General features: G+C 43.2%; 45 protein-coding genes and 4 tRNA genes (1 of these 49 running past the window's edge). 22 read left to right on the top strand and 27 right to left on the bottom strand.

The genetic code is table 11. The features are described 5' to 3' along the window. Nucleotides 1-330: 330 nt before the first annotated feature. From QO189_RS13795 to QO189_RS13840, 10 genes are all read right to left on the bottom strand, one after another. The gene (locus tag QO189_RS13795) at nucleotides 331-648 is read right to left on the bottom strand and encodes a DUF6122 family protein (RefSeq protein WP_071002261.1); all 318 of its coding nucleotides are present in this window, start codon (nucleotides 646-648) and stop codon (nucleotides 331-333) included. A gap of 211 nt (nucleotides 649-859) precedes the next feature. Then, nucleotides 860-934: transfer RNA gene (locus QO189_RS13800), tRNA-Thr, on the bottom strand. A gap of 103 nt (nucleotides 935-1,037) precedes the next feature. Next, nucleotides 1,038-1,111, bottom strand: a tRNA-Gly gene (locus QO189_RS13805). An 84-nt stretch (nucleotides 1,112-1,195) separates the two neighbouring features. Next, a tRNA-Tyr gene (locus QO189_RS13810) sits at nucleotides 1,196-1,279 on the bottom strand. A 67-nt stretch (nucleotides 1,280-1,346) separates the two neighbouring features. After that, nucleotides 1,347-1,422: transfer RNA gene (locus QO189_RS13815), tRNA-Thr, on the bottom strand. A gap of 194 nt (nucleotides 1,423-1,616) precedes the next feature. Continuing rightward, on the bottom strand, nucleotides 1,617-3,113 hold the full coding sequence (gene trpE, locus QO189_RS13820; protein ID WP_371533183.1) for an anthranilate synthase component I: 1,497 nt from the start codon (nucleotides 3,111-3,113) through the stop codon (nucleotides 1,617-1,619). Nucleotides 3,114-3,350: 237 nt separating this feature from the next. Then, on the bottom strand, nucleotides 3,351-4,535 hold the full coding sequence (locus QO189_RS13825; protein WP_371533184.1) for an FHA domain-containing protein: 1,185 nt from the start codon (nucleotides 4,533-4,535) through the stop codon (nucleotides 3,351-3,353). A 116-nt stretch (nucleotides 4,536-4,651) separates the two neighbouring features. Further along, complete coding sequence (locus QO189_RS13830) at nucleotides 4,652-5,497, bottom strand: DUF3298 domain-containing protein (RefSeq protein WP_371533185.1); 846 nt, start codon at nucleotides 5,495-5,497, stop codon at nucleotides 4,652-4,654. A 226-nt stretch (nucleotides 5,498-5,723) separates the two neighbouring features. After that, on the bottom strand, nucleotides 5,724-7,319 hold the full coding sequence (locus QO189_RS13835) for a peptide chain release factor 3 (protein ID WP_371533186.1): 1,596 nt from the start codon (nucleotides 7,317-7,319) through the stop codon (nucleotides 5,724-5,726). A 182-nt stretch (nucleotides 7,320-7,501) separates the two neighbouring features. Continuing rightward, nucleotides 7,502-8,404 carry a hypothetical protein gene (locus tag QO189_RS13840; RefSeq protein WP_371533187.1) on the bottom strand — a complete coding sequence of 301 codons (903 nt, stop codon included), beginning with the start codon at nucleotides 8,402-8,404 and terminating at the stop codon, nucleotides 7,502-7,504. A 254-nt stretch (nucleotides 8,405-8,658) separates the two neighbouring features. Between QO189_RS13840 and QO189_RS13845 the strand changes: the two genes are divergently transcribed. Together QO189_RS13845 and polA are read left to right on the top strand one after the other, a co-directional pair. After that, a complete protein-coding gene (locus QO189_RS13845) occupies nucleotides 8,659-9,072 on the top strand; it encodes an Ohr family peroxiredoxin (RefSeq protein WP_371533188.1) in 414 nt (137 codons plus the stop codon). 207 nt (nucleotides 9,073-9,279) lie between these two features. Then, nucleotides 9,280-12,258, top strand: a complete 2,979-nt coding sequence (gene polA, locus QO189_RS13850; protein ID WP_371533189.1) for a DNA polymerase I — start codon at nucleotides 9,280-9,282, stop codon at nucleotides 12,256-12,258. A 110-nt stretch (nucleotides 12,259-12,368) separates the two neighbouring features. Here the strand turns inward: polA and QO189_RS13855 are convergent, their stop codons facing one another. Next, nucleotides 12,369-14,624: a restriction endonuclease gene (locus QO189_RS13855; protein ID WP_371533190.1), complete on the bottom strand. Its 2,256-nt coding sequence runs from the start codon at nucleotides 14,622-14,624 to the stop codon at nucleotides 12,369-12,371. A gap of 341 nt (nucleotides 14,625-14,965) precedes the next feature. On the opposite strand from QO189_RS13855, the gene QO189_RS13860 reads away from it, so the two are divergent. Continuing rightward, on the top strand, nucleotides 14,966-15,502 hold the full coding sequence (locus tag QO189_RS13860; RefSeq protein WP_371533191.1) for a hypothetical protein: 537 nt from the start codon (nucleotides 14,966-14,968) through the stop codon (nucleotides 15,500-15,502). 264 nt (nucleotides 15,503-15,766) lie between these two features. Beyond that, nucleotides 15,767-16,117 (top strand): hypothetical protein, encoded by a 351-nt coding sequence (locus QO189_RS13865; RefSeq protein ID WP_371533192.1) that lies wholly within the window; start codon nucleotides 15,767-15,769, stop codon nucleotides 16,115-16,117. Between the two features lie 114 nt (nucleotides 16,118-16,231). On the opposite strand, the gene hemH is transcribed toward QO189_RS13865, so the two are convergent. Beyond that, nucleotides 16,232-17,251, bottom strand: coding sequence for a ferrochelatase (gene hemH / locus QO189_RS13870; protein ID WP_371533193.1), 1,020 nt, complete (start codon nucleotides 17,249-17,251; stop codon nucleotides 16,232-16,234). A gap of 456 nt (nucleotides 17,252-17,707) precedes the next feature. On the opposite strand from hemH, the gene QO189_RS13875 reads away from it, so the two are divergent. From QO189_RS13875 to QO189_RS13890, 4 genes are all read left to right on the top strand, one after another. Beyond that, nucleotides 17,708-19,060: a homoserine O-acetyltransferase gene (locus QO189_RS13875; protein WP_371533216.1), complete on the top strand. Its 1,353-nt coding sequence runs from the start codon at nucleotides 17,708-17,710 to the stop codon at nucleotides 19,058-19,060. Beyond that, on the top strand, nucleotides 19,057-19,674 hold the full coding sequence (metW, locus tag QO189_RS13880; RefSeq protein ID WP_075107829.1) for a methionine biosynthesis protein MetW: 618 nt from the start codon (nucleotides 19,057-19,059) through the stop codon (nucleotides 19,672-19,674). The genes QO189_RS13875 and metW overlap by 4 nt, the downstream gene beginning before the upstream one ends. Nucleotides 19,675-20,073: 399 nt before the next feature. Further along, nucleotides 20,074-20,655 (top strand): tetratricopeptide repeat protein, encoded by a 582-nt coding sequence (locus QO189_RS13885; protein WP_201600408.1) that lies wholly within the window; start codon nucleotides 20,074-20,076, stop codon nucleotides 20,653-20,655. 251 nt (nucleotides 20,656-20,906) lie between these two features. Then, nucleotides 20,907-21,986, top strand: a complete 1,080-nt coding sequence (locus QO189_RS13890; protein WP_371533194.1) for a rhodanese-related sulfurtransferase — start codon at nucleotides 20,907-20,909, stop codon at nucleotides 21,984-21,986. A gap of 83 nt (nucleotides 21,987-22,069) precedes the next feature. On the opposite strand, the gene serA is transcribed toward QO189_RS13890, so the two are convergent. Continuing rightward, nucleotides 22,070-23,296 carry a phosphoglycerate dehydrogenase gene (gene serA / locus QO189_RS13895; protein WP_201600417.1) on the bottom strand — a complete coding sequence of 409 codons (1,227 nt, stop codon included), beginning with the start codon at nucleotides 23,294-23,296 and terminating at the stop codon, nucleotides 22,070-22,072. A 335-nt stretch (nucleotides 23,297-23,631) separates the two neighbouring features. On the opposite strand from serA, the gene QO189_RS13900 reads away from it, so the two are divergent. Next, a complete protein-coding gene (locus QO189_RS13900) occupies nucleotides 23,632-25,074 on the top strand; it encodes an FAD-binding oxidoreductase (protein ID WP_371533195.1) in 1,443 nt (480 codons plus the stop codon). 114 nt (nucleotides 25,075-25,188) lie between these two features. Here the strand turns inward: QO189_RS13900 and QO189_RS13905 are convergent, their stop codons facing one another. After that, a complete protein-coding gene (locus QO189_RS13905) occupies nucleotides 25,189-25,818 on the bottom strand; it encodes a BLUF domain-containing protein (RefSeq protein ID WP_371533196.1) in 630 nt (209 codons plus the stop codon). A 542-nt stretch (nucleotides 25,819-26,360) separates the two neighbouring features. Here QO189_RS13905 and QO189_RS13910 point away from each other — a divergent pair. The 4 genes from QO189_RS13910 (at nucleotide 26,361) to lspA (ending at nucleotide 32,622) form a co-directional block, all read left to right on the top strand. Beyond that, nucleotides 26,361-27,998, top strand: coding sequence for a nitrilase-related carbon-nitrogen hydrolase (locus QO189_RS13910; protein ID WP_371533197.1), 1,638 nt, complete (start codon nucleotides 26,361-26,363; stop codon nucleotides 27,996-27,998). A 137-nt stretch (nucleotides 27,999-28,135) separates the two neighbouring features. After that, a complete protein-coding gene (locus QO189_RS13915) occupies nucleotides 28,136-28,684 on the top strand; it encodes a protein disulfide oxidoreductase (RefSeq protein ID WP_371533198.1) in 549 nt (182 codons plus the stop codon). 439 nt (nucleotides 28,685-29,123) lie between these two features. Then, nucleotides 29,124-31,985 (top strand): isoleucine--tRNA ligase, encoded by a 2,862-nt coding sequence (gene ileS / locus QO189_RS13920; protein WP_371533199.1) that lies wholly within the window; start codon nucleotides 29,124-29,126, stop codon nucleotides 31,983-31,985. Further along, nucleotides 31,978-32,622 carry a signal peptidase II gene (gene lspA, locus QO189_RS13925; protein ID WP_371533200.1) on the top strand — a complete coding sequence of 215 codons (645 nt, stop codon included), beginning with the start codon at nucleotides 31,978-31,980 and terminating at the stop codon, nucleotides 32,620-32,622. The genes ileS and lspA overlap by 8 nt, the downstream gene beginning before the upstream one ends. A 153-nt stretch (nucleotides 32,623-32,775) precedes the next feature. Here lspA and QO189_RS13930 read toward each other — a convergent pair whose 3' ends face one another. Continuing rightward, a complete protein-coding gene (locus QO189_RS13930; protein WP_371533201.1) occupies nucleotides 32,776-33,480 on the bottom strand; it encodes a DUF1294 domain-containing protein in 705 nt (234 codons plus the stop codon). Between the two features lie 131 nt (nucleotides 33,481-33,611). Beyond that, nucleotides 33,612-33,929 (bottom strand): hypothetical protein, encoded by a 318-nt coding sequence (locus tag QO189_RS13935; protein WP_075107839.1) that lies wholly within the window; start codon nucleotides 33,927-33,929, stop codon nucleotides 33,612-33,614. Between the two features lie 283 nt (nucleotides 33,930-34,212). Between QO189_RS13935 and QO189_RS13940 the strand changes: the two genes are divergently transcribed. Further along, nucleotides 34,213-34,710: a peptidylprolyl isomerase gene (locus QO189_RS13940; protein WP_371533202.1), complete on the top strand. Its 498-nt coding sequence runs from the start codon at nucleotides 34,213-34,215 to the stop codon at nucleotides 34,708-34,710. A 48-nt stretch (nucleotides 34,711-34,758) separates the two neighbouring features. After that, the gene (locus QO189_RS13945; RefSeq protein ID WP_371533203.1) at nucleotides 34,759-35,799 is read left to right on the top strand and encodes an aldo/keto reductase; all 1,041 of its coding nucleotides are present in this window, start codon (nucleotides 34,759-34,761) and stop codon (nucleotides 35,797-35,799) included. A gap of 132 nt (nucleotides 35,800-35,931) precedes the next feature. Here the strand turns inward: QO189_RS13945 and QO189_RS13950 are convergent, their stop codons facing one another. Further along, on the bottom strand, nucleotides 35,932-36,732 hold the full coding sequence (locus QO189_RS13950; RefSeq protein ID WP_201600441.1) for a 1-acyl-sn-glycerol-3-phosphate acyltransferase: 801 nt from the start codon (nucleotides 36,730-36,732) through the stop codon (nucleotides 35,932-35,934). A gap of 306 nt (nucleotides 36,733-37,038) precedes the next feature. Here QO189_RS13950 and hflX point away from each other — a divergent pair, with 306 nt between their 5' ends. The 4 genes from hflX to QO189_RS13970 all read left to right on the top strand — a co-directional run bounded on the left by hflX (nucleotide 37,039) and on the right by QO189_RS13970 (nucleotide 41,272). Beyond that, on the top strand, nucleotides 37,039-38,472 hold the full coding sequence (gene hflX / locus QO189_RS13955; RefSeq protein WP_201600443.1) for a ribosome rescue GTPase HflX: 1,434 nt from the start codon (nucleotides 37,039-37,041) through the stop codon (nucleotides 38,470-38,472). A gap of 349 nt (nucleotides 38,473-38,821) precedes the next feature. Then, the gene (locus QO189_RS13960) at nucleotides 38,822-39,256 is read left to right on the top strand and encodes a CidA/LrgA family protein (protein WP_371533204.1); all 435 of its coding nucleotides are present in this window, start codon (nucleotides 38,822-38,824) and stop codon (nucleotides 39,254-39,256) included. A gap of 11 nt (nucleotides 39,257-39,267) precedes the next feature. Next, on the top strand, nucleotides 39,268-39,957 hold the full coding sequence (locus QO189_RS13965) for an LrgB family protein (protein WP_371533217.1): 690 nt from the start codon (nucleotides 39,268-39,270) through the stop codon (nucleotides 39,955-39,957). 505 nt (nucleotides 39,958-40,462) lie between these two features. Then, the gene (locus QO189_RS13970; protein WP_238036447.1) at nucleotides 40,463-41,272 is read left to right on the top strand and encodes a lytic transglycosylase domain-containing protein; all 810 of its coding nucleotides are present in this window, start codon (nucleotides 40,463-40,465) and stop codon (nucleotides 41,270-41,272) included. 183 nt (nucleotides 41,273-41,455) lie between these two features. On the opposite strand, the gene tsf is transcribed toward QO189_RS13970, so the two are convergent. From tsf to QO189_RS14020, 10 genes are all read right to left on the bottom strand, one after another. Continuing rightward, complete coding sequence (gene tsf, locus QO189_RS13975; RefSeq protein ID WP_075107656.1) at nucleotides 41,456-42,337, bottom strand: translation elongation factor Ts; 882 nt, start codon at nucleotides 42,335-42,337, stop codon at nucleotides 41,456-41,458. A 362-nt stretch (nucleotides 42,338-42,699) separates the two neighbouring features. Next, nucleotides 42,700-43,485 (bottom strand): 30S ribosomal protein S2, encoded by a 786-nt coding sequence (gene rpsB / locus QO189_RS13980; protein WP_186475105.1) that lies wholly within the window; start codon nucleotides 43,483-43,485, stop codon nucleotides 42,700-42,702. Between the two features lie 397 nt (nucleotides 43,486-43,882). Then, complete coding sequence (locus QO189_RS13985) at nucleotides 43,883-44,332, bottom strand: chemotaxis protein CheX (protein ID WP_201600451.1); 450 nt, start codon at nucleotides 44,330-44,332, stop codon at nucleotides 43,883-43,885. A gap of 38 nt (nucleotides 44,333-44,370) precedes the next feature. After that, nucleotides 44,371-44,820, bottom strand: a complete 450-nt coding sequence (locus tag QO189_RS13990; protein ID WP_371533205.1) for a chemotaxis protein CheX — start codon at nucleotides 44,818-44,820, stop codon at nucleotides 44,371-44,373. Nucleotides 44,821-44,850: 30 nt separating this feature from the next. Then, a complete protein-coding gene (locus QO189_RS13995) occupies nucleotides 44,851-45,213 on the bottom strand; it encodes a response regulator (RefSeq protein ID WP_201600457.1) in 363 nt (120 codons plus the stop codon). Between the two features lie 62 nt (nucleotides 45,214-45,275). Beyond that, the gene (locus QO189_RS14000) at nucleotides 45,276-47,420 is read right to left on the bottom strand and encodes an ATP-binding protein (RefSeq protein ID WP_371533206.1); all 2,145 of its coding nucleotides are present in this window, start codon (nucleotides 47,418-47,420) and stop codon (nucleotides 45,276-45,278) included. 12 nt (nucleotides 47,421-47,432) lie between these two features. Further along, nucleotides 47,433-48,299, bottom strand: coding sequence for a substrate-binding periplasmic protein (locus tag QO189_RS14005; protein ID WP_371533207.1), 867 nt, complete (start codon nucleotides 48,297-48,299; stop codon nucleotides 47,433-47,435). Between the two features lie 345 nt (nucleotides 48,300-48,644). Next, nucleotides 48,645-49,904, bottom strand: coding sequence for a multidrug effflux MFS transporter (locus tag QO189_RS14010; RefSeq protein ID WP_371533208.1), 1,260 nt, complete (start codon nucleotides 49,902-49,904; stop codon nucleotides 48,645-48,647). 294 nt (nucleotides 49,905-50,198) lie between these two features. Beyond that, nucleotides 50,199-51,011, bottom strand: a complete 813-nt coding sequence (locus tag QO189_RS14015; protein ID WP_371533209.1) for a crotonase/enoyl-CoA hydratase family protein — start codon at nucleotides 51,009-51,011, stop codon at nucleotides 50,199-50,201. A 209-nt stretch (nucleotides 51,012-51,220) separates the two neighbouring features. Then, nucleotides 51,221-54,718, bottom strand: a complete 3,498-nt coding sequence (locus QO189_RS14020; RefSeq protein WP_371533210.1) for an ATP-binding protein — start codon at nucleotides 54,716-54,718, stop codon at nucleotides 51,221-51,223. A gap of 592 nt (nucleotides 54,719-55,310) precedes the next feature. Between QO189_RS14020 and cysM the strand changes: the two genes are divergently transcribed. The 3 genes from cysM to rlmD all read left to right on the top strand — a co-directional run. Then, complete coding sequence (cysM, locus tag QO189_RS14025) at nucleotides 55,311-56,270, top strand: cysteine synthase CysM (RefSeq protein WP_371533218.1); 960 nt, start codon at nucleotides 55,311-55,313, stop codon at nucleotides 56,268-56,270. A 24-nt stretch (nucleotides 56,271-56,294) separates the two neighbouring features. After that, a complete protein-coding gene (locus QO189_RS14030) occupies nucleotides 56,295-57,119 on the top strand; it encodes a 3'-5' exonuclease (RefSeq protein WP_371533211.1) in 825 nt (274 codons plus the stop codon). A gap of 62 nt (nucleotides 57,120-57,181) precedes the next feature. After that, nucleotides 57,182-57,671: the 5' portion of a 23S rRNA (uracil(1939)-C(5))-methyltransferase RlmD gene (gene rlmD, locus QO189_RS14035; RefSeq protein ID WP_371533212.1), read on the top strand. It continues 1,082 nt past the right edge of the window; the window shows 490 of its 1,572 coding nt (coding positions 1-490); it begins with the start codon at nucleotides 57,182-57,184; the stop codon falls past the right edge of the window.

Genomic DNA, 57,671 nt, shown 5'->3' on the forward strand with positions numbered 1-57,671 from the left:
GATTGTACCGACGTTGACGTGTGGCTTGCTACGTTCAAACTTGGCCTTTGCCATGGGTATTTCCTCTTTTTTTTGGTGAATGATCAATAAAAAGCTGTTTAATGGCTCATAATAAAACTAACTCATCATAAACCTAGCTATCAACCGCACGAACCACTGCTTCTTATCAAACAGCACTTCGAACTAATTTTTGTATCCGTTATTATACGCCGACTTATCTTCAATAGTCATATATCTCTTGCTCGAAACCTATTTTTCTATTGTCTAAAGAGGTCTCAAACATGCTACTACTTATAACCGTTTAACGGCTCGATGTGCAACGCTATTATATCAGCTAGACGACATCATCAAACAATCCGTAAAATCCGTTAACATATGAAAAAGCAATCCAATTCCAATGATGTTAAAAGGCTTACGAAAAAAGAGCAAAGCAACATATACCAGCATTGCATAATACGTATGTAGCGGATGGAAATTAATGCTACATCTATTAGCCTGAAAGATCGGGTCTGCTACTAAGTGATCCAAATCAACTAACATAGTCGCGAGCAATATCAGATATGCTTTTTTCCACTCTTTCTTAAAAAATACAACTGCGATAACGAGAGGGAAACCAAAATGCAAAAAGTAATGTATAAACGTTTGCATACTCGTCTACCAGTTTTAATTCTGTGGATATCGAATAATCAAAAGCAATATTTATTAATATGCTGACAGCACTAAAAGGCAACACCTCAGTGTCACCTTTAAATTGTTACCTGTCGTACTAATTTTATATGTTTCAATATTTTATATTTTCGATATCGACGCAAAGCTATATATAAATAGCAAAACAAGCATAGAGGGTTTACATAATAAATGGAGCTCATATCGAGAATTGAACTCGAGACCTCTCCCTTACCAAGGGAGTGCTCTACCGCTGAGCTATATGAGCGTATAGTGTAAACCTTTGAGCTGCACTAAAAAAAATATCACGATACAGCAATAATAACTGATGTCGTGATGAATAATTAATAGGCTTTGCGATGGTGTATATATGGAGCGGGTGGCGGGAATCGAACCCGCGTCATTAGCTTGGAAGGCTAAGGTGTTACCATTATACCACACCCGCATTTACTCTAATCTTAATAACTCTAATTGAGAGTTAGAAACTATATAGAGCATGCTTGGCGCTATAACAAACTTTTAAAAAATATGGTGGTGGGAGAAGGATTCGAACCTTCGAAGCTTTCGCGACAGATTTACAGTCTGTTGGGTTTGACCGCTCCCCAATCCCACCTAAGGGTGCTTTGAACAAAAATGACTTTCATTTAAGACAAATTCATAAAAAGCTACTTTAAAAGAGATGGTGCCGACTGCCGGGATCGAACTGGCGACCTACTGATTACAAGTCAGTTGCTCTACCAACTGAGCTAAGTCGGCTTGTTCTCTCTAAAGTGGTGGCTATTCTATCAAATATTTTGAGATGCGCAAGCCCTTTTTTATCTTTTTTTCAATTATTTTGATAATAATATTTAAGCTACTGATTACGTTGTTATTTTTTTGAGAGGAAAATAACAACGTAATTGCTTTTCTGATCTATTGTGATTATATGCGCTGCATAGCTGGCTATATAACTAGCGAATACGTAACCCATTACAGGCCATTTTTACCGCTTTGACCAATGCCAATGCTTTTTTATTGGTTTCATCCCACTCCACTTCTGGCACAGAATCAGCAACAACACCTGCACCTGCTTGGATATGGATTTCACCGCGGCGCATCACTGCTGTACGAATAGCAATGGCGGTATCCATATTGCCATTCCAACCTAGATAGCCCACTGAACCACCAAATACTGTCCGACGTACTGGCTCTATCTCGTCAATGATTTGCATCGCGCGAATCTTGGGTGCGCCTGATAGTGTACCCGCTGGAAATGTGGCACAAAATACATCTAGCGCGTCTTTATCAGACCTTATCGTACCCTCCACATTGGACGCGATGTGCATCACTTGTGAGTAGCGCTCAATAAACATCTTTTCTGTGACTTTGACACTGCCATATTCACAAACTCGGCCGATATCATTGCGACCCAAATCAATAAGCATTAAGTGCTCGGCAGTCTCTTTTTCATCATTGAGCAGCTCTTGTTCAAGTGCCAGATCCTCCGCTTCGTCTTGACCACGCTTACGCGTCCCTGCCAGTGGACGTACGGTGACTTTGCCATTTTCGATACGGGACAGGATTTCAGGAGAAGCGCCAATGATATCAAAGCGCTTGTGATCATCAAGCGTATAGCCATGCACCAAAAACAGATACGGCGATGGATTTAGATACCGTAGTGCACGATAAACGGCTAGAGAGTCGCCTGTGTAATCCGCCGTCAACCGCTGCGCTGGAACCACCTGCATGACGTCACCTGCTGCGATATAGTCTTTTATTTTCTTAACATCGCTGCAGTACTTTTCAATACCGGTTTGCGAGATAAATTTTGGTGTGGGCATCACTGGCGCGGACAAATTAGACGGTTCTGCCAACTTCTCTTCGATTTTTTCTAACTCACGGATAGCTAAGCTGTAGCCCTCCTCGGTTTGACAGTCAGCATAGACGATGATCGATAAGGTATTTTCTAAATTATCAAAAACAATGACACTCATCGAAAGCATCAGCCACATATCTGGCATCGACATCGGATTGGGTGCGTCAGATAGGCCCACACTAGGCTCAATGATACGTACCATGTCGTAACCAAAGTAACCGACTAGGCCGCCGCTAAAGCTTGGCATGGTGGGCACATCTTCAGCGGTCGGCATCTGATACTGTGCCATCAGCTGACGGATATAATCAAAAGGATTCTCTACTGCTTCTGTATCGATATGATCGTTCCGCTTGGTGGTCATATTGCCATCAGCGTACTGTAAAATAAGATCACTACCCAAACCGATCATCGAGTATCTTGCCCAGCGCTCACCACCTACCACAGACTCAAACAAATATGCAGAGCCGTTTAAATCACGCACTTTGGAAAATACAGACACTGGCGTCTGTGCATCCATCAAACGTTTTTTTACTAAGGGTGCATGACTAAACCCCCGATCTTTAAACGCTTGATATTCTTGGAAAGTCATCATAGTAACGCTCTCTTAGCAGCATAATGGTAAAAAATAAAACAGTGGACTGAACCATAAAATATAGCGCCAACACCGTATTTGAATGTTGGCGCTATAAAAAGCAGTTTGCTTGAATGACGAATCATACGACAGTTAACTTCAGGTCTTGACCTTCATAGAGAAACTGAGGTAACGGACTGCTTACCAAGCAGGATAGCTATGTATAAACGATCGTATTCAAACTATGGATAGATGTAACTACATAACGCCCATGTTAAATAGCCATAATGCCAAGCCAATAATCAAAATGGCAGCAAATACCCATATAAACCAACCACCGCTAGATTTTTTCTCTACTTGTCCTGTATGAGCTGGATTACTGATTTCTTGATCCTTGGCATTATTACCTTCAGTGCCAAGATCATGAGCCTGCCCTAAGTTAGCCGTACCCGAAAATTGCGCGGTCGCTGCTTGCTTGGCTTTTAAAACCTCAGGATCGGCTTCTTCTTGTAATTCAGTCCTTGTCGTTTTGTCGTGCTCTTCACTTACTACTGGTTCTTCACTTACTGTTGGCTGCGATACTGATGGTTCATCATCAGTAGATACTGTTGGGGTCAACGGCTCTGTAGTGGTCACAGCTTCTGATTCCATTGCTGTTGACTCAGTCGCTGCTGATACAGGCGTTTCAGATACAGGCGTTTCAGATACTAGCTCTGACTCTTCTGATGCTGCTTCAATAGATGCAGGCGTAGCACTTTCTGCGGCCGACAAGACATCGTCGATACCTGTCTCTTTGACTACTGGCTCTTGAGACTCTTGAGGCGCTGGTTCAGTTACTTCCGCTCTGTCAACTACAGGCGCACTTGCTGAATCTACTACGGTGCCTGAAGTAGTATCGACAGGTGACGTTTCTGTATCTTCTGCAGCGGGTAAAATCTCTTCAATATTCGTTTGCTTTACGATTGGCTCGCTGACGATATGTTCTTCGATGATATATTCGTCGTGCAAATTCTCAGTGGCTTCTGCTGGGGCAGTCTCATCACTGACATTACTTACTGCAGCTTCTGTTGTGACTGGCTCTAGTGTCTCATCTGCTTTAGCAGCGACAGGCGCTTGTACCTGAAAGCTAAAACTTGCAAACCCAAGCGTATCCTCAGCTTGTAGAAGGCTTGATTCGTTGCCCGCGATACGTTGATCGTTGATAAAGGTACCGTTAGAAGAGTCCAAGTCTTTTACGTATAACTGACCATCAAGTATGCTTAGAATGGCATGATTGCGAGATACTTGCTTACTGCCTAGTACCACATCATTATCACTGCCACGACCAATAGACAAGCTGTCATTGACTGTCAGCGTCAGATCACCCAGCGCTTCTGTTAACGCATTTAGTTGCCAAGTATCCATCTCTGCTGTCGTGCTTACGCTATCTGTATTGTTCGTCATGCTATCACTCCTTATTTTTTCTATTAATTTTCAAACGATTTTAAGCAAATTACTGTCAATTTTTATTCACTGACCACTCTATGATAGAGAGCATAATCAGTGGTCATGTGCTTGGTCTATTTTGGTATAAAGTGAGGCTTGATAACTTTATCAAGCTGACTATACGGAATGCTCAATACAGGCATACCGTAGGCATATGGACCGATAGAATAGTGCTGATAACGAATGTTGATCCCTGTCTCTGTCAAGGTCACATTGTCGCTCAGCATAAACGGCCAGCTTTTCTCATAGCTACTGACATCATCAGCGACCGTTTTAACCCATGTTTTATACGCCTCATGCGCGAGTGTTTCAAAACGAGGCTTTTTGCCTTTGATCAGCATGTCATCAAGAGTGACTTGTTTTTTGGTAGTCAGATCAAACGTCAGATACTCGCTATAAGGCATGCCGTGTGCACCACCGGTAAAGACGTAGGAGTTGATTTCAAACAGCTCAAAGTTATTAACGTGACCCAAGTAATCAGGCGTCACCATCAAACTATAAGCCCACGAAACCTCTTCAGGCATATCTTGAAACTGCGATGTCGCAAAGTCATTAATCGCAGCAGTTACGTCTTCCTGACTGCTTTTCGTCTTAATAGGTGCAGACTCAGTTGGCTTGCTATTCACCACCAAATTATCGATACGTGCATTGACTGCCTTATCTATCCAGCCATGATTAGTCTTAAGATATTTGATCTCAATTTCTGGGCAATTATCGCGCTCAGTGCACATCTTTTGAATTTTTTCTGGTAGCTGATAATCAAGATATTCTGTTGAGCTGATCAGGCTACCTGCATTTGCAGACAGACTAGCGGCACCCATCAGTAAACCGCTTGCTAAGAGACCAATTCGCCGTATACGCCCTACTCTGCCTGAAGAAATATGCGTCAGTGTGAACCTATTAAGATGAGATTGAATCATAGCTTTCATACATCCCTTTTTATAAATATAAAGTGTTGCATAACATTCTACCGTAACAATGACGCTGTATTGTAGGAACACTGTTTGTGTTTTTGAAGTGTTGCTAATCACTCAAAACCTCTCTTGACTCATTTGCCGCATAAATAACGGACAATAAAAAAGACACGGCTAGCGTGTCTTAATCAATGAACAATACAGTGATACGGCTGATTTGATAACAGTCGTTTTAATGCTCACGCGTGCTGCTAAAGGTGATTTCTGGATAACGATCTTGCATCAGCTGTAGATTAACCCGTGATGGCGCAAGGTAAGTCAGATAACCGCCGCCATCTAATGATAATTGGTCATGGGCTTTTTTCTTAAACTTCGCGAGTGCCACTTCATCATCACAGTGGATCCAGCGCACGGTGGCGATAGACACTGGCTCAAAGGTACACTGTACTTTGTACTCTTCTTTGAGGCGATGCGCGACCACTTCAAACTGGAGCACACCGACCGCACCCAAGATCAAGTCGTTATTAATCTGCGGCATAAACACCTGCGTGGCACCCTCTTCACTGAGCTGCTGTAGGCCTTTTTGCAATGCTTTTGATTTAAGCGGATCTTTTAGTACCACGCGGCGGAACAATTCTGGGGCAAAATGAGGAATACCGGTAAAGCTCAATTCCTCGCCTTCGGTGAAGCTATCACCGATAGAGATGGTGCCGTGGTTGTGCAAACCAATAATATCACCCGGATAGGCTTCCTCAAGCGCTTCACGGTCGCCTGCCAAAAAGGTCAAGGCATCAGCAATACGCACGTCTTTACCCAAACGCACGTGCTTCATTTTCATGCCTTTTTCGTACTTGCCAGAGCACACGCGCAAGAACGCAATACGGTCACGGTGGCGCGGATCCATATTTGCCTGAATCTTAAAGACAAAACCTGTGAAATCAGTCTCGGTTGCTGATACTTTACGCTCAGTCGTTGGATGCGCTTTTGGTGGCGGCGCGTATTTGACTAAGGTATCAAGTACCATGTTGACACCGAAGTTGCCAAGCGCTGTACCGAACAATACTGGCGTCATCTCGCCCGCTAAAAACGCGTCAACGCTGAACTCTTCTAGCGCCATCTGTACCAGCTCAAGTGACTCTTCAAAAGCATCAAACATCAACTGCCCGAGACGCTCACGAATATCAGGATAGTCATAGCCTTCGCGGGTCTCAGAGACGGTCATCTTACCGCCGTTGCCTTTCTCATATAAGTAGGTTTTGTTTTCTGCAAGGTGATACACCCCAACAAAATCCTGCCCCATACCAATCGGCCATGTGACTGGCACGCATTTAATCTTTAGTACCGCTTCGATTTCACTAAGCAGCTCAAGCGGCTCACGAATCTGGCGATCGAGCTTGTTAACGAACGAAATGATTGGCGTATCGCGCATGCGACAAACTTCCATCAGCTTGATGGTTCGTTCTTCGACACCTTTTGCGCCATCGACCATCATCAATGCGCTATCTACTGCGGTCAAGGTACGATAAGTATCTTCACTAAAGTCGGCGTGACCTGGGGTGTCTAATAGGTTGACCATGTGGTCTTTGTACGGGAACTGCATGACAGACGTGGTGATTGAGATACCACGCTCTTGCTCCATACTCATCCAGTCCGAAGTGGCATGACGATCGGTCTTACGGCCTTTGACTTCGCCCACCACCTGAATCGCTTGTCCCCATAACAGCAGCTTTTCGGTCATGGTGGTTTTACCGGCATCGGGATGCGAGATAATGGCAAAGGTGCGGCGCTTGGCCACTTCTTTGGTTAATTTTTTTGGATCTACGCTCATAATTTTCAGCTTCAACAGTTGTGTCATTTAGAAGTTAATCTAAATAAATAAAATCAATAATGAGCGTATTGTAGCCGATTTAGCGTTAGGGTGCAGAGTTAGCGTATAAAAAAACACGCTCTATCAGTCAGACAAAGCGTGTTAACAAAATTTTTAACCGTCAGCGTAGGGCTTGCTTGATTTTAATAGTAGCGCTTGATTTGCTCAGCTAAGAAGTCTCCTGCGACCTCATTAACAAGCGTACAATCTACCACGCCAAAGCGGCTATCTATATTCGGATCGGTGCTACCTTTGGCAACATAATTTGCCTCATAGATATCCTTCCCATATTCAACGCCACTATATTCATAGGCAGGTTGATTTTTATATTCAAAGAACATCACTTGCGCCGCTTTTTGCTTATTTGCTATACCAACACCAAATTGAGAAGTTCTATGATCTCTGTCATCACTAAAGCGTTGTTTGGCAGCTTCGATCCATTTTTCCAATGACGAATAGCCTGTCTTATTTTTGTCGTTGAAAGCCAAGAATGAGCGCTCGCTTGTCACGACTGGAATGTAACAAACGGAGCCTTCAGGGAAAGCAACATTGGATGGAATGTTGGAGTAGTTGCTCAAATCAGTAAGAATACCACGGCGGTCTTCGATATTCGTGCCCGCGCTATAGCTGCGGGTCGTTAGACCTGATAAGTTGAGTGTTTGATAAGTGGTTTCGTAGCCTAGTTTGTTATTACTGTTTTTTTCATAAATAGGACGTTTGACCGTGCGCCCATTGACCTCGATGTCTTTGTTTTCGAGTCGACCTTCAAAATTATCTGCCAGTATGGTTCTGTCCAAATCATTTAGACTCTGATTGCTATAACTGTTAATGAGATTGGTAGTTTTGATGTTGCGTGAGCCTGTGCGATAAGTCTCATCGATGCGCGCAATGGCGGTATCGTTGGCCTTACTATCGTAACTATTAGCAAAGCTCGTCAGCGTAATATTGTCGCTATCAGAACCATAACTGCCGTCATCTACTTCGCAGCCTATCAAAGCAAGCATTGACCAGAAGAAAACACCAGATATCGCAACCACTCTATTCATCGAACAATGTCCTTATGATTTAGATTTTTTATCACCCAATTTGATGATATTAGTACGACCAACCACATGGCTTTGGTCATTTTGTTTATTAGCACCAGCAGGTATTGCTACTATAGAGAGCTCCGAAAGTCATATTTACAAAGTTGTCGTAAATATTTACTACTGACTCACTGAGCTGTTTTAATGATTTGTTATCCTAAGTTGGATATTTGGCTTTACCACGAAAATCTAAAAACCAAAACAAAGGATGTGTTATGAAAACTTTATATTCTACTAAATCTACTGTTACTGGTGGTCGTATGGGTACGGCAACCTTGAGCGATAGCGACCTTGAGATCAACATGGCACCACCAGGCGGCAATCAAAAAGGCAATAACCCTGAGCAATTGCTAGCTATGGGATATGGTGCTTGCTTTGATAGCGCGCTTGGCGTAGTCAAAAAGATGGAAGACGCACGCTTTGGCTCAACCACTGAAACGTCTGTCGATCTATTGCAAGGCGACAACCACGAGTACAAACTCTCAGTAAAAATCCATGTAATCGCCGACAAAACTGATCTGTCAGCTGATGAGATCCAAAAACTGGTTGAAAAAGCGCATGAAGTATGCCCATATTCTAAAGCCACACGCGGCAACATCGATGTTGAAGTCTCTTCAGAAGTAAAATAACGCATTATGAGACTCATTATCAATGATTAATTAAGAATATATTAATTATAGAAGAACTCAGCTAGTCTGGGTTCTTTTTTTGTTTGAAATTTTGGTGAAAAAATAAAACCGCTAGAACATCTCGTAACGGTTAAGCAGTTCGGCACGCACTGTTTTTATCGTTATAATAAGGGCATATTTTTATCTAATAGCTGATAAGTGACCTTTATGACTGATAATATAGCTGACAATACCGCCGATAACGACCACAACTCCCATCAAGCACTCGATCCTAAAACCTTACCGAATTTTGACGACATGCCTAACGTCGCGCTAATGGATACCAGTCACGTAGACAAAGATCAGCCGCCTTTTATTTTGGTTGACGGCTCGTATTATCTGTTTCGCACCTATCATGCTCTCCCAAAAACCATGCAAAACTCGCAGGGCCTGATTACCAATGCGATTCGCGGTACCTTGAATGCGCTGCTAAAACTGATGCGTCGTTATCACCCTACTCATATGGCCGTCTGCTTCGATACAAAGTCACCGACTTTTCGCCATCATATGTCATCTGACTATAAGGCAGCTCGTCCGCCTATTGATGTAGAGTTGGTAGAGCAAATTCCTTATATTCATCGCTTGGTTAGCGCCTTAGGTATTCCGCTATTACGTATTGAGGGTGCAGAGGCCGATGATATCATCGGTACACTTGCCCATCGTGCCGTCGAGCAAGGTCATCATGTCGTCATCTCAACCGGCGATAAAGACATGATGCAGCTGGTTAATGATTGCGTCATCTTAGAAGACAGCTTTACTGGTAAAGTCACGGATACACCAGCGGTGATTGATAAGTTCGGCATTAACCCAAACCAAATGATCGATTTCTTGACGCTCATGGGCGATGCCTCTGACGGTATCAAAGGCGTGCCTGGTATCGGTAAAAAGACCGCCAAAGACTTGCTGGTTGAATATGGCGACATCGACAACATGCTCAAACATATTGGCTTTATCAAAGGTCGCGGGGCAAAAGGTCTGATCGAGCATGCCGATGATATTCCTTTTAATAGAAAGCTCGCTACCATCGTCACCAATCTCGAAATCGGCCAAGACTGGAACGACTTAAAAATCAATACGGATCCTTGTGCGCATATAGATGAGCTGCGCGAACTATATAACGAGCTTGAGTTTAGAAATGAGCTGGCATCACTAGATCACCCAAATCATCCCGCTAATGGCTCACAAAGTGTCGCTGATAGCCAAGCAAACGCGGAGTCACAAGCGCAAGTTGCCAAATCGCTGCAATCGACCAATATTGATAATATGACGGGCAGTAACCATGAAGATAAAGCGTGGCATACTGTGCTCGACGAGCCAGCATTTAATAGTCTGATTGAAGCTTTAGAGGCAGCGCCGCACTTCGTCATTGATACCGAAACCACCAGTGTTCATTGGCGCGAGGCGCAAATCGTCGGGCTGTCTTTTGCGGTGCAAGCGCATGAAGCCTATTATATTCCGCTCACTCACAGCTTAGAAGGCGATGAGCTAACAGCAAAACAACTTGACCGCGATAAGGTATTGGCGCGCTTAAAGCCTGTGTTAGAGAATCCAAACATCGGTAAAATCGGACAGCACCTAAAGTATGACGCGCATATCCTTGCGCACTATGATATTGACTTAGTCGGTGCGATACACGAGCAACCGAACAACTGGGCGATGGATACCATGCTTGCCAGCTACGTCATCAATGCAGCAGCAACTCGTCACGGTATGGATGATTTGGCACGCCATTATCTGCAAACGCAGACCATTAGTTTTGAGGAGGTCGCGGGTAAAGGCGCGAAACAAGTTACCTTTGACCAAGTAGCCATCGATATTGCTAGCGATTACGCGTGTGAAGATGCTGATATTACTTATCAGTTATTTGACGTATTCAGCGTTGAGCTGGCAAATGATGCTAATAATGCCAAATTACTACACGAGCTAGAGATTCCAACGGCAGAGATACTTTGTCAAATGGAAGCAAACGGTATTCTCATCAAACGCTCGTTTTTGAACGAGCTATCAAAACGCTTTGATGAAGAAATCATCGCGCTAGAAAAACGCGCTTATGAAGTGGCAGGTGAAGAGTTTAACTTAGGCTCACCAAAGCAGCTTGGTGAGATGCTGTTTGACAAGCTCGGCGTTGCTGGCGGTAAAAAAACCAAGTCTGGTCAATACTCGACTGGTGAGGCGGTACTATCAAAAATTGATCACCCATTAGTCGATATCACCTTGGAGTATCGCGGTTTATCTAAGCTCAAAAGCACCTATACCGACGCCTTAGATAATGTCGCAGATAGTGAGACGGATCGCGTGCATACCAGCTATCATCAAGCACTAACCAGCACTGGTCGCCTATCATCAACAGATCCTAACTTACAAAACATTCCGATTCGTACGGCGACTGGTCGCCTGATTCGCCAAGCCTTTATTGCACCAGAAGGTCGCGTGATCTTAGCTGCGGATTATTCACAAATTGAACTGCGTTTGATGGCACATTTCTCAGGCGATAAGCACTTGACGCATGCCTTTAACGAAGGGTTAGATATTCACGCTGCGACTGCCGCTGAAGTGCTTGGCAAGGATGTTGCGGACGTTACCTCAACTGAACGTCGTAATGCCAAAGCGATTAACTTTGGTCTGCTATATGGTATGAGTGCCTTTGGACTTGCCAAGCAGCTACAAATGAGCCGCGGTGAAGCGCAAGACTATATCGATATGTACTTTGAGCGCTATCCGGGTGTCAAAAACTATATGATCAACACGCGTGCTAGCGCGTACGAGCAAGGCTATGTGGAGACGATATTAGGCCGTAAACTCTACACGCCTGATATCAATCATAGCAATCGTATGGTCAAGCAAGGTGCTGAGCGTGCCGCAATCAACGCGCCACTACAAGGCTCTGCTGCTGACTTGATTAAGCTTGCCATGATTGCTGTTGATAAGGTATTGCCAAAAGATCAAGCCAAAATGCTGCTGCAAGTCCATGATGAACTGGTATTTGAAGTGGATGCCGATAAGGTAGACGCGGTTAGCCAACTGATTACCGATGCCATGCAAGATGTCTTGATGGCTACGGCCATAGATAAAGGCTGGCATGTCGACTTTGCTGTACCGTTACTAGTTGAGACTGATAACGGTCAAAACTGGGATGAGGCGCACTAACCGTTGATTTAATTTAGGTTTTTATAAAAGATGGGTTAGCGTTAAAGTAGCCCATCTTTTTTTAATATGTAAACTTATACATTTGATGATTTTATCACTAGCGTTTTTTATTATTTTCTATCAAATAGATCATCAATTGGATGAATGCCAAAATCTGAACTACTTAGATCAGCGAATTCACTATAAGCATCAGCCCTTCTATCACTATCCTCAGCTGCTTCTCTGTTATATGTAACGATAGCATCCAAATCTAAAGCATCAATAACTTCATCGAATTCCGCATCATCAAAATCAAAACCGTAATTTAAGTCGCTCAAAACTTGTTCAATATAACTCTCAATTTTACTAGCATCTAATTCAGACTCGTAATATATATTATCAAACTGATTACTATCAATTGCCCAGTCAGTTACTTCTCTACAAATTGTGTATACAACTTCTTTCTTAAAGATTTCGGTTAATTCATCTTCATAACTTGAATTTTCAATTAATGCAGCAATGTCGCCTAAAAAGCTCAGTTCTATATTTTCCAACGCTCTAATGACTATCTCTATTATATAAGGGTCATTAGGACTAATAAAATTGTGTTTTAAAGCCATCATTAACACTCTCACCGAAGATAAACCAAACTCTTCGAATAAATTATTAGCATGTGAGTCAATTAATTTCTTTGCCATTTCAAATATATTAAACTCAAGTTTTTCTATGAGTTCTGCTAACTGCATTGAATATAGATTTGGAGTTAACTCTGAATCTAACTCTAAACGAAACAATCTAAATAACAATGCATCAAAATCTAATTGCATCTCAGCAGATTTCACTAATACTCCAACATTAGTTAAAACATTAGTCGTTCTCAAGCAACTCATCAATTTTGCCAGATAATCAACTCTATTAAGATATTCCGAGATTACGAAGTCAGCAATCGAAGGATTAAATAAACTGTACGTCACCTGACCATCTTTATTTATATTCCTGTTCAAAACTGACCCTACTAACCCCCGCATGGTATTGTCAATGGTAGGATACTCGGATGTTAGATCTAATCCTGACTCCTTCAGGTTTATTAATAATGCAACTATTTGCTCTTCGCTAATGGGACTGCCGTTTAAGACAATAGCTATAACTATGTGCCTATCTAGATCACTTATCTGCGTCTGTATCATGCCACGCCAAATATCTTTAGGATTATTAAGAGATTTTTGAATATAATCCCAATAATCCTCAGGGCTGGCTTCCTTCTCAACTTTGATAGCATCAGTAATAAACTCAATCAACCGCGGATTAAAATTTTTGTGTGAGATAATACTTCTATAGCGCTTATCAATATATATTTGCTGAATGAATTCTTCCGATAAATCACTAAAATAGATGTGGTTATAAAGAATTTGTGCTCGATCAAACTCTGTCAAAGACTGAATTTTTATCTCATACTCATTCCTATCGAGATTTCCCTGTTCGAACTTTTCTGATAGTCTTTTTCCTTGATTCAGTATATTCGAGCGAGTCGTTAGAATAAATCGTTTTGAGCTGTCCTTACTGACTCTCTTCATAAAACTCACAATATGTGAGTCCTGCTTCGCATCTATTGCGGATAGGAAGTTACTTCCTAAAAAATCATCAAAATAAAATATTTGCTTTGATTCAGGGTTATATAACTTTTCAGCTTCCACAATAGTCTCATGAACCACAACTAACTGATAACCTTGAGCAGCATACTCAAAGCACATCTGTTCCGCTAAAGTTGTTTTGCCAATACCAGGCTCGCCATTAATAATAATACTGCCAAGTCCCTCTAACTTTTCAAACGCTTTCTTATGATTTTCAGTTCGCACATACTTAGGTAGAAACGCTTGAATCTCTTCCAATTGAAACCTACTTCTTCCCAATATATCGTTAGATAAAATTGACTGTAAAACATTAGTACCTGCTAGCCATAGTTTGTAGTGTTGAAGCTCCACCTCAGAATGTTTAACCAACAAACTATTCAAATCCTCATTACCAATGATGTCAGACTCGTGTTTAATATAGGGGTTAAAAGCATCAGAAATGTCTGTTTTGTTTTGAGCGGATAGTGCTAATGAAGTGACAAAAATATATCTACTAGGATTCAGTTTTATAACTTTTTTAGCTTCATGCTTTTTACATTCTGCTATTAGCGCTGTAATGCCTGATTTCAACCAATGTTTGCATTGTATGATTACAACATTATTTGAGAGATTTCCCTCAAAAAAACGTCCATCAACCCCTCCATCTCTACCTGATTTGAACCGTTCTATATGAGTGTTAAATTCTTTAGATAGCAAATCAACCGTTAGAACTTCAAACTCTTTGTCATTGAGAGTTTCAAATGTGTAATCACTCATAGGTATAGCATCCATTAAGATATATCAAATCAAGTCATTTGGAGTTTCTAAGTAGCATACCTTATGGCATTTCAATAAAAATAGCGAGCTTGCCTTTATAGTAAATCAGATTCTCAACTCTCTTGTAAAACGTTGCATTCAACCTCAATATATCATCTATATAAACAACCACTTATGACTACTTGGTTATATTCTATGACGTCATTATTACCATATTGGGTTATAATAGCGTCATAGTAGATTATGCATATTTCGTTAGATATTTTTCGGTTTAGAGTGAGCCTGCGGGCTCACTTTTTTGTTTTTGACACATTTTTTTTGATACGCAGGAGCCAGTTATTTTGAGTTCAGATAGCATCATTGAAGCCCCCGGTATTATCCTATTATTCATCTGCTTGCTACGCTGCACGCAATATTTTATAAAAAGTCATATCAAACACATTCAGGCCTTTTGGTTGGCAGCCGTACTTGTATTTTTTACCGTCATTCGCCGCGAGCTAAACTATCTACCAGATTTGTTGATTCCGAGCGATTTCTCGTTTTTAAATCAATCTTATGATTGGTGGGAAGACAGTGTACTGACCGTTATCTATCTCGTCGCGCTTGGCCTATTGGCCTATTCGAGGCACTACCTATGGGCAGTATTAAAGAACGTGCCGGTCTCGCTCTACCTCATCGTTACCGCGCTGGCAATCATTCAATATATGGGAGAGAACGCCATTATGTTCCCGCATACCTTTGGTGAAGTTGTCGAAGAGTTGGCTGAGACTGTCATCTATGGTATTGCCTTGACGTATCTATGGCGATTCAAACTGGCTGATTATGAATCATGTCTTGTGCAGAAATTAAACTATGAGCTCAAACACGCTGATAATTAAAATTATAGTCACGATACTATTAATGACGTAGTAACAAAGATCTTTTAAGCAATTTTATGAAAACTCACAGCTGCTCAATATGAGTAGCCGTTTTGCATTTTGGCAATCGCCTTACATTTTTTGAACATCCTGTCACACCTTACTACTAGTGAAAATCCCAATAACCGTACAAACTTATGGACAGATTATCAATGTCGCTATAAGCAACGCTTTTATAAGCCCTGCTATGACTTTACTGCTAATAATTACAATAAGGAATGACTTATGGAAAACACAAAGAACCCACTACCAGAAGAGATTGATCATATCGATGGCAATCGCCGCGACAATAATGACAGCACTGACAATCAAGACAACCAGTTGGTCGATTTAGACAATCCGATGCTGCACACTATCGACAACGATGATGTTATTGACAACAGTGCAGGGTTTGATAATTCAGAAGTCGGTAGTGCTGCTACCCAAGGACTAACACCTATGCATCGTCAAAACCTTGATGAATCACGTGTGGATGAAGTTTTGGTTCAGGACAATCTTGATGATAATGATTATCCAGATACAATGGATATTGCTGACAGAGATGCCGCAGAACGCAGCAATGACGATGATTTTTAGAAATTAGCACCGCGGTTGATATAACTCTTTAGAGCAAAAAAGCACGCTTAATATCGTTAAGCGTGCTTTTTTATGACATTTCATTTAACTGACAAAGATATGAGTTTTAGCTGATTAAACCCAACCATCCAACGTGCCAGCCCAACCTTTTACAAGAGGCAAGCTCAATGCTTCAAGTAACTCAATATGCGTCTCATCGAGGTTAAGTGCTGGAATATAGTGATACTCTTGCCCGCCCGCGTTAAGGAAATTATCGCGGTTTTCAATGGCCAGCTCCTCTAGCGTCTCAAGACAATCCGCTGAGAACGCAGGGCTAATGACTTGTACCGAGCGCACACCAGATTTACCCCAATCTTCCAATACCACATCAGTATATGGCTTTACCCATTCTTGCTTACCAAAGCGCGACTGGAAGCTGATGATCCATTCATCGTCTTTTAGACCAAGTGCATGTGCCACTTGCGCAGCAGTACATTTACAACGCTTAGGATAGGGATCGCCTTTATCAGCATAGGGCTGCGGGATACCGTGAAAGCTAAACATTAATTTTTCAGGCTTACCATGCTTTTCTTGGAAGCGGCGTATCGAGTTTGCCAATGCTTGAATATATAGCGGATGCGCAAAGTAGTCTTTGACGATGGTATAGTTTGGCAAGTTACGTTGCTTGAGTGTCCACTTTGTCAGTGCATCATATACCGCGCCACCTGAAGAGGCTGAGTACTGCGGAAATAAAGGTAAGATGACAAAGTGATCCACCCCTTCTCCGCGCAACGCATCCATGACATCAGGCAATCCAGGATTACCATAGCTCATTGCAGGATGCACGGAAACGCGAAATGGCGCTACGCTATTTGCCAAGCGCGGCTCCAATAGCTCAACCTGGCTTTTTAGTATTTTACGAATCGGCGAATCCCCTTCCCAGATACTGGCGTACGCTTTTGCGACACGCTTAGGACGGCTCGGCAGGACAAACAAATTCAAGATAATGGCCCACAAAAACTTGGGAATCTCGATCACTCGCGGGTCTGACAAAAACTGTTTGAGATAGCGTCGTACGGCAGGTGCCGTTGGCTCATCTGGCGTACCAAGGTTGACTAACAGGACAGCAATACGTGGGGGCAATTCAGGTTTCATAGCAGCACTATTTATCAGCAGTAAGTTATTATAAGCGATGTCACAATATTAGGTGCAGTGTAAGATGCAGGATTGTTAAGACATCATTGAATAAACACCGCATTAGTGTAGCATTTTATCTATCAATCACGCGTGGTAAAAGCCAACTTATACAATTTGATACGCAGTGAGTGGTCAGCTGTTCTTTACTACAAACTTTTATGGCGATAACAACGGCGTTTAAAAGAATTGCTCGGCGGTTGTGCTCCGACGCGCATCACCATACAATAGGCAAGCCCAGTTTATAAAAACGGTGTAAGTAAAGTAGTCTGTCAACACCTTCCTATTTTGCTCTTATTTTATTGATGATTGTTGTCTTGCGAGGTAGCTTTGAACGCACGCTCTGATAATACCAGTGACCGGTCCCCTAATTCTCAAACTCACGTAAACAGCTCAGCCAATACTGCTGCTGGATCTGTGGGTGTGGTCACGCCACAAAAATTCCATTTTGCTGAGCCATTGACCTTAGAATGTAACCGTACTCTGCCCTCGTTTGACTTGATGGTAGAGACTTACGGCACGCTCAATAGCGATAAATCAAATGCGATTTTGATTTGTCATGCGTTATCGGGCAACCATCACGCGGCAGGGTTTCATAGCGTTGATGACAAAAAAGCGGGCTGGTGGGACAATATGATTGGTCCGAACAAAGCCATCGATACTAATCGCTTTTACGTGGTATGCGTCAATAATATCGGTAGCTGTTTTGGCTCAACAGGCCCAACAACTATTAATCCCGATAGCATTAGTTCGGATGACAGTATCGATTCAAGCGATAGCAGTGCAAATCATAACAGTGAGCCACAAGTCTATGGCCCTGACTTTCCGCTCATCACGATTAAAGACTGGGTAAAAACCCAAGCCATGCTCTCAGATCGTCTGGGCATCGACGTATGGCATGCCATTGTTGGCGGGTCAATGGGTGGTATGCAAGCGCTGCAATGGTCTGTAGATTATCCAGACAGGCTAAAACGCTGTGTGGTGATTGCCAGTACGCCTAAGCTGTCTGCGCAGAATATTGCTTTTAACGAAGTCGCACGCCAATCGATATTATCCGATCCTGAGTTTAAGGATGGGCGCTACATACAAGCTGGCACCTACCCTCGTCGCGGCCTCATCTTGGCACGGATGGTTGGTCATATCACTTATTTAACTGATGACGCGATGAAAGCCAAGTTTGGTCGTGATTTAAAATCTGGCAAGTTCATGTACGGCTATGATGTCGAGTTCCAAGTGGAGAGCTATCTGCGCTATCAAGGTGAGCGCTTTAGTGAAAACTTTGATGCCAACACCTATTTGCTTATGACCAAAGCGCTAGATTATTTCGACCCGACGCGTGACTACTCATCAGCGGTAGCAAAAGATAATACAGAGTCGGCCGTGCCATTAGAAAATTCTATCGCGGCGTCAGTCGAGTCTAGCAAAGCCAATGCGCAGAATGAATTAGAAGACGCGGTAGCAACGATTGAAGACATTGAGTCTGATCGTCAGCAAGAGCTTTCTGCGCTCAAAGCAGCCTTCGCCCATACACAATGCCAATATTTGGTCGTGTCATTCACCACCGATTGGCGCTTTGCACCAGAACGCTCGCAAGAAATTGTCGATGCACTAATGGCTACTGGCAAACCTGTTAGCTATATCAATATTGATGCGCCGCATGGCCATGACTCTTTCTTGTTTGATATTCCTCGCTACATGGGTGCAGTTGAAGGATTTTTGACAGCGCCATTTATTACCCATCATCGCCCAGCCACAGGAGAGCGCTCATGAGAATGGATCACCAACTGGCAGAGCGCTGGATCGCGCCGCAAGCACATGTACTGGATTTGGGCTGCGGTAATGGCGAGCTGCTCGCGCACTTACAGCAAAAATTAGGCGTCACCGGATACGGGCTTGAGATCGACGAAGACAAAATCAACGAGGCCATTGGCAATGGCTTATCTATTGTTGAGCAAGACCTGAATGATGGCTTAGCACGCTTTGCCGATAACAGCTTTGATACCGTGGTCATGGCACGCGCGCTACAAGCGGTAAAATCCCCTGATGTGCTGCTACTTGATATGCTGCGCGTCGCTCGAGAGGCGATCATCACCTTCCCTAACTTTGCCCATTGGCAAAACCGTCTTCATTTAGGACTTAAAGGGATGATGCCTGTATCTGAGGCACTGCCTTATGAATGGTACAACACACCCAATATTCATCTATGCACCTTTAAAGACTTTGAGCAACTGTGTGCGCAGCATGATATTCATATCGTCAATCGCTTTGCGGTAAGCGACTCTGATAAAGGTCATTCCCCACTGATGACGGCATTGATTAGACAGGCACCTAATCTACTCGCAGATGTCGCTATCTATCGAGTGACAAAGAAAAAAACGAAGTAATGTCAAATATTTGATTTTTGCTTAAAAGGACAAAATGACCGTTATTGACGAACCATTTATCTTAGCAAATTGTTAACTAACGATTGTCTTATAGTAACTCTATGATTTTACTGGGGACAATCAGGTATAAGCAGCTATTAAATCTTGTAATTAGTATTTGAGTTTCGTAAGTTTGGGTGTTAAGCTAGCAAAATGTTGTCAATTACCCCACTATTACGACCGTTTGTCTAATCAGTTGGGCTAAATCGATGATACAAAATTAAAAACTCTATTGCTGATGATTAGGTAAGTTCATATCGCAAGATGTCACCTAATTGTTATCGCCGCCTAACTGTCTTTAGCAAGACAATGCTTAGCGGTACAATTTTTGCTTATTAACTGCCTAATTTTGGAGCTGCTATGAAATTATTAAAAGCTGCGTTGTTTACTGCATTATTTTCTTGTGCTGGTTTGGCCAATGCTGAGTTAATATCAAACGTACCGCTTGATACCTCACGTTTTGAGCTGATGCCTGTGAGCGAGCTGTCTAGTCGTGCTGCCCAAGGTAACGATCATGCTCAATTTTATCTAGCCAAGCGCTTGCAAAAAGGCGAAGGTATTGCTCAAAATACTCAACAAGCGATCCAATGGTACACCAAAGCTGCTCAACAAGGGGTTGCCCCTGCTCAGTTGAACCTTGCTATCATGTACTTACGCGGTGAAGGCGTACAACCTAACTTGCAGCAAGCACGTCTTTGGCTAGAAAAAGCCGCGATGCGTGGCGACAACCGTGCTAGTTACACACTTGCATTGTTAGATGAAAAACAAAAAAATCTGGTTGATGCCTACAAATGGTATGACTTAGCTGCCCGTGATGGAATGCTCGACGAAAAAGTTCGTAACAAGGCGCGTGGTAAAATCGGCCAATTGGCATTGAACTTATCCAGTGCAGATATCGCTAGTGCCCGCAATAAAGCAGACACTTGGTTCCAGAGTAAGTAAACCAAACGTTTACGCAGTGAATATAAAAAAGCTCAGTATTTTACTGGGCTTTTTTGTTTTTTATCGTGTAGACAAATCGCTAATTTTTTCTCTAGTCTCAAGCGACATCTTTTAAGCTATTCAAAACCCTATTAAAATTTGCTACACTACGCGCGCATTCATCAATCCCACAATTTTGTTAATGCTTTAAACTGAAAAGATACTTTAAACCCAACGCACTAGGTTTGCGACCTAGCCAGCAGGAGAAAGACATGAGCACCACTCAAGATAGTAATATCAAAGAAACTGTGATAACTGACAATCAATCAGCCCCCGCCTACGATAGCGTTACTAACAATATCGTTGTTGCCGCACTTTATAAATTCACGCGCTTCACTGACTTTGAGCAGTATCGCGAGCCAATTTTGAATGCGATGTTAGATAACGATGTCAAAGGTACCTTGTTGCTTGCAAGCGAAGGCATTAACGGTACGATTTCTGGCACGCGCCACGGCATCGATACCATCCTTGACTACCTACGCAGTATTGAGGCGATTGGTACCTTTACCTTTAAAGAGTCTTATACCAATGCGCAGCCGTTTTATCGCACCAAAGTAAAGCTAAAAAAAGAAATTGTTACTATGGGCGTAGAAAATATCGACCCACTACAATCGGTCGGTCGCTATGTGAAGCCTAGCGAATGGAACGCATTGATCTCAGATCCTGAAGTGACCCTGATTGATACACGTAATGATTACGAAGTGCAAATCGGTACATTCCAAAATGCCGTCAATCCAAACACTGAGACCTTCCGCGAGTTTCCAGAATACGTATCAAAAGAGCTAGACCCAACTAAGCATAAAAAAGTCGCCATGTTCTGTACGGGTGGTATCCGCTGCGAGAAGTCGACTGCGTATCTACGCGAACAAGGATTTGAAGAGGTTTACCATTTAGAAGGTGGCATTTTAAAATACCTAGAAGAAGTCCCAGCCAGTGACTCTATGTGGCAAGGTGATTGCTTTGTGTTTGACAACCGCGTATCGGTCAATCATAACTTAGAAAAAGGCAACTACGAGCAATGTTTTGCTTGCCGTATGCCGATCACTAGCGATGACATGCAAAGCCCAGCCTACATCAAAGGCGAATCCTGCCCACACTGTATCGACAAGGCGACTGACGAGCAAAAAGCCCGTTTCCGTGAGCGTGAGCACCAAATGCAGCTAGCGAAAAAGCGCGGTGAAGCTCATATTGGTAGTGATGTGATGGATGTCATAGAAAAACGCAAAGCCGCTAAGACGGAAGCTCGTCTACAAGCAGAAGCTGCAAACCATGCTAAAGCCAACAAAGCTTAGCATTAGTACAATAAAAAAGAAGCAAAAAAAGAGAGGCTCTAATGAATAGAGCCTCTCTTTTTTATATCAGCTATTCGTACCAATTAAAACAAGATACGTACGCGGATAGTCTCTTCTACATCTTTTAATTGATCGAGTGCAGCGGTCGAATCATTGTAGTCGACATCCATCACTAGATAACCAACATCACCTTCTGTCATCAGGCTCTGAGCTAGGATATTAATGCCAGCTTCAGCAAACAAGCGGTTGATCTGAGACAGTACGCCTGGCACGTTTTTGTGGATATGTAGCAGACGATGCGAGTTTTCTTTGAACGGAATAGAGACTTCTGGGAAGTTTACCGCCGTCGCTGTATCACCTTGGTCAGAGTATCTGACGAACTTATCTGCGACTTCAAGGCCAATATTCGCCTGTGCTTCTTGTGTTGATCCACCGATATGCGGCGTCAAAATCACATTATCAAACTTACGTAGTGGTGACTCAAACTCTTCGTCAGCTGATTTTGGCTCTTTCGGGAATACATCAACCGCCGCGCCCAAGATTTTACCAGACTCAAGCGCATCCGCCAGATCGTCAATCTCAACACAAGTACCGCGAGCCGCATTGATAAAGTAGCTGCCTTCTTTCATTTGAGCGAACTGCTCAGCTTTCATCATATAGCGGGTGCTTGGCACATCAGGTACATGCAAGGTCACGATATCAGCGGTTGATAGTAACTCTTCTAGACTGCCAACTTGTACCGCATTACCTAGTGGCAATTTGGTCACGGCATCATGATAGATGACTTTCATACCAAAGCTTTCTGCTAGCACAGACAACTGCGAGCCGATAGAGCCATAACCGACGATACCGATGGTCTTTCCACGCACTTCGTGTGAGTTAGTCGCAGACTTACCCCAGCCGCCGCGATGTACAGTTGCGTTCTTTTCAGGGATACCGCGGTATAGCATGATGGCTTCGGCTAATACCAGCTCAGCCACTGAACGGGTGTTCGAGAATGGCGCATTAAAGACAGGAATACCTAAGTCACGAGCGGCATCTAGATCGACTTGGTTGGTACCAATACAAAAGCAACCAATGCCGATAAGTTTGTTTGCATGCTCAAGTACATCGCGCGTCAATTGAGTACGCGAACGAATACCAATAAAGTGAGCATCTTTGATCTTTTCAATCAGCTCTTCTTTGTCTAACGCGTGACTGATATTCTCGATGTTGTGATAACCAGCGCCTTCCAATACTTTTAGGGCATTGTCATGTAGACCTTCAAGCAATAAAAACCGGATTTTGTCTTTTTGTAGTGATAACGCCATATGAGAACTGTCCTATAATTGTTTTATAAGATTACCTGTTGGATAATCTGTGATGGATGAAACGAAAACAGTCCCGATATCTTACACAAAATTTGACGCCGATGTTAGCAGATTAGATGAATTATTGATTATCAAGCCTGAAAAATTTTTATGCTATAGTGAATCATTCGGTTTGAAATCAAACAAACCACTTTTTATTATTTGTCTCATTTTTTATTTAGAAACTATCACCCACTTATTGCCATCACGAGCCGACTCCTCACTGAATTTATAGTCATTTCGCTATATAATAAACAGTCCCAACATCGTGCTTACGCTAATATTGAGATTTGACCATGACGCTAACTACCGAACAGTCCACCTCCCAAGCCCATACCAACGCTGTGCAAACGATCCTAAGCACGCTGACTGATACCCATCAATTTGATCCCGCCCAAATAAAGACCGATGCCGAAAGCTTAGAGCATTGGGGCAAAGACTGGACCAAACACTTCACACCAGCAGCAGCAGCCATCGTCTTTCCAAAGACCACCGAACAAGTCCAAGCGATTGTCCTGCTGGCTAATGAGCATAACGTCGTCCTAACGCCTAGTGGTGGTCGTACCGGACTCTCTGCTGGCGCAGTTGCTGCCAATGGCGAAATCGTCGTCAGCATGGATAAAATGAACCAGATTGGCACCTTTTATCCTGCTGATCGCATCGTTGAGATTGAAGCAGGTGTCATTACAGAACAGCTGCAACAGTTTGCCGAATCAAAAGACCTCTACTATCCCGTCGACTTTGCCTCAGCAGGCTCTAGTCAAATGGGTGGTAACATCGGCACTAATGCGGGCGGCATCAAAGTCATCCGCTATGGCATGACCCGTCAATGGATCATGGGACTGACGGTCGTTACGGGTAAAGGAGACATCTTGCATCTCAACCGCGGCATGGTGAAAAATGCTACCGGTTACGACTTGCGCCAACTGTTTATCGGTGCTGAAGGTACGCTTGGTCTCGTCACTCACGCGCAAATTAAACTTGAGCGTCAGCCACAAGACCTAAATGTCATGGTGCTGGGTATGGACAACTTCAGTGACGTTATGAATGTCCTCTCTGCCTTTCAAGCCCAGATTGATTTGACCGCCTTTGAATTCTTTGATGAGGTGGCGATTGATAAGCTGATGGCCCATGGTCAAGTACAAGAGCCGTTTGAGTCTCGTACCAAGTTTTATACCTTATTAGAGTTTGAAGCGCCCTACGAGCCGATCATGGAAAAAGCCATGGCCATCTTTGAGCAGTGTATGGAAGAGGGCTGGGTTGTTGATGGGGTGATGAGTCAGAGCCTATCGCAAGCGGCTGAGCTGTGGAAACTACGTGAATATATCTCAGAGACCATCTCGGTGTTTACCCCTTATAAGAATGATGTGTCCGTGCTGATCAGTCATGTGCCTGACTTTATCGCAGAGATTGATGCAATTGTGAGCAGCAACTATCCTGACTTTGAGGTGTGCTGGTTCGGTCACATTGGTGACGGTAATTTGCATCTGAATATCTTAAAGCCTGAGAACATGAGTAAAGACGAGTTCTTTGCTGAGTGTCAGGTGGTGAATAAACACGTGTTTGAGACGGTACAAAAATATGGTGGTTCAGTGTCTGCTGAGCATGGAGTGGGTATGACCAAGAAGCCTTATCTGCAATACAGCCGTAGCGAGACTGAGATTAATTACTTGCGAGAGGTCAAGAAGGTGTTTGATCCAAACAACATTATGAATCGTGGCAAGATTTTTGATATGTGATTGGTAGGCTAACTATTTATCCCAAAAAAAGACGCTAAACCTAAAGGCTAGCGTCTTTTTTATGTCTGCACTTTATATTTGGAAAACCCAAATTTATGTTTAAAAAAACATGATTTATAGATATAACAGTACCAGCGCCACAACCAGCAAGACACTCAAAAACCCTTGAATAATCAAAAATGCTTGATGCGGTGCCGCGATATGGCGGAACATATTGCCTAGCGCATTGTAAGTAATGCCCGCTGCTTTGATATGCGGCGGGGTGTCGAAATTTTTGATAATTTGCAAAAACTGCCCAGTACGATCAGGTGACCAGCCGTGCGGTGCAAATGGCAAAAATGGTGAAAGCTGCGCCGCTTGCTCTTTGGTTGCAGGCGACCATAGCCAGCGCTCCAAAAACAGCAGACGCATGCGCCAATCAGTAAAGCTACGATGATCAATCTCTTGTAATAATAATACTTCAACGTTTTTGTGACGATTATCAGCGAAAATACGCTTCTGTAGCGCAAATACATGCCTTTTTTCGCCTTCGATACACTGCAAAAACTGACCATTGCCATAACATAACGTACCGGTAATGCCGTGCTGCTCATTATAATCGCGAGCGTGGACCTCTACATCCTCAAATATAGAGGTGTTTAGACGTGACGCAATGGTCAATGTACTAACATAGACCAGCTGAACCAATGATGACGCTTCTATTTTATCCCATTGCTTGATTCTATTGCTACGAGTTGAGGGCATAATAAAACGATCCTACAGCCGAACAAATACGGCTAAATATGACAAGCAAAACGACACTATGCCTGAAGTAAATGAAGATATTGACTCACAAAAACGTAGCAAATAGTTACTACGTGAGACTGTTATTACTCATACAGCTTGCTATGATGATGAACAAACTAAAGGGCGCTGACAGTATATAAGGTCGATACAAAAAAATATAAGGTTAATCCAACTTAATAGATAAGAAACCACTTATCCAGCTCTTCCAAGTAATTTAATAAGTGTTAGCATTATATCGACCACGATGAAGATTTTTAATACATTAACTTTTTATCAATTGAGCACTGCTTCGACCACGATAAACATCAAAACTCGTGTTCGAAATGAGATAGAATCTCACCATAACCTATTGTAAACACGACAATAATTATTGTAACGGCAATATTCTCATATTGGAATATTTTTATTGCTTTTTTGTGCAAAAACTTGCGTCACTCACCCCTTTAATACTGTCGTATCAAATATCATCACATTTAGTAGAGATTTAACACAGGAATATTATGAGCAAAATTGAAAAATTAGATGACCTTCACCTCACAATCGCTGAGATCAAGAAAAAAGACTATCCCCAATTAAAGGCACTAATGGACCGTGTCTATGCAAACTTAGGTGGTGCTTGGTCTAAGACGACCATTCACACCTTGATTGATGCGTTTCCTGAAGGTCAAATTGCGATGTTTGACCATGATCAATTGATTGGTATTGTGCTATCCATGCGTGTTGATTATGCCAAATTTTCCAACCCGCATACCTATGATGATTTGATTGGGCAAAAAGAAATCATTAGGGACAACCCTGAAGGCGACGCTATCTATGGTCTAGATGCACTGATTGACCCTGAATATCGTGGCTATCGTCTCGGTCGTCGTCTTTATGACGCCCGCAAAGAGCTGTGCCGTCAGTTAAACTACCGCGCTATCCTCGCTGGCGGCCGCATTCCTAACTATCATAACCACCAAGACTTGAGTCCAGGCGAGTATATTGATGCCGTTGAAAGCCGCGAAATTCATGACTCTGCATTGTCTTTTCAGTTGTCGAACGGGTTTATCGTCAAGCGTATCTTGACCGCTTACCTACCAGATGACAAACAATCTAAAGGGTTTGCTACCTTGCTTGAGTGGTCAAATATCTACTATGAGCCAAAAGACTATAAGCCCAACACACGCAAATCTGAGGTGCGTATTGGTGGTATTCAGTGGCAAATGCGCGAAGTCGAGTCACCTGAAGAGCTACTACAACAAGTTGAGTTTTTCGTTGATATCATGGCTGATTACAACTCAGACTTTGCCTGTTTGCCAGAGTTCTTTAATGCACCATTAATGGGTCTATGCGAAGAAACCGATCAAAATATCGCCATTCGCTTTTTGGCAGGTTATACCGAATGGTTCAAAAATGAGATTTCGCATTTAGCCGTCAGTTACAACGTTAATGTCATTACAGGCTCTATGCCTTTATTAGACGAAGACGATACCTTGTACAATGTCAGCTACTTGTGTCGCCGTGATGGTACGGTTGACGAGCAACGTAAAATCCACATCACGCCGCATGAGCGTAGCGCTTGGGTCATCGAAGGTGGTGACGAGGTCAAAGTATTTGACACTGATGCTGGTCGTATCGGTATCTTGGTCTGCTATGATGTTGAGTTCCCTGAACTTGCGCGCCTATTAGCACTTGATGATATGGATATTTTGTTCGTGCCTTTCTGGACAGATACCAAAAACGGCTATTTGCGTGTGCGTCACTGTGCCCAAGCACGTGCCATTGAGAACGAATGCTATGTAATGATTTGCGGCTCGGTAGGTAATTTGCCACAAGTCGAAAGTTTAGATATTCAGTACGCACAGTCGTCGATTTTTTCACCGTCAGACTTTGCATTCCCACATGATGCCATCATGGCAGAAACCACCGCCAATACCGAGATGGTGTTTTTCTCAGATGTGAACTTAGACAAGCTGACTCACGTTCGTCACGAAGGCTCAGTACATAACTTGATTGACCGCCGTGATGACTTATTTAGCTTAAAATGGAAGCGTAAATCCAAAATTCCTGCAAGCAAATTAAGTGACGAAGAACGCCGTGAAAACTCAGGCAGTGTGCTTATCGGTGATCCATTACAGAATCGCGCGCAAAAGCCATAGTTAGTTGTACGCGCTTGATATAATGACTTAAGAGTAAACTTCATTAATAAAACGGCTGAATCTCAGCCGTTTTATTTTTATCTGATACCTGTTAAATTTTCATTCAATGAAAATATCTCAACTAAAAAGCCAACGCCATGATGACTGATCTGGATCAAAAAGACATAAAATCAAAGAAACAGCCAAAGCAGAAAATAATTTCGCTACTTAAAACGGTTGCGCTATACGCTCTGATGTTTATCGTAATCTATAGCGCGGTCAATTGGTGGCGACAGCCTATCATGCCTGCCAACCCTCAGTTGCAACTGACCGATTACCAAGGGCAAACTGTCGACCTAGCAGCGATGAGTCATAAGCGCCCGACGCTGGTATATTTTTGGGGTACGTGGTGTTCCGTCTGTAGTTTTACCTCACCAACTATAAATAAGCTAGGAGCAGATAACTATCCCGTTGTCACTGTCGCTGTACAGTCAGGCTCAAACCAAGAGCTACGCAGCTACCTCGATCAGCATCAGTTTGACTTCACCACGATAAATGACCAACAAGGTGATATCTTTGCGGATTGGCAAGGACAAGTCACACCATCTTATGTGGTATTAGAGAATGGTAAGATGACACAAGGGCTAACAGGTATTCAGCCATTATGGTCGTTAAAACTGCGCTTATGGTTAGCATCTGTTTTTTAGCACTTGAGTCGTACTTTATGCTTCAATAAATCATTATTCAAAGGGTTTATAGCTATGTCTTCGCCAATGATATACGACGCAGATAAACGATTGATATTGGACAAAATTGGACTGACCTCGTACAGCTCTTTTTACCCTACCCTTTTTGTCATATAATAGCTGCCGATCTAAATATTTTCTTGAATTATTTTTACTAGCATATTTTCTGTTGCAATCGTCTCGTTACCATTTATTATTGACGTAACTATTTGCGGGCTAATGAGCGAAAATGAGTATTTATTGACATGATGGTTGATAAACCGATTATCATGAGCAATATACCTACTATTAGTAATTAAGCATTATCAATACCGCGTGACACTCAGTACTATATTGAACATCGAGCCTTGTATCCGGTTTTAACCGACACACAAACCTACCTTTTAAAAAGATACCTTCTATGACTGATAAAAGCACTGACACACCAAGCCAAGATTACAAAGACACGCTGAACCTTGCGGATACACCATTTGCAATGCGCGCAAACCTTGCCAAACGCGAGCCAGATTGGTTGGCTGCTTGGGAAGCGGATGACGTGTACGGTAAAATTCGTCAGGCGCGTGCTGGTGCGACTAAGTATATTTTGCACGATGGCCCTCCATACGCCAACGGTCAGATTCACTTGGGTCACGCAGTCAATAAAGTACTAAAAGACATTATTGTAAAATCAAAAACCTTGTCAGGATTTGATGCACCTTATGTCCCTGGTTGGGACTGTCATGGTCTACCAATCGAACAAAAAGTCGAAGCCAAAGTCGGTAAAGTGGGTCAAAAAGTGTCTGCTACCGAATTCCGCGGTCTATGCCGTGAATATGCCAGCACACAGATCGAACTGCAAAAAGCAGACTTTAAGCGTCTAGGCGTATTCGGTGATTGGGACAATCCTTATCTGACCATGAACTTTCACCAAGAAGCCAATATCGTACGCGCGCTTGCCAAAATCTATGACAATGGTCATGTGACTCGCGGTATGAAGCCAGTCAATTGGTGCTTGGACTGTAGCTCAGCTCTCGCAGAAGCTGAAGTCGAATACCAAGACAAAGTCTCTGACGCGATCTATGTCAGCTTTGATGTGCTCGGTACGGACAAAGTGACCGCATTGTCAGATATCGCAGACAACATCGCTGCGGTTATCTGGACGACCACGCCGTGGACACTACCTGCTAACCAAGCCATCTCAGTACATCCTGAGCATGACTATAGCGTGGTTGCAACCGAAAAAGGCAACCTGCTACTAGCATCTGATCTTGTAGAAACGGCGTTGAGTGAGCTGAAATTAGAAAATAATGGCATCTTAGCGACCGTATCAGGCAGTGAGCTCGAAGGATTGAACGCTCAGCATCCACTGATTGCAGACCGTCAAGTACCGCTCATCTTGGGCGATCACGTCACTACCGATAGTGGTACTGGTCTGGTACATACTGCACCCGGTCATGGTCTCGACGATTATATCGTTGGTCTAAAATACAACTTACCAGTGGAAAACCCAGTCAGCGGTACGGGCGTTTATTTAGACAGTGCTGCGGTATTTGCTGGTGAACACATCTATAAAGCCAATCCAAAAATCATCGCTGCCCTGCATGAGAACGGCCATTTAATCAGCCATACCAAAATTGAACACAGTTATCCGCATTGCTGGCGTCACAAGTCGCCGATTATTTTCCGTGCCACGCCGCAGTGGTTTATCAATATGGAAACCAAAGGCCTACGTGCTCGCGCGCTTGCCGATATCCCTACAGTCAACTGGACACCAGCATGGGGACAAAACCGTATCGAAGCAATGATGACGGGTCGCCCTGACTGGTGTATCTCACGTCAACGTACGTGGGGCGTGCCCATCACTTTCTTTACGCACAAAGAAACGGGCGAGCTGCATCCAAACACGCTTGAGCTGATGGAAACTGCCGCGCAAAAAATCAATGAGGGCGGTGTTGAAGCGTGGTTTGACGCCAGCTGTGAAGATTTCTTGGGTAGTGAAGCGGCTGATTACGACAAAGCAACGGACACATTGGACGTTTGGTTTGACTCAGGCACAACGCATTTTGCCGTACTTGAGCAACGCGATGAATTGACCAATCCAGCTGACATGTATTTAGAAGGTTCTGATCAGCATCGCGGCTGGTTCCAGACGTCATTACTGACGTCGGAGGCCATGTACGAGCGCCCACCGTTTAAGCAAGTATTGACCCATGGTTTTGTGGTCGATGAAAATGGTCGCAAGATGAGTAAGTCACTGGGCAATATCATCACGCCGCAAGAAGAGATCAACAAAACGGGCGCGGATATGCTGCGTCTGTGGATTGCGTCTAGCGATTATCGCTATGAGATGAGCGCCGGTAAAGCATCATTTAAAGGTGCGATAGATCAATATCGCCGTATCCGTAATACACTACGCTTTTTGCTTGCCAATACTGACGACTTTGATCCAGCGACTGACAGCATTGATATCAACGAATTGGTCAGCCTTGATAAATTTATCATCGAGCGCGCGCAAACCGTGCAAGCACAAATCATGAGTGCTTATGATGCGATGGACTTTCACCAAGTCACTCAACATGTGACGGCGTTTTGTTCGCAAGACTTGGGTAGCTTCTATCTAGATATCATCAAAGATCGTCAGTACACTACGCAGGCGGATGGCCAGCCTCGTCGCTCTGCACAGACGGCCATCTACCATATCACTCATGCGCTAATTCGCTGGATCACACCGATCTTGTCATTCACGGCGCAAGAGGCTTGGGAAGTACTGAACCAACGTGAGGCTGATAAAGGCGGCTATGTATTCACTCAAGAGTGGTACGAGTTCCCAGCATTTGAGCTAAGCGCCATCAGCAATGATGACTGGCAGCGTATTATGTTTGCCAAAGATATGGTAAACAAGCATATCGAAACCGCACGTGGCGAAAAAATTATCAATGCCAACTTGTCTGCCGATGTGAGCCTATACGCTGACGGTGCCATGTATGAAAGTCTAGCCAAGCTTGATGAAGAGCTGCGCTTTGTACTCATCACTAGTAACGCAGAACTAAAGCCAATGAGCGAAGCACCTACTGATAGCATCGTACAGGTAGATGAAGCAACCGAAACGAATACAGAAGAGGCTGTAGATCTAGTGGTACAAGTTAGCGCTGCCACTGGTACTAAGTGCGTACGCTGCTGGCACATTCGTGATGACATCGGCACAGATAGCGCGCACCCTGAAATTTGCGGTCGCTGCGTGACCAATGTCAGTGGCGATGGCGAGGTGCGCCATTATGCCTAACCCAACAGACTCATCTGACAACCAGCACGATAAGCCGTCGCAAGCTGAGGTTGATCATTCGCCTAAACCTGCTCATGCGACTACAGGTAGCTCGACCACACCTAGAAGCCGACTGACCAAGAAACCAAAGGTGGTAGCCAATGGCAGCCGTGCTTTTATATGGTATGCGCTGGCGCTGATTATCATTGTCATAGATCAGTGGACCAAGTGGCTGGCTGAAACCAAGCTGAACTTTCATGATCCAGTGCCAGTGATTGAGCCATTTCTCAATTGGACACTCGCTTATAATTACGGCGCGGCATTTAGCTTTTTGGCAGATGCTGGCGGTTGGCAAAAGTGGTTTTTTTCAGGACTGGCATTACTCATGTCGCTGTTTTTGATTATCTATTTGCTCAAAGCGCCTCGCAAAGCCACACTACTCTCGCTTGGACTTGCCATGGTATTGGGCGGTGCGCTTGGTAATTTAATCGACCGTTTATTACATGGTCATGTGATCGACTTTATCCATGTACATTATGCCGATGTTTGGCATTATCCGATTTTTAATATCGCAGATATTGGGATTTCTCTCGGTGTTGTACTGATTGTTATCGATATGCTGTTTTTGGAAAAAAAGCGTGAAGTGCCACGGTCATAACTGTCTATAGATAGAGATGTTAATTGAATTTATAAATAAAAAAGGTGGGTTACTCAGTCGTAACTCACCTTTTTTTGTCTTCTATTTTATTTATTGATATATACGTCGATGCTACTAATCATTGCGGTATCTGTATCGTTTTTATAGAAAACATCATAATAAGTTTGTCAAAGTCTCTAGCCCGCCACCTGCCAATAAAAATAGCAAGCCTGCCATATTAATGACAACGGTCAGATAATAGGTGACACGAAACTCAGGCTTTTGTGATTTGTGCCGCAGATACGTCTGAGCCAATAGCGCCCCTACCCAACCGCCAAGCGCGCTTAGTATATGCAATGTAGACTCAGGCGTACGCCAGTCGCCACTTTGGGCAGCAGCTTTGTCTTTGGCATACATCCCATAAGTGATAATTCCTAATGCTATATACCAGCCGATCACTAGCCAACTCAGTTTATCTGTTGCTGCTAATAAAATTAAGACACCATAAAAAGCCAGTCCAAGGAACGAGCGTTTCTTTTGTCCTGCTTCAAACTCCGCTTGATGGCTACGTCTTTGGTTGCGCTGACGGATTTGCTGATTTTTTTGTGCCATTTTTTGCTGCACAAAACCAAGTTCTTGTACTTGCTTGGCTCGCTTGCGCCCTTGATCGTCTTGTCCGATACTAAATACGACTTGCTCGCCAACATCAGGACGACGCTGCGCTCTAAACTCACTCACATGAAAGAAAACAGACTCGCCTGCTGCAGTTTCAATGAAGCCAAACCCTTTATCGTCCTGCCATTTTTTGACAGTGCCTTGTTGCCGATTATCCATACCTACCTTCTCATAATCATTTTGAAATAAAACAAATATAGTCATAACATAATCGTACTCAGGTGAGTAGCTGATTTAATAGTATCGATTATAAAGGATTACTTTTACCATAAAAAAAGCTGAGAAAATATTCTCAGCTTTTTTATCCTACTACTTGTTATATTTTTGACATAACATTAGCTACATTTTTTCTGCTCATAAAGTTTATTCAAGTTCTCACGGCGTTCTTTGGCTGCTTCAATCGCCTCTTCCGTATTAGAGTAAGTGCCGATCAATGCAGGCCAGAATAATACGGCAGCAGCTACATTTTTACCAGTCACTTTACGTTCAGCACGTGCTTCTTTTTCAAACTGTTCAGCTTCTTCAATTTCGCCAAGAATTTGTTGGCATGATAAATTAACATCACTTACTTTCTTAGTCTGTACGACATGTGGAGTCGCACAACCTTGTGCTAATAATGCAAATACACCAATTACCAAAATAGCTTTTTTCATAGTCATCTCAAAGTTGTTAAATTAAATACGATTAGATATAAATGGCTTGTTAACGAAGCGTAAACATTTATATACATTTTGGAAACTTAAGTCAACTTAAATTTACCTTTTGACAGAAAAAATTGAATTTTAGTCGGTTTTTGAGATTTTCCTATCTACGTTTTTATACTACTCTCTGATATAACAGCATGTAATATGGTGACTATGCTAGACTATTTGTCTACTAAAAATACAGCTGCAAATACTGACGTATCAACTATAATTTATAAAAGAAATAGCCATTATGACCCAATCTCAATTTATTAATCCAAACGAAGACACGCGTATCACTCACGGTAGCCTTGTAAAGCTACACTTCGAAGTCTCGCTAGAAAACGGCACTGTCATTGACTCAACGTTTAGTCGTGATGCGCCCGTATCTTTGACTATCGGTGATGAGAGTTTGTTACCTGGTTTTGAGCAAGTGCTGATGAACCTACGCGCTGGTGACACTCGTACCGCTCACCTTGAGCCAGAGCAAGCATTTGGCGAATGGAATCCTGAAAACATCCAACACTTTAGCCGCCCTCAGTTTGCGCTCGTCGCGGATAATCCAGAAGTCGGTATGATGGTTGAATTTGAAGACAAAGGTAAAAATACCTTGCCTGGTACGATCAGTGCCATCGATGACGACCAAGTCGAAGTGGACTTCAATCATCCGCTTGCTGGGCAAGACGTGCTGTTCAAAGTAAAAATCTTTAAAGTCACACCACCTGGCGTCACTGGTATACAGCTTATGTAGTTGCCCAAACGCACAATCCACAATAAAAAAACTAAAAAGGACAATCGAATGCAATATACAACGCTACCGCAGCTCGATGAAAAAGTATCTAAGATCTGTCTAGGTACGATGACATGGGGACAGCAAAATACCGAAGCTCAAGCACATGAACAAATGGACATGGCTCTCTCCGAGGGCGTGAACTTTTGGGATACTGCCGAGATGTACCCATCACCACCAGACAAAGACAAACAAGGGGATACCGAGCGGTTTATGGGCACTTGGTTTGATAAAACCAAACAGCGTGACAAAGTCATTCTTGCCAGCAAAATATCACCAATGGATTTTTTGCGTGAGGGACAAACGCGCTTTAACGCCGAGCACATTAGTAGTGCTATTGATAGCAACCTTGAGCGCTTACAAACCGATTATATCGATATTTATCAGCTGCATTGGCCTGAGCGTCAAGCAAACTTTTTTGGTCAGCGCGGTTATACGGAAGAGATGGCGACACAGTCAGTAGATGACTTAACGCCATTTTTAGAGACCATTCAAGCATTAAATGATGAGATCAAAAAAGGTCGTATTCGTGCTTATGGTTTATCAAACGATACGGCATGGGGACTCATGCGCTATCTATGGGAAGCGGACAAAAACGGCTTGATCGCGCCTATCACGGTGCAAAACCCATATAGCCTATTAAATCGTTTATATGAAGTCGGCATGGCTGAGATAGCACATCGCGAAAACGTCGGGCTACTTGCTTACTCGCCACTTGGTTTTGGCGTGTTGTCTGGTAAATACCTCAATGGCAAGCGTCCAGATGGCGCACGCTTGACGATGTATGATCGCTTCGCCCGCTACACCAATGAGCAAGCGGTATCAGCGACCGAGCAATATGCAAAGATCGCCGCTGATGCTGGGTTAGATATGGCGCAAATGTCATTGGCTTTTGTCAATTCACGTCACTTTGTCACCAGCAATATCATTGGTGCGACGACGACCGAACAGCTCAAATCAAACATTGATAGTGTCAATGTGGAGCTAACAGCAGATGTATTGGAAGCAATTGAAGCGGTACACGCGCAGCACCCCAACCCATCCCCTTAGTTAGTTCTAGATCAGCGGTCTATAAATTGATGCACCTGCACTTATTATAGACACAAAAAAAGGCGCAAATCGCAGTCATATAACTCGCGATTTGCGCCTTTTTATTAACCAAACTGGCTTAGCTATAAATAATCAATCTTCAACGGGTACACGAAGTACTCGTGAATGTAACTCTGCTAGCCCTTCTTGCATACGTGCTTGCAACAAATTAGTCAGCTCGCTTTTGGTACAGCCTTTTGGATCTAGCGGTGCCAGTGGCAATACATACGCGGTGACATCTTTGCTATCGAGCACTTTTTTCATGCTGTCCTTCATCGTCATCTTGCCATAATATGGCAGCGCGTCACTGAGCGTGCCATCTTTATCGACATAAGCGATAACAATGGGTCTAACAGGCACATCGGCATCTATCGCTGACTGGAGCAATGTCCCATGAATACGCTTGATTTTTTTGCCACTAGTAGTGGTCGCCTCAGGGAAGAAAATCACCGAAAAACCTTTGGCTAAGAAATCAGCTATTTGTGAGGATACGGAACCTGCATCACCGGAGCCGCGCTCGATGAACAGCGTGCCTGCCGCATGCGCGAGCTTACCGAACACAGGCCACTCACCAATCTCAGCTTTGGATAAAAAGAACGCTGGACTTACAGTACCAACGACAGGAATATCCATCCATGATACATGGTTTGACACCCACAAGCCGTGATGTTGCTCTACTGGTTCGACTTCAACGACCTTTACCCCAAATGAGCCTGCCATCTTGCGACAAAACGTCTGAATATAGCGTGGCAGTTTTTCGCGCGGTGGCTGTTTGAATGCACCGATACGCTTTGCCGCGCGTATACCGCCGACCATAGTCGTGGTCATACCAGCGATTTGCTTGCCGCGTCCTAGCTGCTGTCTGAGTGAAAAGCTTGATTTAGCTTGGCTCATCTTCGCCCTCATGATTAAATAACGGGTGTTTAATAGTCAAAAAACGAGCCCAGTATAACAAAGTTCACACGCTCAGTGATAGGGTGTTCACTCAGTGAATGCTGACTTTTATACAAATGGGCAATAAAGCAGATTTATAAAAAATTAATCCCAGTCATCGCTGTAACATAAAACCATCGCTAATTGTGCTCATACCCTTTAATATCAAGTGATAAGACCACATATAAACAATCATATGAACGCTATATCAAAGTATACTGAACTGATAATAGCGATATATTTACTTTATTAAATAGGTGATACTCTTTGGATTATTTTGAAAGACATGAAGGTGGCGAGCGCGCCATCATTGTACATTTAGACATTCGCCAAATTCAAGATCCTGACGATCTAGGCGAGTTTGAACTATTGGCAGATTCAGCAGGTGCTGATCGCTTGGCACTGGTCACAGGCTCACGTGCACGCCCTGATGCCAGATATTTCGTTGGTAGTGGTAAGGCAGAAGAAATTGCAGAACTGGTGCGCGAGCATGATGCGGATATCGTACTGTTCAACCACAATTTATCGCCATCACAAGAGCGTAACATCGAAGCGCTCGTGAAGTGCCGTGTACTGGATCGTACTGGTTTGATTTTAGACATTTTCGCGCAGCGTGCTCGTACTTACGAAGGTAAGCTACAAGTAGAGCTGGCTCAGCTGAACCATTTATCGACACGTTTGGTCCGTGGTTGGACGCATTTGGAGCGTCAAAAAGGGGGTATTGGTCTACGTGGACCCGGTGAAACCCAGCTTGAGACTGATCGTCGCTTGCTACAAGTGCGCGTCATGCAGCTCAAAAGTAGAATTGAGAAAGTCAGACAGACTCGTGCGCAAGGTCGAGCCCGTCGCCAAAAATCAGACGTACCGACTATCTCACTGGTTGGTTATACCAATGCGGGCAAGTCCACTTTATTCAATCGCTTGGTGGATGAAAACATCTACGCAGCTGATAAGCTATTTGCGACACTCGATCCAACGCTACGCCGCTTAGATTGGCAAGGTGTAGGCCGTGTAGTCTTGGTTGATACAGTAGGTTTTGTCCGTCATTTGCCGCATGAATTGGTTGAATCGTTTCATGCAACGCTAGAAGAGACGCTAGAGGCGGACTTATTATTACACGTTATTGACTCTTCTAGTGAAGATATGCATGAGCAAATTCAGGCGGTCAAAGAGGTACTTGCTGAGATTGATAACGATGTACCAGTGCTCAATGTCTATAATAAGATTGATTTGACTGATGAGCCTGCACGTATTGGCTACGCTAGCGAAGGTCAACCTAACCGCGTCTATGTGTCTTCTAGAGAGAACTTAGGCATAGAAGAGTTGTCATTAGCCGTGCAGCAGTTATTGACTGGCACATTGACCACGTTTGATTTGACGCTACCCTACCATGCGGGACAGTTAAAAAACACTTTGTACGAGCTCGGTGTTATTGAAGAAGAAAGCTATGATGATAGCGGTCATGAGTGCTTAACCATTCGCTTGCCAAGCGATAGACTGAGACAACTACTCGGACAAGCCAATCTCAAGCCTACCGATGTGTTACCGCTTGCACAAGCAACTTTGCTGATGCCAGTACTTGAAGAATTTGAGCAGCCTGACGAACATGAAGTTGAAGAGCCGACGATGACGGCAGAAGAAGAAAGAGCGTTTGACGAATTTAATGCGCTCAATTCACAAACCGCTGATTCTGAAAAATAGTCGCTGCTGAAAAACGATTGTTGACGTCAATAGATAAGTAAACGTTTGATTCATACTGTTAGACAGCAAACTTTTATATAGTAGGTTAAAATAGCATAGACGGTATCAATCGATATCGTCTATTTTTTTGGATGTGTTTACAAGCTTTATTAGTAAGCTTACTCTCTATATAATCACTGGTTATATATTCAACAAATATTGATAGGTAATACTCACCACTCAAAAGTTGAAATGTCACTACTGTCTATTATCAGCATTCATAATATTATTTTTCACGTTGTATTATTGATGCTATCGCCCGCTCGTTTTTATAAACTCATCACCTATATCTGACTTGGCCACACTGCTTATGAAGCCTGCTCACTCCTCCCATCTCCCGCTATGGATTTCGTTAATTTTAACGTTGACCATGGTTATCGTTGTCCGAGAAACGGCTGTGGTTCTTTGTCAGTTGGCAGGTATCGAAAAAGCCGCCAATATTGTCGGCCTGGTCGCGATGTTTGTTATCTTGATGATATGGCGATTGCTCAAAGGGTTGCCTAACTGGCTCACTCAAGCCAGTAACACCCTGCTCGTTGATAGTGGTTTTGCATTTCTGCCTGTCTCAGCAGGTGCAGGCTTACTACTATTTGCGTTAGGAGATGAGCTGTTGGGCGTGATGGTCACAATGATAGTAAGTACGCTCATACCGATGTGGGGGCTTGCGCTACTGGCCAATCGCTGGTTGAATCAAGATGCCAATGCCGACAGCGGCATGACCAATCAGCAAAAGGAACAGCCGTGAGCAGAGATATTATGACTTTTGACAGCGTATTTACGGCGACCTTAGCAGCCGTACTTCTAACCTTAGCAGCACACGTCATTGCACGTGTGCTAGCGCGTAAATTGTCATGGTTGCCAATGGTAATTACTGCTCTCGTTTTGGTACTGGTCTTCTTATTTTTATTGCAATGGGATTACGACAACTACTACAGCGCGGCCAAGCCTGTATTCGATCATCTATTAGGATATGTCACAGTGCTTTTGGCGGTACCACTAGCAGCAATGAACTTCAAAGGACTTCCTGTCAAAAAGCTCTCTTTGATCGTTGCTATTGCTAGTGTCATTGGTGCCCTACTACCCATGTCTTTGGCTTATCTATTTTCATTGAGTCACGAAACTATACTCGCCTTTGCCACTCGTTCTGTGACTACTCCTATTGGCCTCAGTGTCGCAGACTTAATCAAAGCACCATTGGCGATGGCTAACCTGATTATTATCGTTTCAGGTCTCATCGGTGGTACTTTAGCGCGCTTTTTGTTTCGTGGTATCAATGATGATCGGGCTAAAGGTCTCGCGCTAGGGCTGGCGGCTCACGCATTTGGTACAGTAGAAGCGTGGCAAATCAGCCATACGGCAGGACGATATGCGGCATTTGGACTGGCAGTCAATGGTTTAGTCACTGCCGTTTGGGTACCTGTATTTATCAGTGCGTTAGGCATCTAGATTGATTTTGCTTACCACTCTGATAGATGACTGAGCACTGTTTCATCATTCCAATGATTATTTTTATTGTGATTGCTTACTCAGTAACGAGACTAATAGACATGACATTTGGCTCATCCGAGCGTTGTCATCACTTTTGCATTTTAGAGAATTAAAATAAGGTATGCATCAAAAAAGTGCTTGCCTATCATCCGATATAAACAGGCAGTTAATAGTCTCCAAAAACATAGCACTTTGATTTATTTGAGTTTGTTTAACGATAAAAATTTGATTTCACAACTTATTTTGTCAATCTGATACGGCAAAAAGTTATTATATGTTATAGTAAGCAACTATTATTTTTTGTATCTATTGCAAGTGGTTCTTGTTAGACGTGGTATTTGCTAGGTCGCTATATCAATGACGAGCTATAAAATCCTGCAACCCCGATGACCGCTTAAGCGCGTAAAATAACGCGTCTATAGGCAAAACAATTTGCTATTATTCGATAAAAAGTGATAACACTATGATAAATACTGCTACTTTGATTACTCGCTGTTTGTCTCCTATTTTATTAAGTGCGATTGCCCTCTCTACTTTTTCTACTGCTGCCAACGCTGGCAATATGTATATCTATAAAGACAAAGGTGGACAAGTACTACTGACCAACGTCAATCCTAGTGGCAATTTTGATAAATTCACTAAAAAAGTTAAAGTCACTTATTATAAAGACTCGAAAATGTATGACGGCAGTAATAGTAGCAATGACTATGGTAGCAGTGCCGCTAGCAATAGTGGTAGCCGCAACGCTTACGACAGCTACATTCGCGCCTCTGCTGAACGTAATGGCGTAGATCCTGCCCTTATGAAAGCAATGATGCATACCGAATCCGCTTTCAATCCCAATGCTCGCTCACCAGTCGGTGCGCAAGGCCTCATGCAGCTAATGCCAGCGACGGCTCGTCGCTTTAATGTGAGCAACCCTTGGAACCCTGCAGACAATATTGAAGGCTCAGCCAAATATATCGCTTGGCTCATGCGTCGTTTTAACAACAATGTAGAGCATGCAGTAGCTGGCTACAATGCAGGTGAAGGCAACGTCGATAAATACGGCGGTATTCCTCCTTTTAAAGAAACCCGTAACTATGTGCAAAGAGTCATGAGCCGTTATCATAGCTTGTATAAGAATGATGCTGGGCTATCTGGCGCTAGTATGAGTGCCAGCAATCAAACGAGTAGCACGATTAACAGTGGGTTACGCAACGTCAGTTACGGTACTAGTAATAATGTGAATAGTGCCAGCTATGCTAACTCAGCTTATGATGCTTTACGCTAAGCCAGAGCTAAGCTAGAAATGAAATAGACCGGCGACCTAAAAAGCCAGACACAAAAAAGCCCGTTAATTTCTTAACGGGCTTTTTTGTGTCTGGACGCTTTATATCGTGATAGGTCATCAGTAATAAAACCAAACTGTGAGTACTAAGTCAGCACTCGCAGCATTTTCCAATATACTTAGTTCTTACTTGTTAGCAGCCTGAGTTGCAGCAACTTCAGCAGCGAAATCTTCTTGCTTCTTCTCGATGCCTTCACCAACTTCTAGACGTTTGAAACCAAGTACTTTTACGCCTTCAGCTTTTAGGACATCACCAACTTTTTTGTCGTTGTCCATAACGTATGGCTGACGTAGCAAAGTTACTTCGTCTAGGTACTTACGTAGGCCACCTTCGATCATTTTTTCAACGATGTTGTCAGGCTTGCCAGATTCTTTTGCTTTGGCTTCGATGATATCTTTTTCGCGTGCCAATACGTCAGCAGCCACGTCTTCGTCATCTACAGCAACAGGGTTGAATGCTGCAATATGCATGGCAAGGTTTTTACCAGTGTCAGCGTCGCCACCTTCATAAGAAACCACTACACCGATACGTAGACCATGACGGTATGCAGCGATGTTAGCGCCTTCAAGTACTTCAACACGGCGAACCTGAATGTTCTCACCGATTTTTTGTACTAGAGATACACGTGCTTCTTCAACAGTCTGACCATCGCCATAAGGCAATTCAGAGATAGCAGCAACGTCAGTGACGTTGTTTTCTAGTGCAATGTTAGCCACTTTTTCTGCAAATGCAGTGAAGCTGTCGTCTTTTGCAACGAAGTCAGTTTGGCAGTTAACTTCTAACAAGAATGCTTTGTTTTCGCCTTGAGCGATGATGATAGCGCCATCAGCTGCGATGTTACCCGCTTTTTTAGCTGCTTTTGCTTGACCAGATTTACGTAGGTTATCAATGGCAACTTCAACATCACCGTTTGATTCTTCTAACGCTTTTTTACATTCCATCATGCCAAGACCAGTGCGGTCACGCAATTCTTTTACCATTTTGGCAGATACTTTTACTTCTGTCATAAGAGTCACCTTAGTATAGTTATGTATAAGAGGAATTAATGTCTATTCGATATCTTAATGTTGCTTTAAATCTAGCAAGACAGCTCATTTTGAATCATTACTAATATAGCCATCAATGATGTCAAAAAGATAACATCTCGAAAACATAGCGCTATAGCCAGTACGAACGATAATACTCGCCCATTAGCTACTCGATTATGTATAACGGCCTCATTAATAATGCTCTATTCAATAACAAGGCATGACGAGTAAAACTACATCATGCCTATTATGAGCTTATACGCTGTTCACAACATTATATGGATGCTGATAGTCACACTATCAAGACATCCTTACAAAGTTAAACTTTTTAACCCAGCTATTTACTCAGCTGGAGTTGCAGCTTCTTCTGCAGCTGGTGCTTCTTCAGTAGCAGGTGCTTGCTCAGCTTTGCCGCCAGCTTGAGTTTGTGCGTATTCTTTACCAGCGATGATAGCATCAGCCATAGAAGTTACGTACAAAGTCACAGCACGGATAGCATCATCGTTAGCTGGGATGATGTAGTCAACGTTGTCTGGGCTAGAGTTAGTATCAACGATACCGATAACTGGGATACCTAGGTTTTTAGCTTCTTTAATAGCAATTGCTTCGTGATCTACGTCTACAACGAAGATAGCATCAGGTAAGCCGCCCATGTCTTTGATACCGCCTAGTGAACGCTCAAGTTTTTCCATATCACGAGTACGCTCTAGCGCTTCACGCTTGGTTAACTTCGCGAAAGTACCGTCTTCTGATTGCTTTTCAAGCTCTTTTAGACGGTTGATTGACTGGCGTAGTGTTTTCCAGTTGGTCAACATACCACCTAACCAGCGATGGTCAACGTATGGCATACCAGCACGAGCCGCTTGCTCACGTACGATACCGCTTGCAGCACGTTTAGTACCAACAAATAATACTTTGTTTTTCTTAGCAGCTAGGCCATTTACGTAAGTCAACGCTTCGTTGAACGCTTTTACAGTATGCTCTAGGTTGATGATATGGATCTTGTTACGTGCGCCAAAGATGTATGGACCCATTTTTGGGTTCCAAAAACGTGTTTGGTGACCAAAGTGAGCGCCAGCTTGTAGTAAGTCGCGCATTTCGATTTTGGTTGGATTCTTTGTAGCCATGAGAATATATCCTATTGGTTGGGTTATGCCTCCACATCACAAAAACAGCCTATTCAGCGACACGCATTTGCTATCGGTTAGTTTTCATTAGTACAGCACTAACAGATCACAAATTAATCAAGTCGCCAAACACCCAGCAATTTTTTGCCATGATGTGTGTGTCATTGGTTGGTTTAAAAAAGAAGCTATGGTCAGATTCAAAAAAATTAAATCTAAACTATAAAAATAGCTGCGCTGTATTTTATCACATAACGCCTTTGAATCTCCAGCAGTTTGTTGGTAGCGTATCAATAAGATATAAAGCAAAAATTATGGATAGAAAGACAAAAAAAAGCGACACATTCGTATCGCTTTTTTATTTCTGGCTTTGACTTTATATGAATGGTTTCATATTAGATTATGCAATACAGATACCAATCACAGCCTTGTAACCACGCCATGTGAATGGCGTGATATAGCTTTGGCGGTCTCTAGGTAAGTAAGACACACTTGGTGCGCTTTCAACGATCTGCGGCGGAGAGATAATGAATTCAGAACCAAATTCTGTACGCGCATTACCAGAGATGGTATTGGCCATTTCACCCAGCAAGTCTTTCATCATCGTGATCGAAGAGTCAGGCTCACCCATCACTTTTATCACTTCTCGCAACATTACGCTTGGTGCGCTGACATAGACGCAACCCTCAAGAGGCCCTGATATCTTAATGACACCACTATAATCAAAACCAATTGCCGTTTTATTGTTGTTCAAATAAGGGGTATCGATAGATACTTCTGAGCCATCGATCTGCGCAAAAAATGCATTGATCGAGCTTAGAAACACACCCAACTTTTCTACTTTAAACATAATATATTAATATCCATCTGTATTACGTGGCAGCAGCATTAGTCCTGCAAACAAACCACAATCTCGCCAACTTGTGAGTGCCAAGTGATGGGAATGATAAAAGAACGCTCATCGTTTGGCAATACAATACTTTGCGGTGCGCCTTTGAATACGAAGGGTACAGAGATATGAAACTCTGCACCAAACTCTTTGCGCGCATTACCTGCGATTGTATTGGCAACTTCGCCAGCCAAATCGATGTAGTTTTCCTCACTCTTATCGGTTTCACCCATGCTGTCCAATATTGAAGACAGTAACTCACGGGTTGCCGAAAAATACACAACACCTTTCTGCGCGCCTGATATACCGATAACACCGGTATAGTCGTGGACTTTTGGCTGTTTGTTTTCTAACAAGTAAGGCGTATCAGCAACCAGCTCTTCTCCGCCAAACTGATTAAAATAGTTACTAATAATACTCAAAAAAATCTGTAGCTTTTGTTCTTTCATAATGACATCTGCTTTAGTCGATGAATGGTATTAGTCTTGCATCAGCTCATATAAAGACTCTACGAGCTCCTCTTCTGAGAAGGGCTTGCATAAGAAACCGCTAGCACCCAATGATAAGGCTTCGATGCCAGTGGCTTTATCAGACAATGCCGACACTACCAAAATACGTACATCAGGATCAATCGCAATGATTTTTTCGATACATTCAAGACCATCCATTTGTGGCATGGTCAAGTCCATCGTGATCACATCAGGACGATGAATGTTGAACTTTTCAATGGCTTGAACGCCGCTAGTTGCGGTAGCAACCAGCATGAACTTTCCTGAGTCATATGCGCGCTGAATACGGTTTCTAATAATATTCGAATCATCAACAATCATTAATTTATGCATAACTTATCTATTACCTTTAATGAAGTGCTTGTCGTCCCTGACAATATGTTTACTGTTTTTAATTAAGCTTTTGGTAACGTAATGACGAACCGTGTCATCTGACCCAGCTCACTATTTACGTTCAGCTTGCCATTGTAGTCTTTTACTTGCGCTTTGATAATATCAAGTCCAACGCCGCGTCCACCATCTTCATCTGCATGCTCTTTGGTTGAGAACCCAGAAGAAAATAACTGCTTGAGTAAATCGCCTTGACTGAGTTGACTTGCCTCTTCCTCACTGAAGTGACCTTCTGTGCTCAGTTTATTACGGATGCTGTCATAGTCGATACCTTGACCATCATCTTGTACGACCAGTGTGACATCTGAGCCATTGTCTTGTACTTCTAAGTCAATCGTTCCAACTTCAGTCTTACCAGCAGAATGACGAACACTTGGTGCTTCGATACCATGCACGACAGCATTGCGTAGTAACTGGATACTAATTTCTTTGATTGGCTTTGCAAGATGCGCCGGTATCTCCGTTTGCGTCAGCGTATTGCTTTTTAGCTGTACTTGCTTACCTTGTCTAGCGGCAATCTCTTTTGCAAACTCATTGTAAAAAGACAGTCGATCATCGTTTTCATTATCTAGATCAATCTCTAGACCACCATCAGTATCGATGCCGTTCACTGGCTGATGATTTGCAACCGGCGCTTTAGGTGGTGCTGAGCGGTTGATGCGTTCACCCAAGGTCGCAATGGTATTTGATAGACTCAACAAGTCATCTAAGTGTACTGCCAACTGTAAGAAATCATTACCCGATAGCTGACCTTGATTTTGCAAGGCATGCAGCTTATCTTCTGCCTCTGAGGCAATTTTGGTAAAGCTATGCAATTTCAACGCAGAAGCCTCGCCTTTCAAGCTGTGCATTTCACGATAGATAGCTTTTAGCTTCCCTTCTAGCTCGTATTGTGAGCTACCAGGGTTTTTCAAGATGTTGTTCATACGCTCAATATGCGCTTGGGTGTTGCTAATGAACTCATTAATGATTTTTGGATTTACATTCAAGATAGTGGTTAACATCTCAATCTGCATATCATTCTGCGAACGCTCTTTTTCTAAACGCTGCTCTAAGTAAACAGCATCTGACACATCATTAACGTTAACCAAAATACGCGCGATGTCTTTATTTTCATAAACACGTGAGAATTTAAAGTCTAAGAAACGATTATTAAGACCTTTATCATCAGAGCTGTTATGTAGCATCACTTTGTGCAAAGGATTTAGAGAATCTACCAATTTTTCTTTAACTCGAGGATTATAGAGCTGCTCAATGAACTGCTGAGTGGTCTTAAGATCTTTGTCAGAAATACGACCACGCAAGACGTTGGTAAAGTTTTCTCCTGCTAGCCTATCAGAACCGACAATACCGTTAAGCGCGCGCGAGTGCTGCTGACCAATATTTAAGTCTTTGTCCAGTAGGAACAGACCTGTATTTACCGTTTCCATAATTTCTTGCGTTTCGCGACGAGCAGCAAATGCCTCAGCATCCGTCTCACGTAAGCGGCGTACAAAGAAGAATACGAAGATCAAGAAGTAGGCAAAAATCGCAACAACCCCAAGTGCCTGAATCAAACGAATGGTATTAGCTTGGCGTTCTGCGTCATCAAACACTTCGTTGGTCAAATCATCTAATGATTCGTTCATTAGCAAACTTGAGGTTTTCGCCTGCTCTACCGCCTGAGTCAAGTCATCTGATGAATCGACCAATACGTTATCAGCATCTTTTAAGTAAGTTTCGATTCTAGGCTCAAGTAGTTGCCATTGCTGGTTTGCCGCTTGTACACTTTCTTGCGCACTGCCACTAACGTTCGGTAGTTTATACGTTTTACCATCAGCATCGTCGGTAATCGTGCCGCCTTCTCCGATAGCCGTCAACGTATTGTTAATCAGTGCTGTATTCTGTTCCAAACGCTCTAATACGCGCTGAATGTGTGGCGAGTTGGTATCTTCACCGTAACTGCTATCCAAATCGAACAAATCTTTAATTACCGACTGTGCGCTGTTTGCTACTTGGTTGGTCTGATCAATCAATACGGTATTTCTTTCAAGCAAGCTTGAGGTATAGAAAGTAAATGCAAGCAAAGCACCGATCAAAGATAAAAACAGTGCAATCGAAATAATCAAGCCGCGATAACGTTTGTTATCTCCATTATTTATTGTAGCCATATCAATCGTCCCTTATTTTGCTTGTTCAGTGGTGGCAGAAGTACTAGCCGTTGGACTTTCTATCTCACCAAGCCAGCGAGCTTCGATTTCTTTAAACTTACCTTCCGCTTTTAGCTTGGTAATACCGTCATTGATTTTGTTAATGAGCTCAGTATTACCTTTTGCCATCAAAATAACCTGCTGTGCTGATGGGTTGTCTTGCCCTTCATAAGGAACGATGGTTACTTTTTGCTCAGGATGGTTTTTTGCCGTATATTGCAAGATCGGTAAATCATGCAAGATGGCATCTACTTTGCCTTGCATTAAATCTTCATACAATAAAAAGGCAGTCGTTCTGGTCGAGAAATTGTTGTACTTACCCATTTGCTGTGCTTGATCAACTTGCTTAGAGCCTTCCATCGCAGAGATATTTTTGCCTTGCAAATCATCTAAATTATTGATATTTAGTTCTGGTTTTGCATACATGATAGCGGCAGGGTTAAAGAAATAAGGCTGAGATAATCCATACTTAGCGTCACGCTCATCCTTATAAGAGATGCCTGAAATCGCCAAATCGCGACTACCCGACTCTACTGTATCGAACATGTTTTGCCAGGTTTCTTTATAAAACTCAACTTTGAACCCTTCTTCTTCGCCAAGCGCGCGAATAGAGTCAATGTCAATGCCCTGCATATTGCCATAGTCATCCTGAAACGAGAATGGAGGCATCGTACCTGTTGTCGCCACTTTCAGAGTTGGCGCCGTATCAGGCAATTTGCTAACAAAACTGTCTTTGTTTTCTGTTGCTGCTGTACTGGCGCTTTCTTGAGTGGAGGAGTTGCCACAGCCGAACAGGCCAACGCTCAGCAAAATGGGTAACGCTCGGTATAACTGCATCATAATCTATCCTTGAAACTTAACGTTGTTGTACATTTTAATGAATGACAATCTAGAGAGGTTAGGCAATATTCCTATAATATTTACTTACATAAAGTTACGTCAGATAATACTTACCTAACTTTACATTTGCAATAATAATGTTTGACAATTATGTACGATAAGTTATATATAAAATAAGACATATTTGAATATACAAAACATATGTTTTCTATTTAGCGTACAGAAAAATTACTTTTAAAATGAAAACCTTATGTAAAAGATAAAAATACCCACAAAAAAGCACCTATACGCTCTAAACGTATAGGTGCTTTTTATGAGTACTTGATTTACGATAAGACCTTGTATTTACTCTGCATCGTCAAGATTTAGGTTTCGATCTATTTGCCAAATCAAAAAGGTACCAATACTCATCAGCGCAAACATAGCAATACCAATTTTAAGCACTGGGTTGACAGGGAATAAATTCAATAAAAGTCCACCAAAAATACCGACTGAAAACATAAGCGATCCTTGCAATGCACTTGCCATACCAGCACGGCGTTTCTGAAAGGCCAGTGCAATTGCCGATGCATTAGGCTGACTCAGACCCAAGCCAGCAATACAAAAGAAAATACAAGCCAGTACCAGTGGTAACCAAGCATCGGTACCCAAAAACAGACCTATCACAAACAGCACGCCTGCAGAAATAACCTGCATCATCGCCCCAAACCGCAAAATACTTAAAATACGAAAGCGATTGGTGAGCCATTGGTTCAACTGAGTCAAACCTACAAAGCCTGCTGCATTCATCCCAAATAACCAGCCAAAGTGTGTCGCCGATACACCATAGGTATCCATGATCAGCTCAGAGGCTGAGCTGATATAGACGAACATCGCACCCATTAACAACCCACCGCCGATCGCTGGATAGTTGAAGGTTGGATCTTTTAATAAATCCCAATACTGACTAAGCACCTCTTTTGCAGGACGCACATTACGATTTTCTTCGGTCAATGTCTCAAAAAAGAAAAACTTAGTGAGCAATAAATTTAGGGTACCAAAAGCGGCCAAAAACCAAAAAATGGAATGCCAATCAAAAAACTGTAAAAACAGTGCACCAAGCGACGGCGCTAATATGGGTGCTAAGCCCATGACCAAAATCATAATCGAAAACGCTTTTGCGGTTTGCTTGGCTGTTAGGCGATCTCGAATAGCAGCTCGGGTCACCACTGCCCCTACACAAGCACCCAATGCTTGCATGGTTCGTCCTACAAATAATACATACTCATTGTCAGTGGTCGCACAAAGAATGGACGCAATAACATATAGTGTCATACCTATATATAAGGGCTTAACACGGCCGACACGATCACTAAAAGGGCCATAAAATAACTGCCCAAATACCAAACCCAAAAAATACGCTGGCACAGAGTTGGCCATAAATGCCGTAGACACGCCAAAATCATCTGCCATTGACGGTAGCGCAGGCAGATACATATCAATAGATAACGGTCCTACCGCAACCATTAACCCCAGCATCATAATCCATGCAACAGGCAGATCAGCAGAGCGTACTCGTTCGGAGGCGATAGGTTTATTTGGGAGAGAGGATTTTGGGGCAGACATAGTTAGACCATTTATATAGTGATGATTACTTAAGCGCTTGTAAAATGCATAGAATAGATATTTTTAACGACAATAGTGCATCTTTATCTAAATCTGTGCAAGCGGACAGTGTTATATCGTGCTGTCCACTCGTATTTCAATAGCCATAAGGAACTAATGAAACAAGCCTTAACAACTAAAAACAATCAACGTAATTTGTCAAAATATGTTTGGTTTACTTTTGTTCTAAGTACTGAGGCCAAAATTGTCTCAGATAAAATCCTTAAGACAATATCTACCAAAACTGAGAAAGTTTTAGCGGAACTGGCGTTTGCTAAATACGGTGCTAGCTTGCTTTGCTTTTCTCAGAGCAAGTTTACGATTGCGTCCAAGCATCATCTTAATTTGCCAGATTTTTTCTTTATATAAAGTAGTCGCAGGCTGCTCATACATCGCATTGATTACGCGTTTGCTCGCTAGCACAGCGTCAGGAGAGCGCTCAGCAAACTCAGCCGCCAGCTGTTGTGCTTGCTCAAGCGGTGTCTCACTACAATGACTGATTAATCCTAATTCTTTGCCGTCATTGGCATTGATGATGCGTGCAGTCATGGCAAGCTCTTTGAGAACGTCTTCTCGTACCACCCCAAATGCTGACTGTGTCAATCCCATGTCCGGTACCAAACCCCATTTGGCTTCCATAATAGACAGCTGGCAATCCGGATGGCTAATACGCACATCGCAAGCCAATGCCAATTGTAGCCCAGCGCCAATACAGTAGCCTTCTAGTACAGCGATGACAGGTACTGGCAGATCACGCCACACCAAGCAGACACGTTGAAATGAGCTTTGCCAAGGCTTAATCAGCTCCCAAATGGCAAAAGCTTGGTTTTTTGGATGGTTTAAATCCCCTAAATCAATACCTGCACAGAATGTACCTTCTGCACCATTTAAAATAACCGCGCGTATCGTTTTGTCTTTGCCAATGCGCTCTGCCACGGTAATCAGCTCATCTATGACTTGAAAGCTCATGGCATTTTTTTTATTCGGACGATTCAAGGTGACCGTTAATATATTGTCTACAACACGCACTTGTAATGTTTCATACTGGTAACTGTCGACCACGTTCATAATAATCCTTATTAATGAATAAAATAACTATAGTAATGATGGTCACAATATTAGCAGGCTTAACCCTACTCTACCGTAGCAATAACTGACTGCTACGATACTGTATCAAGCGTCTGCCTTTTAATATTCGCACATTATCTGGCTGCTAGGGACTGGTAACGCATGGAACTCACTTACCCCATTGCACAATAACGGTCCGATTACGGGCCCTAAATCATTTTCCACGTCATGTCATTTTCGCTCAAACGATGATAATTTAGCTGAGGGTAAGCCGATAAATCCACGTTTTGTAAATTATTCAGTGCGGTAAGTAGTGCCTCATAATACGGCTCAATCATCGCAAATTGTACCGGTGTTGTATGCTGTACATTCAATAAGCACTTATCCTCCAAGTCTTGGCTGGTCTGACGTAGCTGCGGCACTCCTGTATAACGACTGCCGCCCAATATGCGATGGGCGATTTGTGCTAACAAGTTACGATCACGAGCTTCCCATGCTTGAGTCAATGCTTGCTTTTCCTCGTTAATCGTATCGAGCATCATAATAATGAGCTTGGCGGCCAAATCAGGTTTGTTTGCTGAGCGAGTAAGCGCATCTTGCCAGTCTAAAATATCAGACGTATCGGTTGTACTGAGATTTTTTTGATGGAGGTTGTGATCTGCTTGCTCATATAGCCTTTTATCCATATTCGCTGTTATGTCTTCATTAGAATTATCTGTCGGTTCTTTCGGTGGATGCAATAATGACTCTTGCCCTTGCTTATGTAAACGTAGGCTCTCATAGCGAGGCTGGTTCTCACGGGTAGTCTCTCGTCTATAATCGTCACGGGGCTGACTGTCACGCAAGTAGTCATCACGGATTTTTTTCAGTGATAATGGTCGAGTGACTTTCGGCGGTTCTGTGATTTCAGTCCTATTACGAACGTTTTCGTTGTCTTTAACCATCGGATAAATAGCGGTCTTTTGATCTGAAAGCGGCGTGGATTGTTCTGTGAGATTTAAATTTTCAGAGTCAGTATTTTGTGAATCGATGCTTTGCAAATTAGAATCTTGCAAATTAGAATCCTGTAAGTTAGAAGCTTGCAAATCAGTATCAGGCAATGCCGTTATTTGCGGCGTGGTGCTTTTTCGGCCTAGCCACTTTTGTAGTACTTGCAATAACTGAGGTTGGCTGATTGGTTTGCCAACGTAGTCGTTGATACCACTGGCGATAAGTTTATCACGCTCATCAGCTAGGCCATGTGCTGTCAAGGCGATAATAGGAATACGACTGTCCGTAGCCTCAATATTGCGAATTTGCTTAGCCGCTTCATGACCTGACATGCGCGGCATTTGGATATCCATGAATATCAAATCGATATGATTTTTATCTTGGGCAGCGATTTTATCTTCGATCCCCATATCTTCAGCATAAAATGTATTGCTTGATTTTTTATTGACTTCATCACGTGTTTCGGCTTTTGAGAGTTGCGTTTTATTCGATAGACTCTGCTTATCGTTTTTAGCAGATTTGATGTTTTTGGTTTGTTGTTTGCTGATAATCTCTATCGCATCAAAGCCACTACTCGCAGTCATTACCTGAATGCCAAGCTCGCTCAGTAATGCATCGAGCACCAATAAGTTTGGCAGGTGATCATCGACGGCTAATACGGTTACGCCTTTCCAGCGTGGTTCTTGTAAGCTCTTTGGCATACTACGGTTTTGTGTATCGAGCATCGCGTACAGCTGTCTTTTGTCTAACGGCTCATACAAGATATTGGCTTGATAGCGGTTAAGCAGCGCTTGGTCAGCCGCCACTTGATAGCCAAATACGGCAAGTTTGCCTTGATAATGGAGACGGATTTGCTTAAGTAACGCCATCATATCGTCTTGCGTGTCATCATCAACAATGACCCAATCCCAAAAGTTGCCATGCTCTTTGAGTGACTCAAGCACCCCTGGTAATGAATTGGCTTGGGTAAGTTTAATCGGCAAGTACTGCAAGCTGGCCTTCAGCACTTGTATTGAGGCGGTATGACTGATCCAAACCAATACGTTAAATTCATCAGTCTCGCTCGCAAGCGGTGCCAATATCGGTAGCTCAATAGTCTGACCAGTTGGTGCTTCTAGCACATCGACATGTGCTGGCATGCGAAACCAAAACGTCGCGCCTTGATTAGCGATGTTCTCTTGAGCGTTGTCATGAAAGCCGATATCGCCGCCCATCAGACGCGTTAATTGCTTGGAGATAACCAGTCCCAACCCCGTACCACCGTATTGGCGAGTGATTGACGGATCACCTTGGCTAAAGCTCTGAAACAGCATTTTTTGATCAGCAAGCGAAATACCTTTACCACTGTCTTGTACACTGATCATCAAATAGTTATCACGGTGATCGTCCAAGCTGACCCGTACGACCACATCGCCACTATCTGTGAATTTGATGGCATTCCCCACTATATTGGTCAATACTTGCTTGAGGCGTAGCGCATCGCCATTGATACGCATGGGCACATCGTTATAGAACAAGACAGCCATACGCAGACCTTTCTCCGCAGAGACAGGAGAGAGCATATCAACCACATCATAAATGGTGTCATACAGATCAAACTCATGACGATCAAGCACCAGCTTGCCCGCCTCAATCTTAGAAAAATCTAGAACGTCATTGACCAAAGCAAGCAGGTGTGCCGAAGACTTACGGATAGTCTGCACATATAAATCCTGTTCAGGATTGAGCTCACCGTGACGCGCTAATAAGTTAATAAAACCATCGATACTGTTCAACGGTGTGCGCAGTTCGTGACTGATATTCGCTAAAAACGCTGACTTGGCTTGGCTGGTCGAGATGGCGGCATCACGCGCATTTCGAATAGAGATGTTTTGCATTTCCATCTCATCAAATGCCAAACGCAGATCGTCTTCGGTTTGCTCGGCATGGTCTTTAAGCTCTTGAAAACTTCTATGGAGTCGACGGAATGTCTTGACCAAATCTTGCTGTAATAAATTAAGCTCACCATCCGACTCTACTGGTACAGGCTGATATAAGTTATCGACATGGGTACGTTGTAATTGCAAACGCAGCTCGTAGATAGGTGCAATCCAACGTTTTGAGTAAATATTTAAGCTGAGCAATAAGATTAAAATAGTGAACAAGCCAGTAATGACCAGCGCCATCGCAATCCGATAACGGGCGATATAGAGAGGTTCATTATCCATATCGACCAGTAGCCACAGCGTCTGCCCTTCAAACTCACCCAACACGCTGCCATATGCCGTGCCTACAGGCGTTGGTTTTTGCGATAAAAACTTTGCTGAGTCACTGATTAGCGGCCATTTCTCGTTCAGACCATAGCCTACGGTCGCCAGTACTTGATTGCCTTCATTGATAATAGCAATACGCTGTACGTGCTGCTCAGACTGCATACGCCCGAGCTTATCCTGTATGCTTTCGAGCGTCGTCATCGCTGTTTGCGACGCATCCGCCGCACCGCTACCTATTTGCTGACGCTCTTGCTCTAATAAATCAGGAATCAGCTCTGCAATGGCAGGTGTATAACGAATCAGCACCGCTTCAGCCAACACTTCTTGCTCAGAATCGCTCGCACGCATGGTTTCGTGAAATACCAAAATACCGCCCACCGCAGCCAACACGCAGATGGGTAAAAACACCAGTATAATCAGCTGCCCATAGGCACTGCTGGTATTGAAACGTTTTTTATATGCCATGCTCGCTCTACTCTCTACGAAAATGCTGTCTGTGAATTTTGTTACAGTCTCTACGCTACCATAAAAAATGCCTAGGCCTGCCAGCTTGTCTTTTAATGATACGCCTTTTATGGCTCAAGATTATCTTAACAGGATTCTATAAATGGCGGTTAAACATTAGAGGCTGGTCAAATAGTCACTTTGACCAACAGACCCTTGATAAGACGTGCTAAATGTTGACTTGCTCTATCACAAACTCACTTTATCAAGAAACGGCGTTGCTAAACTACCAAATACATTGATGTCTCATTCAAAAAATGACCAGTCATAGGCTAACCCATTGACCATTATTCTTTTATGCAATAAGCGCAGCTAGCAACAAAATGATATAATGACGCAACTTTTTATTTGCCACAATAGACCGCTCACCCTCATGATGAATGAGAGCGTGCTCTAATGCCGCCAAGTTTTGGTTTGCTTATCACCATAAACCAATATACAAAACGGCTGCCTCAAATTATGATCAAACAATAAAAACAGTGATCCAATCAAAGCGATCACCCAAGTACATATTTTAAAAAATAAATAAGGATACCTTATGTCCGCAACGGCCATGTCAAATGCCAACTTTATCACTCAAGTGACCACGCTTGCCGATTGTGTCGGTCAAACGCCACTGGTTAAATTACAGCGCCTACCTGAACAAGAGCATATCGAAAATGGCTCGACGTTATTGGCCAAATTAGAAGGCAATAACCCAGCTGGCTCTGTAAAAGATCGCCCTGCTTTTAATATGATCTATCAAGCAGAACAGCGCGGTGATATCAAACCCGGCGACACGTTGATTGAAGCCACTAGCGGCAATACTGGCATTGCATTAGCCATGGTCGCGGCGATGCGCGGCTATCCGATGACATTACTGATGCCAACCAACTCTACTCAAGAGCGCAAAGATGCCATGATTGCTTACGGCGCGACGTTGATCGAAGTCGATGAAGGCATGGAAGCGGCGCGTGATTTGGCATTGCAGATGCAAGCCGATGGTAAAGGCATCGTCTTGGATCAGTTTAATAATCCTGATAATAGCCAAGCACATTATCTGACTACAGGGCCTGAGCTGTGGGCGCAAACTGACGGTAAAATTACCCATTTTATTAGCTCCATGGGCACCACTGGTACCATCACTGGTGTCTCACGTTATTTGAAAGAACAAAATCCAGACGTCAAAATCATTGGTTTGCAGCCTGATGAGGACGCTTCTATTGCTGGTATTCGCCGTTGGCCTGCCGCATATATGCCGGGTATTTTTGACGCAGACTTGGTCGATGAGATCATGGATGTCGATCAGCGTATCGCTGAAGTCTACATGCGCAAACTAGCAAAAACTGAAGGTATTTTTGCTGGAGTGTCCTCAGGTGCAGCGGCATGGGCAGCAACGCAAGTCGCCAAAAATAATCCTGATGCCGTCATCGCCTTTATCGTCTGTGATCGTGGAGACCGTTATTTATCGACAGGTTTATACAATGTTGATGACAGTCATATCGATAATGGTGCAGATAACGCAGTACAGTAAGCTTATAACAATGCAGGATTCTTTATGTCACAAGCTCTACCGTCCGACCCTATACTAGTTTTTGATATCGAGACGGTCGCCGATATCGATGCAGCTCGCCGTATCTATCCACAATTGGCCGATCTTAATGATGCAGATACGTTGAGCGCGCTGACGGCGATACGCACGCAAGAAGCAGGACACGATTTTATGCGCTTGCCATTGCAGCGCATTGTCTGTATTTCCGCTTTATATATCAAAGATGGCAAGTTATCGTTATTTTCGTTGACCGCAGATAAGTTTAGCGAAAAAGACATTCTTGCCAAGTTTTTTCGGGCATTCAGTGATCTTGAAACCTTGCCACAGCTCATCAGTTGGAATGGTTCAGGCTTTGACATACCAGTACTGATATATCGCGCTATGCAATATGATTTGTCAGCACCATGGCTGTTTGAAGAAGGCGAACGTATCAAAAATATGCGCTTTGATAACTACGTTAATCGTTTTCATACACGTCACCTTGATTTAATGGACAGATTTAGTCAGTACGGTGCCAGTCGCCGCGAAGCCATGGATATCGTCGCCAGTTTATATGGATTACCGGGCAAAACTGACGTTGATGGTAGTATGGTGGGCGCGCTCGTCAGTAGTGGTGACTGGCAGACACTCTCCATCTATTGTGAATCTGATGTGATGAACACTTGGCTCATCTATCTTCGCTGGCTACGTCTGACAGGAAAGTTATCCTCATCAGACTTTGATGCTTGGCAACAGCAGAGCTACGACTATCTAGCAAAATATACCCAAGCCGATGGTAGCCCAAGACATCAAGAATTCATCGCTGACTGGTCATCGGCACCCAAATTATAGAAACCGTATTATTAGCAGTTTGTTACTCTCTTCTTATAGTTATTTATTATTAAGGCAGGTTTATGCAACCCACCGATTCCAAAACGTCGACAGCAACTGATGCAACATCGCAGAACAATGTTACTCAAGCCAATGTTACTCAAACCAATGTTACCCAAAAGATTGCTATTCCGCCCAGTAAGAAAAAATCTAAGCCATCATCAAAAACGCGCCGCCGTCTAAAAGATGCAGAGCCGATTCCTTTTACCGTTGATAGATTGTCGCATGACGGTCGCGGTGTTGCCATCTATGGCAATAGTTTTGGGGTTGATGATGGCCACGCTGAAGACAAGCATGGCAAAACCGTCTTTGTCAGTTTTGCGTTGCCAGGTGAAAGCGCATTGGTCAAAATAACCAATAGCCGTGCCAGTTTTGAGGAAGGCGATGCAATCAGCATCACTGCCAATCCAAATCCTGAACGTGCTGTGCCGCCTTGTCCACATTTTGGCGTCTGCGGTGGCTGCAACTTGCAGCACTGGGAGCCAGAGGCACAGATAAACTTTAAGCAGTCCG

Source organism: Psychrobacter sp. Arc29, from assembly GCF_041431175.1.
In the GTDB taxonomy this organism is placed as follows: Bacteria; Pseudomonadota; Gammaproteobacteria; order Pseudomonadales; family Moraxellaceae; genus Psychrobacter.

Bases quoted from the DNA above. Each gene is read 5' to 3' on its own strand.
- QO189_RS13795 (WP_071002261.1), bottom strand. From the start codon at position 648: ATGCAAACGTTTATACATTACTTTTTGCATTTTGGTTTCCCTCTCGTT.
- trpE (WP_371533183.1), bottom strand. From the start codon at position 3,113: ATGATGACTTTCCAAGAATATCAAGCGTTTAAAGATCGGGGGTTTAGT.
- QO189_RS13825 (WP_371533184.1), bottom strand. From the start codon at position 4,535: ATGACGAACAATACAGATAGCGTAAGCACGACAGCAGAGATGGATACT.
- QO189_RS13830 (WP_371533185.1), bottom strand. From the start codon at position 5,497: ATGATTCAATCTCATCTTAATAGGTTCACACTGACGCATATTTCTTCA.
- QO189_RS13835 (WP_371533186.1), bottom strand. From the start codon at position 7,319: ATGAGCGTAGATCCAAAAAAATTAACCAAAGAAGTGGCCAAGCGCCGC.
- QO189_RS13840 (WP_371533187.1), bottom strand. From the start codon at position 8,404: ATGAATAGAGTGGTTGCGATATCTGGTGTTTTCTTCTGGTCAATGCTT.
- QO189_RS13845 (WP_371533188.1), top strand. From the start codon at position 8,659: ATGAAAACTTTATATTCTACTAAATCTACTGTTACTGGTGGTCGTATG.
- polA (WP_371533189.1), top strand. From the start codon at position 9,280: ATGACTGATAATATAGCTGACAATACCGCCGATAACGACCACAACTCC.
- QO189_RS13855 (WP_371533190.1), bottom strand. From the start codon at position 14,624: ATGAGTGATTACACATTTGAAACTCTCAATGACAAAGAGTTTGAAGTT.
- QO189_RS13865 (WP_371533192.1), top strand. From the start codon at position 15,767: ATGGAAAACACAAAGAACCCACTACCAGAAGAGATTGATCATATCGAT.
- hemH (WP_371533193.1), bottom strand. From the start codon at position 17,251: ATGAAACCTGAATTGCCCCCACGTATTGCTGTCCTGTTAGTCAACCTT.
- metW (WP_075107829.1), top strand. From the start codon at position 19,057: ATGAGAATGGATCACCAACTGGCAGAGCGCTGGATCGCGCCGCAAGCA.
- QO189_RS13885 (WP_201600408.1), top strand. From the start codon at position 20,074: ATGAAATTATTAAAAGCTGCGTTGTTTACTGCATTATTTTCTTGTGCT.
- QO189_RS13890 (WP_371533194.1), top strand. From the start codon at position 20,907: ATGAGCACCACTCAAGATAGTAATATCAAAGAAACTGTGATAACTGAC.
- serA (WP_201600417.1), bottom strand. From the start codon at position 23,296: ATGGCGTTATCACTACAAAAAGACAAAATCCGGTTTTTATTGCTTGAA.
- QO189_RS13900 (WP_371533195.1), top strand. From the start codon at position 23,632: ATGACGCTAACTACCGAACAGTCCACCTCCCAAGCCCATACCAACGCT.
- QO189_RS13905 (WP_371533196.1), bottom strand. From the start codon at position 25,818: ATGCCCTCAACTCGTAGCAATAGAATCAAGCAATGGGATAAAATAGAA.
- QO189_RS13910 (WP_371533197.1), top strand. From the start codon at position 26,361: ATGAGCAAAATTGAAAAATTAGATGACCTTCACCTCACAATCGCTGAG.
- QO189_RS13915 (WP_371533198.1), top strand. From the start codon at position 28,136: ATGATGACTGATCTGGATCAAAAAGACATAAAATCAAAGAAACAGCCA.
- ileS (WP_371533199.1), top strand. From the start codon at position 29,124: ATGACTGATAAAAGCACTGACACACCAAGCCAAGATTACAAAGACACG.
- lspA (WP_371533200.1), top strand. From the start codon at position 31,978: ATGCCTAACCCAACAGACTCATCTGACAACCAGCACGATAAGCCGTCG.
- QO189_RS13930 (WP_371533201.1), bottom strand. From the start codon at position 33,480: ATGACTATATTTGTTTTATTTCAAAATGATTATGAGAAGGTAGGTATG.
- QO189_RS13935 (WP_075107839.1), bottom strand. From the start codon at position 33,929: ATGAAAAAAGCTATTTTGGTAATTGGTGTATTTGCATTATTAGCACAA.
- QO189_RS13940 (WP_371533202.1), top strand. From the start codon at position 34,213: ATGACCCAATCTCAATTTATTAATCCAAACGAAGACACGCGTATCACT.
- QO189_RS13945 (WP_371533203.1), top strand. From the start codon at position 34,759: ATGCAATATACAACGCTACCGCAGCTCGATGAAAAAGTATCTAAGATC.
- QO189_RS13950 (WP_201600441.1), bottom strand. From the start codon at position 36,732: ATGAGCCAAGCTAAATCAAGCTTTTCACTCAGACAGCAGCTAGGACGC.
- QO189_RS13960 (WP_371533204.1), top strand. From the start codon at position 38,822: ATGAAGCCTGCTCACTCCTCCCATCTCCCGCTATGGATTTCGTTAATT.
- QO189_RS13965 (WP_371533217.1), top strand. From the start codon at position 39,268: ATGACTTTTGACAGCGTATTTACGGCGACCTTAGCAGCCGTACTTCTA.
- QO189_RS13970 (WP_238036447.1), top strand. From the start codon at position 40,463: ATGATAAATACTGCTACTTTGATTACTCGCTGTTTGTCTCCTATTTTA.
- tsf (WP_075107656.1), bottom strand. From the start codon at position 42,337: ATGACAGAAGTAAAAGTATCTGCCAAAATGGTAAAAGAATTGCGTGAC.
- rpsB (WP_186475105.1), bottom strand. From the start codon at position 43,485: ATGGCTACAAAGAATCCAACCAAAATCGAAATGCGCGACTTACTACAA.
- QO189_RS13985 (WP_201600451.1), bottom strand. From the start codon at position 44,332: ATGTTTAAAGTAGAAAAGTTGGGTGTGTTTCTAAGCTCGATCAATGCA.
- QO189_RS13990 (WP_371533205.1), bottom strand. From the start codon at position 44,820: ATGAAAGAACAAAAGCTACAGATTTTTTTGAGTATTATTAGTAACTAT.
- QO189_RS13995 (WP_201600457.1), bottom strand. From the start codon at position 45,213: ATGCATAAATTAATGATTGTTGATGATTCGAATATTATTAGAAACCGT.
- QO189_RS14000 (WP_371533206.1), bottom strand. From the start codon at position 47,420: ATGGCTACAATAAATAATGGAGATAACAAACGTTATCGCGGCTTGATT.
- QO189_RS14005 (WP_371533207.1), bottom strand. From the start codon at position 48,299: ATGATGCAGTTATACCGAGCGTTACCCATTTTGCTGAGCGTTGGCCTG.
- QO189_RS14010 (WP_371533208.1), bottom strand. From the start codon at position 49,904: ATGTCTGCCCCAAAATCCTCTCTCCCAAATAAACCTATCGCCTCCGAA.
- QO189_RS14015 (WP_371533209.1), bottom strand. From the start codon at position 51,011: ATGAACGTGGTCGACAGTTACCAGTATGAAACATTACAAGTGCGTGTT.
- QO189_RS14020 (WP_371533210.1), bottom strand. From the start codon at position 54,718: ATGGCATATAAAAAACGTTTCAATACCAGCAGTGCCTATGGGCAGCTG.
- cysM (WP_371533218.1), top strand. From the start codon at position 55,311: ATGTCAAATGCCAACTTTATCACTCAAGTGACCACGCTTGCCGATTGT.
- QO189_RS14030 (WP_371533211.1), top strand. From the start codon at position 56,295: ATGTCACAAGCTCTACCGTCCGACCCTATACTAGTTTTTGATATCGAG.